This window comes from Streptomyces sp. ME19-01-6 (genome assembly GCF_033793745.1).
In the GTDB taxonomy this organism is placed as follows: domain Bacteria; phylum Actinomycetota; class Actinomycetes; order Streptomycetales; family Streptomycetaceae; genus Streptomyces.
On sequence record NZ_JARAXF010000015.1, the window covers coordinates 173,015 to 230,685 of the forward strand.

40 protein-coding genes, 1 tRNA gene and 3 pseudogenes (2 of these 44 running past the window's edge) are annotated in these 57,671 nt (G+C 73.0%); 21 read left to right on the forward strand and 23 right to left on the reverse strand.

Annotation, left to right across the window (positions count from 1 at the left end):
• Positions 1-2,878, reverse strand: partial view of a methionine synthase gene (metH, locus tag PV419_RS29525; RefSeq protein WP_319694141.1) — the 5' portion only. It extends 671 nt beyond the left edge of the window; only the first 2,878 of its 3,549 coding nucleotides appear in the window; it begins with the start codon at positions 2,876-2,878; the stop codon falls past the left edge of the window.
• Positions 2,879-3,128: 250 nt separating this feature from the next.
• Between metH and PV419_RS29530 the strand changes: the two genes are divergently transcribed.
• The 13 genes and pseudogenes from PV419_RS29530 (at position 3,129) to PV419_RS29585 (ending at position 15,181) form a co-directional block, all read left to right on the forward strand.
• Positions 3,129-3,893: an IclR family transcriptional regulator gene (locus tag PV419_RS29530; RefSeq protein WP_319694143.1), complete on the forward strand. Its 765-nt coding sequence runs from the start codon at positions 3,129-3,131 to the stop codon at positions 3,891-3,893.
• 262 nt (positions 3,894-4,155) lie between these two features.
• Complete coding sequence (locus PV419_RS29535; RefSeq protein WP_319694144.1) at positions 4,156-4,950, forward strand: MIP/aquaporin family protein; 795 nt, start codon at positions 4,156-4,158, stop codon at positions 4,948-4,950.
• Positions 4,951-4,998: 48 nt separating this feature from the next.
• On the forward strand, positions 4,999-6,525 hold the full coding sequence (gene glpK, locus PV419_RS29540; protein ID WP_319694146.1) for a glycerol kinase GlpK: 1,527 nt from the start codon (positions 4,999-5,001) through the stop codon (positions 6,523-6,525).
• Between the two features lie 3 nt (positions 6,526-6,528).
• On the forward strand, positions 6,529-8,142 hold the full coding sequence (locus PV419_RS29545; protein WP_319694148.1) for a glycerol-3-phosphate dehydrogenase/oxidase: 1,614 nt from the start codon (positions 6,529-6,531) through the stop codon (positions 8,140-8,142).
• Positions 8,143-8,260: 118 nt separating this feature from the next.
• Positions 8,261-8,392, forward strand: a complete 132-nt coding sequence (locus PV419_RS29550; protein WP_319694149.1) for a putative leader peptide — start codon at positions 8,261-8,263, stop codon at positions 8,390-8,392.
• Between the two features lie 113 nt (positions 8,393-8,505).
• Positions 8,506-8,637, forward strand: a complete 132-nt coding sequence (locus tag PV419_RS29555) for a hypothetical protein (RefSeq protein ID WP_319694150.1) — start codon at positions 8,506-8,508, stop codon at positions 8,635-8,637.
• Between the two features lie 125 nt (positions 8,638-8,762).
• Positions 8,763-9,281, forward strand: a pseudogene (locus tag PV419_RS53415) (ABC transporter substrate-binding protein); the annotation flags it as partial.
• Positions 9,282-9,375: 94 nt separating this feature from the next.
• A pseudogene (locus PV419_RS53420) lies at positions 9,376-10,053 on the forward strand (ABC transporter substrate-binding protein); the annotation flags it as partial.
• Between the two features lie 29 nt (positions 10,054-10,082).
• Positions 10,083-10,904, forward strand: coding sequence for an ABC transporter permease (locus tag PV419_RS29565; RefSeq protein ID WP_319694151.1), 822 nt, complete (start codon positions 10,083-10,085; stop codon positions 10,902-10,904).
• Positions 10,901-11,752, forward strand: a complete 852-nt coding sequence (locus PV419_RS29570) for an ABC transporter permease (protein WP_319694153.1) — start codon at positions 10,901-10,903, stop codon at positions 11,750-11,752. Before PV419_RS29565 ends, PV419_RS29570 begins: the two co-directional genes overlap by 4 nt.
• Positions 11,749-13,563 (forward strand): ABC transporter ATP-binding protein, encoded by a 1,815-nt coding sequence (locus tag PV419_RS29575; RefSeq protein WP_319694154.1) that lies wholly within the window; start codon positions 11,749-11,751, stop codon positions 13,561-13,563. Before PV419_RS29570 ends, PV419_RS29575 begins: the two co-directional genes overlap by 4 nt.
• A gap of 308 nt (positions 13,564-13,871) precedes the next feature.
• Positions 13,872-14,342 carry a hypothetical protein gene (locus PV419_RS29580; protein ID WP_319694157.1) on the forward strand — a complete coding sequence of 157 codons (471 nt, stop codon included), beginning with the start codon at positions 13,872-13,874 and terminating at the stop codon, positions 14,340-14,342.
• A gap of 167 nt (positions 14,343-14,509) precedes the next feature.
• Positions 14,510-15,181, forward strand: a complete 672-nt coding sequence (locus tag PV419_RS29585; RefSeq protein ID WP_319694209.1) for a FadR/GntR family transcriptional regulator — start codon at positions 14,510-14,512, stop codon at positions 15,179-15,181.
• 49 nt (positions 15,182-15,230) lie between these two features.
• On the opposite strand, the gene PV419_RS29590 is transcribed toward PV419_RS29585, so the two are convergent.
• From PV419_RS29590 to PV419_RS29620, 7 genes are read right to left on the reverse strand one after another with little or no spacing between them, the layout of a single operon-like run.
• Positions 15,231-16,082, reverse strand: a complete 852-nt coding sequence (locus tag PV419_RS29590) for an amidohydrolase family protein (RefSeq protein ID WP_319694159.1) — start codon at positions 16,080-16,082, stop codon at positions 15,231-15,233.
• Positions 16,083-16,138: 56 nt separating this feature from the next.
• Positions 16,139-17,140: an aldo/keto reductase gene (locus PV419_RS29595; protein WP_319694161.1), complete on the reverse strand. Its 1,002-nt coding sequence runs from the start codon at positions 17,138-17,140 to the stop codon at positions 16,139-16,141.
• Positions 17,141-17,176: 36 nt separating this feature from the next.
• Positions 17,177-18,223: an ABC transporter permease gene (locus tag PV419_RS29600; RefSeq protein ID WP_319694163.1), complete on the reverse strand. Its 1,047-nt coding sequence runs from the start codon at positions 18,221-18,223 to the stop codon at positions 17,177-17,179.
• The gene (locus tag PV419_RS29605; protein WP_319694164.1) at positions 18,220-19,860 is read right to left on the reverse strand and encodes a sugar ABC transporter ATP-binding protein; all 1,641 of its coding nucleotides are present in this window, start codon (positions 19,858-19,860) and stop codon (positions 18,220-18,222) included. Before PV419_RS29605 ends, PV419_RS29600 begins: the two co-directional genes overlap by 4 nt.
• A gap of 2 nt (positions 19,861-19,862) precedes the next feature.
• The gene (locus tag PV419_RS29610; RefSeq protein ID WP_319694166.1) at positions 19,863-20,897 is read right to left on the reverse strand and encodes a sugar ABC transporter substrate-binding protein; all 1,035 of its coding nucleotides are present in this window, start codon (positions 20,895-20,897) and stop codon (positions 19,863-19,865) included.
• 54 nt (positions 20,898-20,951) lie between these two features.
• Positions 20,952-21,737, reverse strand: coding sequence for an SDR family NAD(P)-dependent oxidoreductase (locus PV419_RS29615; RefSeq protein WP_319694168.1), 786 nt, complete (start codon positions 21,735-21,737; stop codon positions 20,952-20,954).
• Positions 21,734-23,101, reverse strand: a complete 1,368-nt coding sequence (locus PV419_RS29620; protein ID WP_319694211.1) for an enolase C-terminal domain-like protein — start codon at positions 23,099-23,101, stop codon at positions 21,734-21,736. Before PV419_RS29620 ends, PV419_RS29615 begins: the two co-directional genes overlap by 4 nt.
• Positions 23,102-23,472: 371 nt before the next feature.
• Between PV419_RS29620 and PV419_RS29625 the strand changes: the two genes are divergently transcribed.
• Positions 23,473-24,546 carry a PAC2 family protein gene (locus PV419_RS29625; protein WP_319694170.1) on the forward strand — a complete coding sequence of 358 codons (1,074 nt, stop codon included), beginning with the start codon at positions 23,473-23,475 and terminating at the stop codon, positions 24,544-24,546.
• A gap of 523 nt (positions 24,547-25,069) precedes the next feature.
• Here PV419_RS29625 and mshC read toward each other — a convergent pair.
• The 4 genes from mshC to PV419_RS29645 form a co-directional block, all read right to left on the reverse strand.
• Positions 25,070-26,299, reverse strand: a complete 1,230-nt coding sequence (gene mshC / locus PV419_RS29630; RefSeq protein ID WP_319694172.1) for a cysteine--1-D-myo-inosityl 2-amino-2-deoxy-alpha-D-glucopyranoside ligase — start codon at positions 26,297-26,299, stop codon at positions 25,070-25,072.
• Between the two features lie 115 nt (positions 26,300-26,414).
• Entirely contained in the window at positions 26,415-27,287 is an 873-nt protein-coding gene (locus PV419_RS29635) for an SCO1664 family protein (protein ID WP_319694174.1), read from the reverse strand.
• On the reverse strand, positions 27,251-27,841 hold the full coding sequence (locus tag PV419_RS29640) for a DUF3090 domain-containing protein (protein ID WP_319694175.1): 591 nt from the start codon (positions 27,839-27,841) through the stop codon (positions 27,251-27,253). Before PV419_RS29640 ends, PV419_RS29635 begins: the two co-directional genes overlap by 37 nt.
• A 164-nt stretch (positions 27,842-28,005) precedes the next feature.
• Positions 28,006-28,716, reverse strand: coding sequence for a histidine phosphatase family protein (locus tag PV419_RS29645; RefSeq protein ID WP_319694177.1), 711 nt, complete (start codon positions 28,714-28,716; stop codon positions 28,006-28,008).
• Positions 28,717-28,799: 83 nt separating this feature from the next.
• Between PV419_RS29645 and corA the strand changes: the two genes are divergently transcribed.
• Positions 28,800-29,789 carry a magnesium/cobalt transporter CorA gene (gene corA / locus PV419_RS29650; RefSeq protein WP_319694179.1) on the forward strand — a complete coding sequence of 330 codons (990 nt, stop codon included), beginning with the start codon at positions 28,800-28,802 and terminating at the stop codon, positions 29,787-29,789.
• A 16-nt stretch (positions 29,790-29,805) separates the two neighbouring features.
• Here corA and PV419_RS29655 read toward each other — a convergent pair whose 3' ends face one another.
• Entirely contained in the window at positions 29,806-30,594 is a 789-nt protein-coding gene (locus PV419_RS29655) for a ferritin-like domain-containing protein (RefSeq protein ID WP_319694180.1), read from the reverse strand.
• A gap of 257 nt (positions 30,595-30,851) precedes the next feature.
• Positions 30,852-31,901: an LLM class F420-dependent oxidoreductase gene (locus PV419_RS29660; protein ID WP_319694182.1), complete on the reverse strand. Its 1,050-nt coding sequence runs from the start codon at positions 31,899-31,901 to the stop codon at positions 30,852-30,854.
• 127 nt (positions 31,902-32,028) lie between these two features.
• Between PV419_RS29660 and PV419_RS29665 the strand changes: the two genes are divergently transcribed.
• Both PV419_RS29665 and PV419_RS29670 read left to right on the forward strand, forming a co-directional pair.
• A complete protein-coding gene (locus PV419_RS29665) occupies positions 32,029-33,012 on the forward strand; it encodes an aldo/keto reductase (protein WP_319694184.1) in 984 nt (327 codons plus the stop codon).
• Positions 33,009-35,486: a helix-hairpin-helix domain-containing protein gene (locus PV419_RS29670; RefSeq protein WP_319694186.1), complete on the forward strand. Its 2,478-nt coding sequence runs from the start codon at positions 33,009-33,011 to the stop codon at positions 35,484-35,486. Before PV419_RS29665 ends, PV419_RS29670 begins: the two co-directional genes overlap by 4 nt.
• A gap of 219 nt (positions 35,487-35,705) precedes the next feature.
• On the opposite strand, the gene PV419_RS29675 is transcribed toward PV419_RS29670, so the two are convergent.
• Entirely contained in the window at positions 35,706-36,419 is a 714-nt protein-coding gene (locus PV419_RS29675) for a hypothetical protein (RefSeq protein ID WP_319694188.1), read from the reverse strand.
• A gap of 47 nt (positions 36,420-36,466) precedes the next feature.
• Here PV419_RS29675 and PV419_RS29680 point away from each other — a divergent pair, with 47 nt between their 5' ends.
• Positions 36,467-36,655, forward strand: a complete 189-nt coding sequence (locus PV419_RS29680; RefSeq protein ID WP_018537156.1) for a DUF5703 family protein — start codon at positions 36,467-36,469, stop codon at positions 36,653-36,655.
• Positions 36,656-36,756: 101 nt separating this feature from the next.
• On the opposite strand, the gene PV419_RS29685 is transcribed toward PV419_RS29680, so the two are convergent.
• Together PV419_RS29685 and PV419_RS29690 are read right to left on the reverse strand one after the other, a co-directional pair.
• Positions 36,757-37,620, reverse strand: a complete 864-nt coding sequence (locus tag PV419_RS29685) for a chaplin family protein (RefSeq protein WP_319694189.1) — start codon at positions 37,618-37,620, stop codon at positions 36,757-36,759.
• A 302-nt stretch (positions 37,621-37,922) separates the two neighbouring features.
• Entirely contained in the window at positions 37,923-39,260 is a 1,338-nt protein-coding gene (locus PV419_RS29690; protein WP_319694191.1) for a M20/M25/M40 family metallo-hydrolase, read from the reverse strand.
• A gap of 266 nt (positions 39,261-39,526) precedes the next feature.
• Here PV419_RS29690 and PV419_RS29695 point away from each other — a divergent pair.
• Positions 39,527-39,611 (forward strand) — tRNA-Leu (locus PV419_RS29695).
• Here PV419_RS29695 and PV419_RS29700 read toward each other — a convergent pair.
• The 6 genes and pseudogenes from PV419_RS29700 to PV419_RS29725 all read right to left on the reverse strand — a co-directional run.
• A complete protein-coding gene (locus PV419_RS29700) occupies positions 39,593-40,066 on the reverse strand; it encodes a hypothetical protein (protein ID WP_319694192.1) in 474 nt (157 codons plus the stop codon). The genes PV419_RS29695 and PV419_RS29700 overlap by 19 nt on opposite strands.
• A 34-nt stretch (positions 40,067-40,100) precedes the next feature.
• On the reverse strand, positions 40,101-40,886 hold the full coding sequence (locus PV419_RS29705) for a transposase (RefSeq protein WP_319694194.1): 786 nt from the start codon (positions 40,884-40,886) through the stop codon (positions 40,101-40,103).
• On the reverse strand, positions 40,823-41,740 hold the full coding sequence (locus PV419_RS29710) for a transposase (RefSeq protein WP_319694196.1): 918 nt from the start codon (positions 41,738-41,740) through the stop codon (positions 40,823-40,825). The genes PV419_RS29705 and PV419_RS29710 overlap by 64 nt, the downstream gene beginning before the upstream one ends.
• 668 nt (positions 41,741-42,408) lie before the next feature.
• Positions 42,409-43,101, reverse strand: a complete 693-nt coding sequence (locus PV419_RS29715; RefSeq protein WP_319694198.1) for an AfsR/SARP family transcriptional regulator — start codon at positions 43,099-43,101, stop codon at positions 42,409-42,411.
• A gap of 113 nt (positions 43,102-43,214) precedes the next feature.
• Positions 43,215-43,661, reverse strand: coding sequence for an AfsR/SARP family transcriptional regulator (locus PV419_RS29720; protein ID WP_319694200.1), 447 nt, complete (start codon positions 43,659-43,661; stop codon positions 43,215-43,217).
• A 110-nt stretch (positions 43,662-43,771) separates the two neighbouring features.
• Positions 43,772-43,984, reverse strand: a pseudogene (locus tag PV419_RS29725) (AfsR/SARP family transcriptional regulator); the annotation flags it as partial.
• A gap of 735 nt (positions 43,985-44,719) precedes the next feature.
• On the opposite strand from PV419_RS29725, the gene PV419_RS29730 reads away from it, so the two are divergent.
• Positions 44,720-53,056 (forward strand): polyketide synthase, encoded by an 8,337-nt coding sequence (locus PV419_RS29730; protein WP_319694201.1) that lies wholly within the window; start codon positions 44,720-44,722, stop codon positions 53,054-53,056.
• 8 nt (positions 53,057-53,064) lie between these two features.
• On the forward strand, positions 53,065-57,671 hold the 5' portion of the coding sequence (locus PV419_RS29735) for an SDR family NAD(P)-dependent oxidoreductase (protein ID WP_319694213.1). 2,137 nt of this gene lie beyond the right edge of the window; 4,607 of the gene's 6,744 nt are visible here — the first part of the coding sequence; its start codon is at positions 53,065-53,067; its stop codon lies beyond the right edge, outside the window.

Sequence of the window (57,671 nt, forward strand, 5' to 3'; positions counted from 1 at the left end):
CGGTACGGGCCTGCTTCAGGCCCCACTGGCCCTTGAACAGCGCGCCCTCGTCCAGCCAGGACGCGTAGTCCGCCTGCTGGATGCCCTTGACCACGCGGCTGCCCCAGAAGGACGGGGTGGGCACGGGGTTGTCGGTGGCCACATCGGAGCGGACCGGCCCCGCCAGATGCTCGGGTGTCGCCGCCGCCACCGCCGCCGCGCGCTTGGCCACCCGGCGCTGCTTGAGCTCGGGCAGGGACGCGCCCGGCACACCGCGCTTGACGGCGACCAGCGCGTCCATCAGCCGCAGGCCCTCGAACGCGTCACGGGCGTAGCGGACCTCGCCCTCGTAGATCTCGTGCAGGTCCTGTTCGACATACGCCCGGGTCAGCGCCGCCCCGCCGAGGATGACGGGATACTCGGCCGCGAGCTTGCGCTGGTTGAGCTCCTCCAGGTTCTCCTTCATGATCACCGTGGACTTCACCAGCAGTCCGGACATCCCGATCACATCGGCGCGGTGCTCCTGCGCGGCGTCCAAAATGGCCGAGACCGGCTGCTTGATGCCCAGGTTGACCACGTTGTAGCCGTTGTTGGACAGGATGATGTCGACGAGGTTCTTACCGATGTCGTGGACGTCGCCGCGGACCGTGGCGAGCACGATGGTGCCCTTGCCCGCCTCCTCGCCGTCCTCGGTCTTCTCCATGTGCGGCTCCAGATGGGCCACCGCCGCCTTCATCACCTCGGCGGACTGGAGGACGAACGGCAGCTGCATCTGCCCGGAGCCGAAGAGCTCGCCGACGACCTTCATGCCGTCCAGCAGGGTCTCGTTGACGATGTCCAGAGCGGGCCGCTCCCGCAGGGCCTCGTCCAGGTCGGCCTCCAGGCCGTTGCGCTCGCCGTCGATGATGCGCCGCTTGAGGCGCTCCTCCAGCGGCAGGGCGGCCAGCTCCTCGGCCTTGCCGGCCTTCAGGGACTTGGCGGTGGCGCCCTCGAACAGCGCCATCAGCTTCTGCAGCGGGTCGTAGGCCGGTGTGTCCCCCTGCTGGGGGGAGCGACGGTCGTAGATCAGGTCGAGGGCGGTACGTACCTGCTCCTCGTCGAAGCGGGCGATCGGCAGGATCTTGGAGGCGTGCACGATCGCCGAGTCCAGGCCCGCCTTGACGCACTCGTCGAGGAAGACGGAGTTGAGCAGGATGCGGGCGGCCGGGTTCAGGCCGAAGGAGATGTTCGACAGGCCCAGCGTGGTCTGCACGTCCGGGTGGCGGCGCTTGAGCTCGCGGATCGCCTCGATGGTGGCGATGCCGTCCTTGCGGGACTCCTCCTGACCGGTACAGATGGTGAAGGTCAGGGTGTCGATGAGGATGTCCGCCTCGTGGATGCCCCAGTTGCCGGTCAGGTCGGCGATCAGCCGTTCGGCGATCTCGACCTTCTTCTCTGGGGTGCGGGCCTGGCCCTCCTCGTCGATGGTCAGCGCGATCAGCGCGGCGCCGTGCTCCTGAGCCAAACGGGTGACCTTGGCGAAGCGCGAGTCGGGGCCGTCGCCGTCCTCGTAGTTGACGGAGTTGATGACCGCGCGGCCGCCCAGCTTCTCCAGGCCGGCGCGGAGGACGTCGACCTCGGTGGAGTCCAGCACGATGGGAAGGGTGGAGGCGGTGGCGAAGCGGCCGGCCAGCTCCTCCATGTCGGCGACGCCGTCCCGGCCGACGTAGTCCACGCACAGGTCGAGCAGGTGGGCGCCCTCGCGGATCTGCTCGCGGGCCATCTCCACACAGTCGTCCCAGCGGCCCTCCAGCATGGCCTCGCGGAACTTCTTCGAGCCGTTGGCGTTGGTCCGCTCGCCGATCGCCAGATACGAGGTGTCCTGGCGGAACGGCACGGTCTGGTAGAGGGAAGCGGCGCCGGGCTCGGGGCGCGGCGCGCGCTCGGTGGGGGTCAGCTCGCGGACCCGCTCCACGACCTGGCGCAGATGCTCGGGCGTGGTGCCGCAGCACCCGCCGACCAGCGACAGCCCGTACTCGCGCACGAACGTCTCCTGGGCGTCGGCCAGCTCGCCCGGGGTGAGCGGGTAGTGCGCCCCGTCCTTGCCCAGCACCGGCAGGCCGGCGTTCGGCATGCAGGACAGCGGGATACGGGAGTGGCGGGCCAGATAGCGCAGGTGCTCGCTCATCTCGGCCGGGCCGGTCGCGCAGTTCAGTCCGATCATGTCGATGCCCAGCGGCTCCAGCGCGGTGAGCGCCGCGCCGATCTCCGAGCCGAGCAGCATGGTGCCGGTGGTCTCCACCGTCACCGAGCAGATCACCGGGAGGTCGGTCCCCGAGGCGTCCAGGGCGCGGCGGGCGCCGAGGACCGCGGCCTTGGTCTGCAGCAGGTCCTGGGTGGTCTCCACCAGCAGCGCGTCCGCGCCGCCGGCGATCAGGCCCTCGGCGTTCGCCTGGTAGGCGTCGCGCAGCACGGTGTACGGGGCGTGGCCGAGCGTCGGCAGCTTGGTGCCGGGGCCCACGGAGCCGAGCACCCAGCGGGGGCGGCCGTCGGCCGCGAAGCCGTCCGCGACCTCGCGGGCGACCCGGGCGCCCGCCTCGGACAGCTCGAAGACCCGGTCGGAGATCTCGTACTCCCCCAGCGCCGAGTGGTTGGCGCCGAAGGTGTTGGTCTCCACGCAGTCCACGCCGGCCTCGAAGTACGCCGTGTGGACCGAGTGGACGATGTCGGGGCGGGTGATGTTGAGGATCTCGTTGCACCCCTCGAGCTGCTGGAAGTCCTCGAGGGTGGGGTCCTGGGCCTGGAGCATCGTGCCCATCGCACCGTCCGCGACCACCACCCGGGTGGCGAGGGCCTCGCGGAGTGCGCGGACCCGGTCGGCGGAGTCGGTGGATACGGACGTAGGCGTATGCGAGGCCATGGGTGAGCTCCCTGGAGTGCGACGGCTGTCGGCTTTGCGCCCTCCTCGGCGGAGGGCGCACCAGGCCAGGGTAGCCGCCGGGAAGCTCTCGGCGAGGGGTGTTCCACGTGGCGGGACATCTCGTGTGGGGCGGGAGGGGCGCCGCCGACGAGGGGCTTTGATCGTTTACCCTTTCCCCGCTGTACCGCCGGGTCGGCATGGACCGATAGTGTTCAGCATTGTCGAACCGCAGCGTCAGAAGGGGTGCGCGATGGCACGGACCATCCAGTCGCTCGAGCGAGCTGCCGCGATGCTACGTCTGCTCGCCGGGGGCGAGCGCCGCCTGGGGCTGTCCGACATCGCCTCCTCGCTGGGGCTGGCCAAGGGCACCGCGCACGGCATTCTGCGCACGCTCCAGCAGGAGGGCTTCGTCGAGCAGGACGAGGCGTCGGGCCGCTATCAGCTGGGCGCCGAGCTGCTGCGCCTGGGCAACAGCTATCTGGACGTGCACGAGCTGCGCGCCCGCGCCCTGGTGTGGACCGACGACCTGGCGCGCTCCAGCGGGGAGAGCGTGTATCTGGGCGTGCTGCACCAGCAGGGCGTGCTCATCGTCCACCACGTCTTCCGCCCCGACGACAGCCGCCAGGTGCTGGAGGTCGGCGCGATGCAGCCGCTGCACTCCACGGCCCTGGGCAAGGTGCTGTCCGCGTACGACCCGGTGGCGCACAGCGAGGCGGCCGAGGCCGGGCGCGAGGCGTTCACCCCCCGCACGGTGACCTCCATGACGGGTTTCGAGTCCGTCCTGGACCTGACCCGGGCGCGCGGCTGGGGCTCGGACGTGGAGGAGACCTGGGAGGGCGTGGCGTCGATCGCCGCCCCGATCCACAACCGGCGGCGGATGCCGGTGGGCGCGGTGGGCGTCACCGGCGCGGTGGAACGGGTGTGCAAGGAGGGCGAGCTGCGCTCCGATCTGATCGCCGCGGTGCGGGACTGCGCGCGGGCCGTCTCCCGCGATCTGGGCGCCAGCCGCTTCTGAGAGTTACCGGCCGGTACCAGTCGGTTCGCACCTGCTTACCCCGATACGAGTTTTCGGTCACACGACCCTTGACCTCAGCCTTCACCGTGCAGAAAACTGCCGTTCGTCGGTCGGCATTGTCGAACATCTGACGACAATATTCGCTAGGGTGTGACTCGCCGCGGGCCGACCAGCCCTCACCGAGGGGGCTCGGGCCATTGGTTGATCCCCGTGGTACGGCGCTTCCCGGTGTCCATCTGGACGAAGGACAAAGGAGTCGCGGGTGTCCAGCACCGACATCTTCATCGGCGAGACCATCGGTACCGCCGTACTCATCCTGCTCGGCGGTGGTGTCGTCGCCGGCGTTGTCTTGAAGCGCTCCAAGGCGTTCGGCGCGGGGTGGCTCGCCATCACCTTCGGGTGGGGCTTCGCCGTGCTGACCGGCGCGTATATCTCTGCGCCCCTGTCCGGGGCGCATCTCAACCCCGCCGTGACGCTGGGCCTCGCGATCGAGGGCGGCACCAAGTGGAGCGACGTACCGCTCTATCTGTTCAGTCAGATGCTCGGCGCCATCATCGGCGCCACCTTGGTGTGGGTCGCCTACCTGGGCCACTTCCAGGCCCACCTGACCGACCACGAGATCGTCGGCGGGCCGGGCGCGCAGGACACGGCCAAGGCCGACACCCAGGCGAAGACCGACGCCGGCCCGGTGCTCGGCATCTTCTCCACCGGCCCCGAGATCCGCAACACCGTGCAGAACCTGGCCACCGAGATCATCGCCACGACCGTGCTGGTGCTGGCCATCCTCACCCAGGGCCTGAACGGGGACGGTGAGGGCCTGGGTGTCATCGGTGTCCTGATCACCGCACTCGTCGTGGTCGGCATCGGCCTCTCCCTCGGCGGACCGACCGGCTACGCCATCAACCCGGCCCGCGACCTCGGGCCCCGCATCGCCCACGCCCTCCTGCCGCTGCCCAACAAGGGCGGCTCGGACTGGGGCTACGCCTGGATCCCCGTCGTCGGCCCCCTCATCGGCGGCGCCATCGCCGGCGGCATCTACAAGATCGCCTTCGCCTAGCCCTAACCCCATCCCACCCCCTCTTGACGCGCAGGAGAGCCGCACACCATGACCGATACCCACTCCACCGGCCCGTTCATCGCGGCCATCGACCAGGGCACCACCTCGAGCCGTTGCATCGTCTTCGACCGCGACGGCCGCATCGTCTCGGTCGACCAGAAGGAGCACGAGCAGATCTTCCCCAAGCCGGGCTGGGTCGAACACAACGCGACCGAGATCTGGGAGAACGTCCGGGAAGTCGTCGCCGGGGCCATCAGCAAGGCCGGCATCACCTCCGCCGATGTGAAGGCGATCGGCATCACCAACCAGCGTGAGACCACGCTGCTGTGGGACAAGAACACCGGCGAGCCGGTGCACAACGCCATCGTCTGGCAGGACACCCGCACCGACGCCCTGTGCCGGGAGCTCGGCCGCAACGTCGGCCAGGACCGGTTCCGCCGGGAGACCGGCCTGCCGCTCGCCTCGTACTTCGCGGGCCCGAAGATCCGCTGGCTGCTCGACAACGTCGAGGGGCTGCGCGAGCGCGCCGAGGCCGGCGAGATCCTCTTCGGCACCATGGACTCCTGGGTGATCTGGAACCTCACCGGCGGCACCAACGGAGGCGTGCACGTCACCGACGTCACCAACGCCTCCCGCACCCTGCTGATGAACCTCCAGACCCTCGACTGGGACGAGCGCATCCTGTCCTCCATGGAGATCCCGGCGGCCGTGCTGCCCGAGATCCGCTCCTCCGCCGAGGTGTACGGGAACACCGCCGAGGGCCTGCTCGCGGGCGTGCCGGTGGCCTCCGCGCTCGGCGACCAGCAGGCCGCCCTCTTCGGCCAGACCTGTTTCTCCGAGGGCGAGGCCAAGTCGACGTACGGCACCGGCACGTTCCTGCTGATGAACACCGGCGGCAAGCCCGTCAACTCCTACAACGGCCTGCTGACCACCGTCGGCTACCGCATCGGCGACCAGAAGCCGGTCTACGCCCTGGAGGGCTCGATCGCCGTCACCGGTTCGCTGGTGCAGTGGATGCGCGACCAGATGGGGCTGATCAACAGCGCGGCCGAGATCGAGACCCTGGCCAGCTCGGTCGAGGACAACGGCGGCGCCTACTTCGTGCCCGCCTTCTCCGGTCTGTTCGCCCCCTACTGGCGGGACGACGCGCGCGGCGTCATCACAGGTCTGACCCGGTACGTCACCAAGGCGCACATCGCGCGCGCCGTACTCGAGGCCACCGCCTGGCAGACCCGCGAGATCGTCGACGCGATGACCAAGGACTCCGGCGTCGAGCTCACCGCGCTCAAGGTCGACGGCGGCATGACCTCCAACAACCTGCTGATGCAGACGCTCTCCGACGTCCTGGACGCGCCCGTGGTGCGGCCGATGGTCGCCGAGACCACCTGCCTCGGCGCCGCCTACGCCGCCGGTCTCGCCGTCGGCTTCTGGCCGGACACCGAGGCGCTGCGCGCCAACTGGCGCCGCGCCGCCGAGTGGACCCCCCGCATGGACGCGGATGCCCGCGACCGCGAGTACAAGAACTGGCTCAAGGCCGTTCAGCGGACCATGGGCTGGATCGAAGACGAGGAGTAAGAAATGACCACCCTGCGATGCGTCCCGGCCCTCGGGACGCACCCGGCTGCCGGTTCGATGCCGAGCCGCGCCGAAACCCGGGAACAGCTGTCCAAGGCAACGCACGACCTCCTGGTGATCGGCGGCGGCATTCTGGGCATCACCACTGCCTGGCATGCGGCGCAGTCGGGACTGCGGGTGGCCATGGTGGACGCCGGCGACTTCGCCGGCGCCACCTCCTCGGCCTCCTCCAAGCTGCTCCACGGCGGGCTGCGCTATCTGCAGACCGGCGCGGTCAAGCTGGTCGCCGAGAACCACTTCGAGCGGCGCGCTGTCTCCCGCAGCGTCGCCCCCCACCTGGCGAATCCGCTCACCTTCTACCTGCCGGTCTACAAGGGCGGCCCGCACGGCGCGGCCAAGCTCGGCGCGGGCGTGTTCGCCTACTCGGCCCTCTCCGCCTTCCGGGACGGCGTCGGCCATGTCATCAGCCCCGACAAGGCCGCGCGGGACGTCCCCGAGCTGCGCACCGAGGGCCTCAAGGCGGTCGCGGTCTACGGCGACGGCCAGATGAACGACAGCCGCATGGCCCTGATGACGGTGCGGGCCGCGGTCGAGGCGGGCGCGACCGTGCTCAACCACGCCGAGGTGGTGGGGCTGCGGAAGACCGACGGCCGGGTCACCGGCGCGGAGCTCAAGGACCGCCTGGACGGGACCGAGTTCGGGGTGAACGCCCGCCTGGTGCTGAACGCCACCGGCCCGTGGGTGGACCACCTGCGCGCGATGGAGGACCCGAACGCGGCCCCGTCCATCCGGCTCTCCAAGGGCGCGCACCTGGTCCTCAAGCGCACCGCACCGTGGCGAGCGGCGCTGGCCACCCCGATCGACAAGTACCGCATCACCTTCGCCCTCCCCTGGGAGGACATGCTGCTGCTCGGCACCACCGACGAGGAGTACGAGGGCGACCCGGCCGACGTCCGGGTGAACGAGAAGGACATCGCCCAGATCCTCGACGAGGCCGCCTTCTCCATCCGGGACCAGCAGCTCTCCCGCGACCTGATCACCTACTCCTTCGCCGGGCTGCGGGTGCTGCCCGGCGGGCCCGGGGACACCGCCAAGGCCAAGCGGGAGACGGTCGTCACCGAGGGCCGCGGTGGCATGCTCTCCATCGCGGGCGGCAAGTGGACCACCTTCCGCCACATCGGTCGCACCGTGATGAACAAGCTCGCGCAGCTGCCGGGCCACCCGCTCGCGGACGACATGGAGCCCATATCCCAGCTGCCCAAGCACGTCCCGCTGCCGGGCCTGGCCAACCCGCACGCGGTCGCCCACCGGCTGCTGGTGGACGGCGGCACCCCCGGCCCGCGCATGGCCGCGGACACCGCGCGCCACCTGGCGACACACTACGGTTCGCTCTCCTTCGACATCGCGCGGCTGGCCAACGAGGATCCGGCGCTCGGCGCGCGGATCCACCCGGACGCCCCGGAGATCTGGGCCCAGGTCGTCTACGCCCGTGACCACGAGTGGGCGCAGACGGCGGACGATGTGCTGCGCCGCCGCACCACCCTGACGATCCGTGGACTGGACAGCGAGGAGGTGCGCGCCCGGGTCCAGGAGCTGCTGGATCGCCGCACGGCCTGACGTTCCCCAACGAGGGGGAGGCTCCGCTTCCGGAGCCTCCCCCTCGTCGTCCATCCGCCCATCTCAGGTGGCGAACCGGATCTTCTCAGACCGGTATCGCGCCTGGTACGTTCCGTGGGTGCCTTCCGACGCGCCACACCGCCCGCTGACCGCCAGGGACGTCTCCCCGCGCGGCGCGGTCCGCGCCCGGTTCTCCGCCCGTCGGCACATCGATCTGCACCGCGTCTCCAGCGCCATCTGTCAGGCCTGACGGCTTTTCACCGCCGCCCGGCCTTTCCCTCCTTTTCGCGTTTCGCTTCGGGTATCGCTTCGTTTCGCGTTTCGCGCTTTCTCATCGCTTCGCCTTCCTGGAGACGTATCCCCATGTCCGGCTCACGCCGTCGCTTCGCCCTGTTCGCCGCCATCACGGCGATCTCGCTCGCCGCCACCGCCTGCTCCTCCTCGGCCGGTGCCGATGGCTCCGGGGCGGGGCTCCACACTCGGGCGGCCATCTGACCTTCGCCCTCTCCTCCGACCCGACCTGCGTCGACCCGCAGCAGGTGGCGAACAACGACGCCATCTACCCGGCCCGGCAGCTGGTCGACTCGCTCACCGACCAGGACCCGAAGACCGGGAAGATCGTGCCCTGGCTGGCGAAGTCATGGGAGGTCGGCAAGGACGCCACCACCTTCACCTTCCATCTGCGCGACGACGCCACCTTCAGCGACGGCACGCCGGTCGACGCCCAGTCGGTCAAGGACAACTTCGACGGCGTCGTCGGACTCGGCGCGAAGGCCGTCCTCGGCACCAGCTATCTGGCGGGCTACCAGGGCACCACGGTCGTCGACCGGCACACCGCCAAGGTCCGGTTCAAGGCCCCCAACGCCCAGTTCCTGCAGGCCACGTCCACTTTCACGCTCGGGCTGCTCGCCAAGTCGACGGTGCAGCTGCCCGCGACCAAGCGCTGCACGGACCACCTGATCGGCTCCGGCCCGTTCGAACTCGTCGACTACACCCCCAACAAGTCCGTCGAGGAGCGCCGGCGCGCGGGCTACCGCTGGGGCTCCTCGCTGTGGCACAAGAAGGGCCCGGCCTATCTGGAGCGGCTCTCCTTCAAGGTCGTGCCCGAATCCGGGGTGCGCACCGGCAGCCTCCAGTCCGACCAGGCCGATGCCATCGGCGGGGTCGCGCCCCAGGACGAGGACGGGCTGAAGGGCACCGGCTTCACCTTGCTCAGCCGAGCTCGCGGTCCGCCGGGCGATCCAGCTCGGCATCAACCGCAAGGAGGTCGTCGACACCGTCCTCAGCAGCCGCTACAGGCCCGCGACCAGCGCGCTGGCCGGCACCACTACCGCATACCGGGACCTCGGCGCGCGGCTGCGCTTCGATCCGGCGAAGGCCGGGAAACTGCTGGACGAGGCCGGTTGGCGGCCCGGGCCCGGCGGCGTCCGGGTCAAGGACGGCAGGAAGCTCTCCCTGAAGGTGGTCTGGGGCACGAACTTCGGGCCCAACCAGACCGCGCTCGAGCTGATCCAGCAGCAGCTGAAGAAGATCGGCGTACAACTCACCTTGAAGTCCGTGTCCATCGGGGACTACGTCGCCGTGCGGCAGAAGGGCGACTACGACTACTCCTGGGGCAACACGACCCGCGTGGACCCGGACATCCTGCGCACCGCCTTCTCGAGCAAGCTGCTCAACCTCTCCCGCCTCGACGACCCCGCACTCGACGCGGAGCTGGACAAGGAGGCGGCGGCCGCCGATCCCACCCAGCGCGCCGAACACGTCGCCCGCGCTCAGGAGATCGTGCTGGACAAGGCCTATCAGGTGCCGGTGTTCGAGCTGACCACCGTGCTCGGGCTGTCCCCGAAGGTCCACGGCCTGAACTTCGAGGCGTCCTCCCGGCTGCAGTTCCACGACACCTGGCTCTCCTGACCGGACCGAGCAGAAGGATCACGATCACGATGACGCGCTATCTCGCGCATCGGCTGCTGCAAGCGGTGTTGGTGCTGTGGGCGGCCTTCACCACCTCCTTCGTGGTGCTGTACCTGCTGCCCGGCGACCCGGTCTCCATCATGGCCGCGGGCGGCGCCGACACCAATGACATCAGCCAGGAGCAGCTCGCCGAGGTGAAGCGGGCGTACGGCTTCGACAAGCCGCTGATCGAGCAGTACGGCACCCGGCTGTGGGGTGCGCTGCACGGCGACTTCGGGATCTCCGTGCAGAGCGGGGACCCGGTCGGCCATCTGATCGCCGGTCAGCTGCCCGCCACCCTGCAGCTCACCGGGGCGGGGCTGCTGCTGGCCACCGTGTTCGGGGCGGGGGTGGCGCTGGCCGCCACCTACACCCGTCGGCGCCGGCTGCGGCAGGCCCTGCTGTCGCTGCCCGCGCTCGCCGTGTCCGCCCCGCCGTTCTGGGTCGGGCTGGTGCTGGTGCAGGTGGTGTCGTTCCGGTGGGGGTTGCTGCCGGCCATCGGCAACGAGGGCGTCGGCAGCCTCGTACTGCCCGCGATCACCCTGGCCCTGCCGACCGGGGCGGTCCTGGCGCAGGTCTTCGCCAAGAGCCTGCGGCGTACCCTCGCCGAGCCGTACGTGGAGACGGCGCCGGCCAAGGGCGCGAGCCGCCGGCGGGTCCACTTCGGGCACGCCGCGCGCAACGCCGCGCTCCCGCCGCTGACCGTGGCGGGGGTGCTGGTCGTCCTCGCCAACCTGGTGGTGGACCTGGTGTATCCGCTGCTCGACCCGCGCATCACCACGGCCCGTAAGGCGTCGGCGGTGGCCCGATGAGCGAAACGACCGGCACGATACGCGAAACGTTCTGGCTGCGCCGCCCCGGCCTTGTGCTGTCGGTGGTGGTGCTCGTGTGCGTGCTTCTGGCGGCCTTCTTCCCCGGCCTGTTCACCGGGCAGGACCCGCTGTCCGGTGTCCCCGCCGACAAGCTCCAGCCGCCGAGCCCGCACCATCCGTTCGGCACCGACCAGCTGGGCCGCGACCTGTTCTCGCGCGTGGCGCACGGCGCGGCGCTCTCGCTCAAGGCGACCGCGCTGGCCGTGGCGGTCGGACTGGTCGTCGGCTCGGGCCTGGGGCTGCTGGCCGGGTACGCGGGCGGGCTGCTCGACGACGCGCTGATGCGGGTCGCCGACGTCCTCCTCGCGATCCCCAATCTGCTGCTCTCGCTCGCCCTGGTCACCGCGCTCGGCTTCGGCACGGTGAAGGTGGCGATCGCGGTCGGGGTCACCAGCGTGGCGAGCTTCGCCCGGATCATGCGCTCGGAGGTGCTGCGGGTGCGCGAGGCCACCTACGTGGAGGCGGCGCGGTCGGCGGGGGCGCGCCGGGGCTCGGTGCTCCTGCGGCATGTGCTGCCAGGCGCCTCGGGGCCGGTCCTGGTCCTCGCGGCCGTCGAGTTCGGCACCGTCGTACTCGCCGTCTCCTCGCTCAGCTTCCTGGGCTACGGCGCCGAGCCGCCCACCCCCGAGTGGGGCTCCCTGGTCTCCGGCGGCCGCAACTACCTCGCCACGGCCTGGTGGCTGACCACCCTGCCCGGCCTCACCATCGCGGCCACCGTGCTGGCCGCCAACCGGATCTCCCGCGCGCTCGACGGGGAACTCAACGAGGAAAGGGCGGAGTCGCGATGACCGCCGACACCCCACCCGCGCCCCTCCTGTCGGTCCGCGGCCTGCGCGTCTCGTACCGCACCCGTACGGACACGCTGCCCGCGGTGCGCGGCGTGGACCTGGATGTCGCGCCCGGCGAGGTCGTCGCGGTGGTCGGCGAGTCCGGCTCCGGCAAGTCCACCACCGCGCACGCGCTCATCGGCCTGCTGCCCGCGGGCGGCCGGCTGGAGGGCGGCGAGATCCGCTTCGACGGCACCGACCTGGCGACGGCCGGCGACGCCGTGCTGCGCGCCCGGCGCGGCCGCGAGATCGGGCTGATCCCGCAGGACCCGATGGTCTCGCTCAACCCGGTGCAGCGGATCGGCCGCCAGGTCGCCGAGGTGCTGGAGATCCACGGCCTGGCGGACCGGGCCGCGGCGCGCGCCGAGGCGGTACGGATCCTGGAGCAGGCCGGGCTGCCGGACGCCGCCGTACGGGCCCGGCAGTATCCGCACGAGCTGTCCGGCGGAATGCGGCAGCGGGTGCTGATCGCCATCGCGCTGGCCGCCCGCCCCCGGCTGGTGATCGCCGATGAGCCCACCAGCGCGCTGGACGTCACGGTGCAGCGGCAGATCCTGGACCACATCGAGACGCTCACCCGCGAGTCGGACACCGCGGTGCTGCTGATCACGCACGACCTGGGCGTGGAGGCGGACCGCGCGCGGCGGATCGTGGTGATGTCGCAAGGCGAGGTCGTCGAGACGGGCCCGGTGCGGGACGTCCTGGAGTCCCCGCGCCATCCGTACACGCGCCGTCTCCTGGCCAGCGCGCCAAGCCTCGCGAGCGCGCCAAGCCTGGCCAGCGCGCCCGGCCGCGCGGCCGGTCCCGGCCCGGCGGACGGCGCCCGCCCGGTGGACCCCCCGGCGCCGGCGGTCGGCGCCGCAGGGCGGCGCGCGTTCTCGGCTCGGCTGGTCGGTGGCCGTCGTGCGGAGCCGCGTGGTGGGGGGCAGGGGGCGGAGGTCGGCGGGGCGGCCGGGGGCGAACTCGTCGTGGTCGAGAACCTGGTCAAGGACTTCCCGCTGCCGCGCGGCGGCGCCCGCGGCGACGCGAGGTCGCTGCGCGCCGTCGGCGACGTCAGCTTCCGCATCGGCCGCGGCGAGACGTTCGCGCTGGTCGGGGAGTCCGGGTCGGGCAAATCCACCACCGCGCGCATGGTGGTGCGGCTGGCCGCCCCGACGGCCGGGCGGGTGTCCTTCGACGGGCAGGACATCACGCGCCTGTCCGGCGAGGCGCTGCGGCGGCTGCGGCAGCGGATGCAGATCGTGTACCAGAGCCCGTACGCCTCGCTCGATCCGCGCTTCTCCGTCGCCGAGATCATCACCGAGCCGCTGCGCGCCTTCAGGGTCGGTGGTCGCAAGGAGCGGCTGGCCCGCGCGGCCGAGCTGCTGGAGCGGGTGGCGCTGCCGGGCTCCGCGCTGCGCCGCAAGCCGGCCGAGCTGTCGGGCGGCCAGCGGCAGCGGGTGGCGATCGCGCGGGCGCTGGCGCTGAAGCCGGACCTGGTCGTGTGCGACGAGCCGGTGTCCGCGCTGGATGTGTCGGTGCAGGCGCAGATCCTGGACCTGCTCGCGGAGTTCCAGCGCGACCTGGGGCTGAGCTATCTGTTCATCTCCCACGACCTGGCCGTCGTACGGCGGATCGCCGACCGGGTCGCGGTGCTGCGCGGCGGCCGGGTGCTGGAGTCCGGCCCGGCGGAGGAGGTCTTCGGCTCGCCTTCCCATCCGTACACCGAGGAACTGCTCGCCGCGATCCCGGGCTCCCGGTACGCGGTCGCCGATGGGGTGAGGACACCTTGAAGTTCTCCGCAGGGACGGTCAACTGACTCGCCAGTAAAAAATCAACGAATCGCTCTTGCGTTCTTCGATGGCGCGCGCATCAATAACAGCGCCCCACCTGACGGTTAGTCAGCACCGGTGGCGGTCTGCGCGAGGCCCGAGCCGCAGCCCCGCGCGATCTCACCCCCCGCACCGCGCACACGTACGCAGCGACGCGCCCTCGGGCGCGCCCGGGATCCCGCAGCGCCTCGTGTGCGCTGCTCAAGGCAACAAGCAACAAGCACTGACGCGGCTAGGCAGGCACCTCCCCCACACCGGAAGGCAGTCCCATGAGACGCATGAAACTCGGGATCGGCACGGCACTGGGAGCAGCGGGCATGGCCATGGGCGCGCTCGCGCTCGCGCCGACCGCCACCGCGGTCACCCCGACCACCGCGACCCTGACGGCCGAATGCGGCACCTACGGCTCCGGCCTGGCCACGCTCACGGCCACGCAGAGCGGGACGTCCGCGACCATCACCCTGTCCTCGGGCGCCATCAAGGCACCCATCGACGTTCCGGCGGGCTCGGTGAACTCGACACTGACCCTCTCGAAGAACGGCTCCGGAACCACGACGTTCACCGGCAGCTCCAACCCGGCCATCCCGACCGGGTCCGACGTGACCACCGGTCCGCTCAAGGGCACGGTCGCGGCCGGCGACAAGCTCGAGGCCAAGTCGCTGAAGCTGGTGATCTTCGGTCTCATCACGGTGAACTGCACCGCCACCTCGGCTCAGTCGCCGGGGCCGTTCACCTTCTGATCGCGTACAGCGCGTCCCGGCACCATGTGATCGTCAGCGGACCGGCGTCCACCCCGGCAGGGGACGCCGGTCCGTTCGGCACGCCATGCCGCCCTCGTCGGCGGGCAGGCGACGCCGCGCGCCATAATGGAGGCAGACATCGGATGTCTGACCCGGGGAGGTCCATGATGGCGGTCACCGACGAGGCGATCGAAAAGATCAAAGGCATGATCGTCTCGGGCGCGTTGCGCCCGGGTGACCGGCTCCCGAAGGAGAGCGAGCTCGCCGCCGAGCTGGGCCTGTCCCGCAACTCGCTGCGCGAGGCGGTGCGCGCCCTGTCGCTGATCCGGATCCTGGACGTGCGCCAGGGCGACGGCACGTACGTCACCAGCCTGGACCCGCAGCTACTGCTGGAGGCGCTGAGCTTCGTCGTCGACTTCCACCGGGACGACACCGTGCTGGAGTTCCTCGCGGTCCGGCGCATCCTGGAGCCCGCGGCCACGGCACAGGCCTGCGCCCGGATCAGCGACGCCACGCTGGACGCGCTGGGCGCGCAACTGGACGCGCTCGGGCCGGAGCCCTCGGTGGAGGAGCTGGTCGCCGGCGACCTGCAGTTCCACCGGGGCATCGTCCAGGCCTCGGGCAACTCGGTGCTGTGCTCGCTGCTGGACGGCCTGTCCGGACCCACCACCCGCGCCCGCGTCTGGCGCGGGCTGACCCAGGAGGACGCGGTCAGCCGCACGCTGCGCGAGCATCGGGCGATCCTGGGCGCGCTGCGGGACCGCGACGCGGAGGCGGCGCGGTCCTGGGCGACGGTGCACGTCGCGAGCGTGGAGCAGTGGCTGCGCTCCACGCTGTGACGAGGGTTTCAGGCCGTACGCGCTCGCTACGCGCCGAGGCCGTACGCGGTCACTGCACGTTCAGGCCGTACGCACGGACCGCCGTGCCCCCGAACACCGCCGCCCGCTCCGCCTCCGTGAGGCGGAGCGTGGCGCGGTCGGCCAGGTCGACCACCTGGTCGTAGGTCGCGGCCAGGGCGCACACCGGCCAGTCGGACCCGAAGAGCACCCGGTCGGGGCCGAAGGCGTCCAGCACATGCCAGGCGTAGGGCAGCACCTGCTCCGGGAGCCAGGAGTCCCAGGCGGCCTCGGTCACCAGGCCGGAGAGCTTGCAGACGACGTTCGGCAGGGCCGCCAGCGCGGCCAGCTGCCCGTCCCACGGGTCGCGGGCGCCGCTCGCGACGGACGGCTTGGCGGCGTGGTCGAGGACGAAGCGCACCGCCGGCAGCTCGCGGACGGCGTCGAGGACCGCGGGCAGCTCGCGCGGGGTGACCAGCAGGTCGTAGGCGAGGTCCGCCTCGGCCAGCCGGGTCAGCCCCCGGCGGACGTCGGGGCGGTCCAGCCACCGCTGGTCCGGCTCGTCCTGCACCTGGTGGCGCAGGCCGACGAGGCGGTCGCCGCCGGGCGCGGCGCGCAGGGCCGCGAGCACATCGGGCAGTTGGGGGTCGGTGAGGTCGGCCCAGCCCACGACGCCCGCGACGCGGTCCGACGCCTCGGCGGTGGCGAGGAGTTCGAGCGTCTCCTCGTGCGAGGAGCTGGACTGGACGACGACGGTGGCGTCGACGCCGTGCGCGTCGAGGTGCGGTGCCAGGTCCTTGAGGGTGAACGTACGGCGGATCGGGTCGGCCCAGGGGCCGTCCATCCACGGCTGTTCGCGGCGGTCCAGGTCCCACAGGTGGTGGTGGGCGTCGATGCGCGGCACGGCGGGGCGCTCCTCGGGATCGGCGGCGGGTCGGCGGTCGGACTGTGAGCAATCGGTCAGGAGGCGATCGGCAGGGGGACGTCCTCGTCGAGCAGGCCCCGGTCCACCAGGGCCCGCCACAGCTCGTCCGGGATGTCGCGGCCGAACATCTCGGCGTTGTCCCGCATCTCCTCGGGCGAGGCGCAGCCGACGACCGCCGCGGCCACGGCCGGGTGACCGAAGGGGAAGCGCAGGGCCGCCGCGCGCAGCGGTACCCCGAACTCGCCGCAGACCGCGGCCAGGTGCCGGGCGCGCGCCAGCATGTCGGCGGGCGCCCGCTCGTAGTTGTAGTGCGCGTCCGGGGCGGGGTCGGCGAGCAGTCCGGAGTTGTAGACGCCGCCGGCCACCACGGAGGTGCCGCGCCGCTCGCACACGGGCAGCAGGTCGTCGTAGGCCGTGCGCTCCAGAAGGGTCCAGCGGCCGGCGCACAGCACCACGTCGACGTCGAGGTCGGCCACGAACCGGGCGAGTACATCGCTGTGGTTCATGCCGAAGCCGATGGCGCGTACGAGCTTCTGGTCGCGCAGTTCGGCCAGGGCCGGGAAGGCGGTCTCATAGACATCGCGGATGTGGTTTTCCACATCGTGGAGGTAGACGATGTCGACGCTCTCCAGGCCGAGGCGGTCCAGCGAGGACTCCAGGGTGGCGCGGATCCCGTCCCGGGTCAGCTTCCACTCGCGGACGCGGTCCGGGGTCCCCACAAACCCCTGGGCGTCGACCGGCTCCCCGGGCTTCCGGGGCCGCAGGGCGCGCCCCACCTTGGTGGAGACGGTGTACGAGGCACGGTCGCGGCCCGCCAGGGCGCGCCCCAGGCGCTCCTCCGACAGGCCGACCCCATAGTGCGGCGCGGTGTCCATATAGGCGCATCCGGCCTCGAAGGCGGCCTGGACGGTGGCCATGGCGCGCTCCTCGGGCATGGCCGTGTACAGATTGCCCAGCGGCGCGCAGCCGAGCCCGAGCGCCGGTACGTAGACGCCCGTGCGCCCCAGCTCGCGCGGCCCTTCAGGTGGCTGCGTCATGAGTCACCCGCCCTTCCGGTCGGTCCCGTTTTTTCGTCAGTCCTGCTTCTCGCCGCTGGCGTAGCGGGAGATGATGAGCGCGACGATGATGATCGAACCGTTGATGAACTGGTTCCACAGGGGCGGCACGCCGCCGAGCGTCATCACGTTGACCACCAACTGCAGCGTAAGCACACCCGTGAGCGCCCCGAAGAGCGTGCCGCGGCCGCCCTTGAGGCTGATGCCTCCGATGACCGCGGCGGCGAACACCTGGAAGATCCAGCCGTTGCCCTGGGTAGCGGCCACCGAGCCGTAGTGGCCGGTGTAGAGGATGCCGGCGAAGGCGGCGAGCAGCCCGCCGATGGCCAGCACGATCCAGGTGATCCCGTCGACCCGGACGCCCGCCGCGCGGGCGGCCTCCGGGTTGCCTCCGATGGCGTACAGCGCGCGCCCGTGCCGCAGGTAGCCCAGCGCCAGGCCACCGACGGCGTACAGCCCCAGGCAGATCCACACGGCCGCCGGGGCTCCCATCCAGCTGGCCTTGCCCAGGTAGCGGAAGGACTCGGGGACGTTGATGATCGACTGGCCCTCGGCGATGCCGACCTGGAGGCCGCGCAGCATGGTGAGCATGCCGAGGGTGGCGATGAAGCCGTTGACGCGCAGTTTGAGGATGAGGAAGCCGTTGGCCGCCCCGATCGCGGCGCCGACGGCCAGGCACAGCGGGATCGCGGTCCAGGTGGGCAACAGGCCCAGGCCCTCGAACCGGGCGCCGTGGGCGGGCAGCACCAGCCACAGGGCGATCACGGGCGCGACGGCGATGGTCGACTCCAGGGAGAGGTCCATCCGCCCGCAGATCAGGATCAGGGCCTCGCCCAGCACCAGCAGCCCCAGCTCGGTGGACTGCTGGACGACGCCGATCAGATTGTCCTGGGTGAGGAAGGCGGGCGAGACGATGAAGCCGATCACGCCCAGGACGAAGATCACCGGGACCAGTGACAGATCCCGCCAGCGGGCGATGTCGATCTTCGGTCGCGCCCGTCCCGCCGTCGCCGGTTCGCCGGCCGCCACCACCTCGGCGGGGCGCTGCCGTGCGGTATCGGTCATGACTGGCTTCCCTCTTTCCCCCTATTTCCGTTTCCCGCTGATTCCCCTGCTGTCGCTGCTCTTCCCTCTGCTGTTCCTGCTCTTTCCTCCGGGCCCGTCATCCCTTCCATCGCGGCGACCAGCCCGCGGTCGCTCCAGTCGCTGCCGAACTCGGCGACGACCCGCCCGTGGAAGAACGCCAGCACGCGGTCGCACACCCGCAGGTCGTCCAGCTCGTCGGAGACGATCAACGCGCCGCTGCCGGCCGCCGCCACCTCCCGTACGACGCCCAGCAACGCGTCCTTGGACTTCACGTCCACGCCCGCGGTCGGGCGGATGGCCACCAGAACGCTCGGCTCGCGCGCCAGCGCCCGCGCGATGACGACCTTCTGCTGGTTGCCGCCCGAAAGGCCGGAGACGGGCTGCCCGGGGCCCGAGGTCTTGATGTCGAGCGAGGTGATCATCCGGCTCGCGAACGCGCGGGTCCGGGAGGGCAGCACCGTCCCGAAGGGCCCGAGCTGGTCGGTCACGGTCAGCGTGGCGTTCTCGGCGACGCTGCGGCCCAGGACCAGGCCCTGGCGGTGCCGGTCCTCGGGCACATAACCGATGCCCGCGTCGATGGCGTGCGGCACGCTTCCGGGGCGTACGGCACGGCCGCGCACCGCCACCCGCCCGCCGTCCGGCTTGCGCAGCCCCACCAGGGTCTCGCCCACCGCCGTGTTGCCGCTGGCCGTCGCCCCGGCCAGGCCCACCACCTCGCCCGGCCGCACCACCAGGTCCAGTGGGTCGAACTCGCCCGCGCGGGAGAGCGCTTCGGCGCGCAGCACCGGCTCCGCGCCCAAGCCGGCCTCCTGGCGCGGTGCGGGCGCGGGCACCACGCCCCGCACCCCCTTCGGCGACCCCGCCTCGGTATCCCCGGTCATCGCCGCGACCAGCTCGTCCTTGGGCAGCTCGGCGACCGGGGCGGTCACCACGTGCCGGGCGTCGCGGAAGACGGTGACGGTGTCGCAGAGCTCGTAGACCTCCTGCAGATGGTGCGAGATGAACAGGAAGGCGACGCCCTGCCGGCGCAGCTCGCGCAGCTTGGTGAAGAGCCGTTCGATGCCGCCCGCGTCGAGCTGCGCGGTGGGCTCGTCGAGGATGATCAGGCGGGCGCCGAAGGACAGCGCCCTGGCGATCTCGACGAACTGCCCCTGCTCGACGGTGAGGTCCTTGGCGCGGGTCCGTGGGTCGACGTCCACCCCGTACTCGGCCAGCAGGGCGCGGGCGTCCTCGCGCAGCGCGCGCCAGCGGATCCGTCCGGTGCCCTGGAAGCGGCCGAGGTAGAGGTTTTCGGCGACCGTCAGGTCGGGCACCACCATGGACTTCTGATAGACGCAGGCCACCTTGCGCTGCCAGGCGGCGGTGTCGCCGAAGCCGGGGGCGGGCTCGTCCGAGAAGGTGACGGTGCCCTGGTCGGGCCGCTCCATGCCGGTCAGCACGGACACCAGCGTGGACTTGCCCGCCCCGTTGCGCCCGACCAGCGCATGGGCCTCCCCCGGCCGTACGGCCAGATGCGCGCGGTCCAGGGCCAGGGTCGGCCCGAACCGTTTGACGACGCGCTCCGCCCGTACGACGGTGGGCTCCGCGGCGGGGATGGGCTGGTCAGCGGCGGCCATGGCTACTTCTTCTCGAGCTGGTTGGCCCACAGCTTCTTGTCGTCGACGTTCTCCTTGGTGACCAGCGGCGCCGGGAGCTGGTCCTCCAGGCCGTTCTTGATCTTGACGATCTCCGAGTCGTGGTCGGTCTTGCCGGGTTTGAACGTCTTGCCGTCCAGAGCCGCCTTGGCGTACTCCAGCGCGTACCTGGCGTAGAGGTCGGCGGGCTGGGAGAGGGTGGCGTCGATCTTTCCGGAGCGGATCGCGTCCAGCTCCTCCGGGATGCCGTCGTTGGAGATGATCGTGATGTGCCCCTTTGACCCGGCGGGCTTGAGCAGCTTCTTCTGCTCCAGCAGCGCGAGGGTGGGCTGCAGGAAGGCGCCGCCCGCCTGCATGTAGATGCCGTCAAGGTCCTTGTGCTGGGCCAGCAGGCTCTGCAGCTTCGCGGAGGCGACGTCGCCCTTCCAGTCGGTGGGCAGCTCGTGCACCTTGATGCCCGGGTACTTCTTCTTCATGCAGGAGGCGAACGCCTCCGACCGGTCGCGGCCGTTGATGGAGCTGAGGTCGCCCTGCAGCTCGGCGACCCGGCCCTTGCCGCCCAGCTGCTCGCCCAGGTAATCGCAGGCCTTGGTGCCGTAGGCGCGGTTGTCGGCCCGTACGACCATGTAGACCTCTCCCGCGTCGGGGCGGGTGTCCACGCTGACGACGGGGACCTTCTTCTCTTTGAGCTGGTCGAGAGTGGAGGAGATCGCGCCGGTGTCCTGGGGGGCCATGATGATCGCCTTGGCACCCTGGTCGGTGAGGGCCTGGACGTTGGCGACGAGCTTGGCGATGTCGTTCTGCGAGTTGGACAGCGGCAGCGCGTTGACCGTGCCGTCGTCGATGCCCTTCTCCAGGTACTGCTGGTAGGAGTTCCAGAAGTCCGTGTCGGTGCGCGGCATGTCGATGCCGACCTTGCCGCCGCCCGCGCCGTTGCTCTCGCGGTTGCAGCCCGCGAGAGCGGCGGCGGCCAGCAGCACGGCACAGGCGACGGTGCCGGTCGTGCGGAGTCTCGTCATCGAGTCCCGTCCTTGATCGAAGGGTGCGGCTCTGTGCTCCAGGGCTGTGGGGTCTTACAGAGCGGGGCGCAGGCGCAGGCCCTGCATGCCTCCGTCGACGGCCAGCGCGGTGCCGGTGACGGCCGCGGCGGCGGGGCTCGCCAGGTACGCGACGGCCGCCGCCACCTCGTCGGCGGCCACCAGCCGTCCGGTCGGCTGGCGGGCTTCCAGCGCGGCGCGCTCGGCCGACGGGTCGTCGGCCTGGCCGAGCAGCCGGCCGACCCAGGGGGTGTCGACGGTGCCGGGGTTGACGCAGTTGACGCGGATGCCCTCGCGTACGTGGTCGGCGGCCATGGCCAGGGTCAGCGCGAGCACCGCGCCCTTGCTGGCGCTGTAGGCGGCGCGCTGCGGCAGTCCCGCGGTGGCCGCGATCGAGCAGGTGTGGGTGATGGAGACGCTGCCGGGCCGCTCGGCCGCGGCGGCGCGCAGATGGGGCAGCGCGGCGCGGGCGGTGCGGACCAGGCCCAGGACGTTGACGTCCAGCACCCGCTGCCACTCCTCGTCGGAATTGTCCTCGACGGTGCCGATGGCGCCGATCCCGGCGTTGCCCACGACGGTGTGCAACGCGCCGAACTCGGCGACGGCCTCGGCGACCCCGTCGCGTATCGCCTCGTCCGAGGTGACGTCCGCCTTCACCGCCAGGGTGCCGGCGGGGGCGCCGGCCGGGTCGCGGTCGAGCACCGCGACCCGCGCGCCGCGGTCGCGCAGCAGGGCGGCGATCGCGGCGCCGATGCCGGAGGCGCCGCCGGTGACCAGCGCGGCCAGCCCCTCGAAGTCGCCGGTCGGGTGGGCCTGGTTCACGAGGTTCCCTCCTGGAGTGCGGCGTTCCGGGCCTGCCACTCGGGCCCGTCGGGGTAGCGGTGGGCGGCGATGGACTCGGGGTGCATCCGCGCGGAGAAGCCGGGCGCGGCCGGGGCGAGATAGCGGCCGTCCTTGACGACGGCCGGGTCGGCGAAGTGCTCGTGGAGGTGGTCGACGTACTCGATGACCCGGTCCTCCCAGCTGCCCGAGACCGCGACGAAGTCGAACATGGCCAGGTGCTGGACGAGTTCGCACAGGCCCACGCCGCCGGCGTGCGGGCAGACCGGCACGCCGAACTTGGCGGCGAGCAGCAGGATCGCCAGGTTCTCGTTGACGCCGGCCACCCGTGCCGCGTCGATCTGCACGAAGTCGACGGCGCCGGCCTGCAGCAGCTGCTTGAAGACGACGCGGTTGGCGACATGCTCACCGGTGGCGACCTTGACGGGCTGTCCGCTGCGGATGGCGGCGTGCCCGAGGACGTCGTCGGGGTTGGTGGGCTCCTCGATCCAGTGCGGTTCGTACGGCGCCAGGGCGCGCATCCAGCGCAGCGCCTCGGCCACGTCCCAGCGCTGGTTGGCGTCGACCGCGATCCGCACGTCGGGGCCGACGGCCTCGCGGGCCAGACGCATCCGCCGCAGGTCCTCGTCGAGATCGCCGCCGACCTTGAGCTTGATCTGGCCGAAGCCGTCGGCGACGGCCTCCTGCGCGAGCTTGATCATCTTCTCGTCGGAGTAGCCGAGCCAGCCCGGGGAGGTGGTGTAGGCGGGATAGCCCCGCTCGCGCAGCAGCGCGGCCCGCTCGGCGCGGCCCGGCTCGGCGGCGCGCAGGATCTCCAGCGCCTCCTCAGGGGTGAGGGCGTCGGTGAGGTAGCGGAAGTCGACCAACTCGACGAGGTCTTCGGGCGGCATGTCGGCGAGGAACTGCCACAGCGGCTTGCCCGCCTGCCGGGCGGCGAGGTCCCAGGCGGCGTTCACCACCGCGCCGGCCGCCATGTGCATCACGCCCTTCTCGGGGCCGAGCCAGCGCAGCTGCGAATCATGTGTCAGATCCCGGTAGAGGGCACCCAGGTCGGCCGCGGTCAGCGGCGCGGGGCGGCCTACGACATAGGGGCGCAGCGAGCGGATCGCGGCCGCGGTGACATCGTTGCCACGGCCGATCGTGAAGACGAAGCCATGCCCTTCGGCCGGGGCAACGCCGACCTCCCCCGCCGCGTCCCCCTCGGCGCCCTCCGGCGCGTCCGTGCACAGCACGACGTACGCCGCCGAGTAGTCGGGGTCGGGGTTCATGGCGTCCGAGCCGTCAAGTTGTTCCGAGGTGGGAAACCGGACGTCATGGACCTCGATCTCGGTGACGGTCGGGCGCAATCTCAACGAAGACTCCCTGTACGGCGCGATAGGACATCGGACCTTTCACGATGATCCGATGTATAGCGCCGGTCGGGCCCGCCCGTCCAGAGGGGTGCGCGAAATTTCCTCGGGACAGCCAGCGAACAGGTCGGATGAATCTCTGCTCGCCGTCGCGCCTCGCCCTCTGCCTCTCCTTCTGTCCGTCCCCTGTACCTTCCCTGTCCCTTCTCCGTCCCTTCTCCGTCCCTTCCCTGTCCCTTGCTCTTCCCCACCCCCACATGGGGGCTGCGGCGGGAGGCCCTGGAAGCCGTAGGCTTGGGACGCACGCGAATGGAACTGCAGCCGGAGGCGGTACGGAACCGTCCGCCCCGGTCGGAAGGAGGCGCTGGGTGATCGAGCTTGAGGGGGTTCCCGAGCTGATCGACCCGGTCATGATCTGTGCCTTCGAGGGCTGGAACGACGCCGGAGACGCCGCCTCCACCGCGGTGGGGCACCTGGATCGGGAATGGAAGGGCGAGGTCTTCGCCGCGCTCGACGCCGAGGACTACTACGACTTCCAGGTCAACCGGCCGACCGTGGCGCTCGAAGGCGGGATCCGCAAGGTCACCTGGCCGACCACCCGGCTCTCGGTGGTCCGCGCGGGCGGCGGCGACAAGCCGCGCGACCTGGTGCTGGTGCGCGGCATCGAACCGAGCATGCGCTGGCGGTCGTTCTGCAACGAGATCCTCGGCTACGCCCACGAGCTGGGCGTCGAGATGGTCGTGGTCCTCGGCGCGCTGCTCGGCGACACCCCGCACACCCGGCCGGTGCCGGTCAGCGGCGTCACCTCCGACCCGGATCTGGCCCGCAGCCTCGACCTGGAGGAGTCGCGCTACGAGGGGCCGACGGGCATCGTCGGCATCCTCCAGGAGGCGTGCACCCATGCCGGCGTCCCGGCGGTGAGCCTGTGGGCGGCCGTGCCGCACTACGTCTCGCAGCCGCCGAACCCCAAGGCCACCCTGGCCCTGCTCAACCGCCTCGAGGACCTGATCGGCGTGCGCATCCCGCTCGGCGAGCTGACGGAGGACGCGCGCGCCTGGCAGCTGGGGGTGGATCAACTCGCCGCGGAGGACAGCGAGGTCGCGGAGTACGTCCAGTCCCTGGAGGAGGCCCGCGACACGGCGGAGCTGCCGGAGGCGTCGGGCGAGGCGATCGCCCGCGAATTCGAGCGCTATCTGCGGCGCCGGGACGGCCAGCCGGGCCCGGGCGGCCACGCGACGGACGCGGCCGGCGGGGTCGCGGACGGGCGCGACGGCGGTACGGGCTCGTACCTGCGCGACTCCTCCAGCCCGGGTTCCGGCACCGGCTCCGCGCGGCCACGGAGACCTTCGGCGAAGGACGACGCGGAGGAGGAGGAGGAGGAGCGGGACGAGAACGGCGACGGCGACGAGGGCGGCCGCGAGCGCCCCGACGACCAGGACTGAACGAGCCCTGGCCCGGGCCCATCCCGGGCCAGGGCTCGGGGCCTCGGCGCCCGGGCCCGGCGCCCCCGTGCCGCCCTTTTCGCAGCATCGATGTGGGGGCTCCGCCACTGGCCCCCGGAAACCGGGGCCAGGGGGCCAACCACGAAGCCCCCAGGGGTGTTTCGAAAGCAGCGCCGTCCGCCCGGCGGGCGGGTCTCGCGGCGTCTGGTCCACGCGCTCGTCCTCGGCCCCGGCGGCCCGAACACCTCGAGCGCCCGGGCCCGGCGCCCCGGAGCCCGGCGAACCGACAGGGCGCGGCCCGACCGGCCCGAGGGCAGGGCATGTCGGGCGGCCTCTCCGCCATCCGCCCCTCCCGCCCCGGTCGATGTGCGGCTCCGCCGTAGGGGCTTTCCTGGGCCCCGGGGTTGGGGCGAGCCCCCGGCGTAGCGCCGTGGGCGTCAAGTCGGGCACCGGCGTCGGGCCCAGGGCCGCGGCCCATAGGGGCGCGGCCCTGGGCCCGACGGGCCGGGGCCGGGGGGCCCTCTTACAGCGCGACGCCCAGCAGCGCGTCCACCGCGCGGGACACCAGACCCGGCGCCCCCTCGTCCGTGCCGCCCCCGGACGCCTGGGCCGAGGCCCAGCGGTCGACCGCGGCGAGCGCGGACGGGGCGTCGAGGTCGTTGGCGAGGGCGGTGCGGATCTCGTCGAGGAGGGCGTCGGCCGGAGGGCCGTCGGGGCGGGAGACGGCGGCTCGCCAGCGGGCGAGGCGCTCTTCGGCCTCCTGAAGGACGCCGTCGGTCCACTCCCAGTCCTCGCGGTAGTGGTGGGCGAGGAGCGCCAGGCGGATGGCCGCCGGGTCCACGCCGTCGCGGCGCAGCGCGGAGACGAAGACGAGATTGCCCTTGGACTTGGACATCTTCTCGCCGTCGAGGCCGACCATGCCCGCGTGGACGTACGCCTTCGCGAACGGCCGCTCCCCGGTGAGCGCCTGGGCGTGCGAGGCGCCCATCTCGTGGTGCGGGAAGGTGAGATCGGAGCCGCCGCCCTGCACGTCGAAGCCCATGCCGAGGTGGTCGAGCGCTATGGCCACGCACTCTATGTGCCAGCCGGGGCGGCCGCGCCCCAGGGAGCCGCCGTCCCAACTCGGCTCGCCCGGGCGGGCGGCCATCCACAACATGGGGTCCAGGGGGTTCTTCTTGCCGGGGCGGTCCGGATCGCCGCCGCGCTCGGCCGACAGCAGCCGCATGGCCTCGGCGTCGAGCCCGGAGACGCCGCCGAAGGAGGGGTCCGATTCGACGGAGAAGTAGGTGTCGCCCTCGAGCTCGTAGGCGGCACCCGCGTCGCGCAGCCGCTCCACGAGGGGAACGATCCCCGGGATGGCCTCCACGGCGCCGATGTAGTGGCGCGGCGGCAGCATCCGCAGCGCCGTCATGTCCTCGCGGAACAGGGCGGTCTCGCGCTCGGCGAGGGCCGTCCAGTCGTCGCCGTTCGCCACGGCGCGCTCGAGCAGGGGGTCGTCGACGTCGGTGACGTTCTGGACGTAGTGAACCTGCCGCTTGGTGTCGAGCCACACGCGTTGTACGAGGTCAAACGCGTTGTAGGTCGCCGCATGCCCCATGTGGGTGGCGTCGTACGGGGTGATTCCGCAGACGTAGATGCGGGCGACGGGGCCGGGGGCGAGGGTGATCGGTCCCCCGGTCGCGGTGTCGTGGATCCTCAGGTCGCGGCCTCTGCCAGGCAGGGCGGGCACCTCGGAAGCGGGCCAGGCATACATGTGTCGAGCGTAACCGGACGCCGCTTCCGGATACGAACCGGATGGGGCCTGGTTGGCTTGATAGGCGGTCTTGCGCAATCGCCCGTGACCTGCTGCGTCTGTCCTGCCGGCGACGTCAGACCGGCGGCCAGGGGATGGCGGGCCACTGTCCGCTGGGCTTGGGGTGGCGCCCGGACCGCAGCAGGGCCGCGATCCGGGCGCGCAGCGCCGCGATCTCGGCTTCCGTGATCAGCCCGGCCAGCCGGGCGGTGAGCGGATCGCCGTCGGCCAGCCGGTCCGCGAGCCGCCGCAGCACCGTGAGCGACTCGTCGGGCAGCGGCTCGCCCGCCCAGCCCCACAGCAGGGTGCGCAGCTTGTCGTCCGCGTTGAAAGTCACACCGTGATCAATCGCATAGATCCGCCCGTCGGCGGTGGGCAGCAGATGCCCGCCCTTGCGGTCACCGTTGTTGATCACGGCGTCGAGGACGGCCAGCCGGCGCAGCCGCTCGTCGTCGGCGTGCACCAGCAGCGCCGTGCGGCCCTCTTCCACCTCGGCGAAGGCGACGGCCTTCCAGCCCGGGCCCGGCTCCTCACCGTCGACGAGCGCGAGCAGCTCCAAAGCGCCGTCGCCGTCCTCGTCGGTGGCCGCCTCGATCCACAGCTGGCACATGCCCTGCCCGTACGGCCCGTCCCGCAGCACGGTCGGCGGCACCAGGCCCCACCCGGTGGCCTCGGAGAGCTCGTACGCCGCGACCTCGCGCTGGGCCAGCGTGCCGTCCGGGAAGTCCCACAGCGGGCGCTCCCCTGCCACCGGCTTGTAGACGCAGGCGGCGCTGTGGCCCTCGTACTCGACCGTGCAGTACAGCACCGCGTTGGACGCCTCCCGGACCCGGCCGCGTACCGTCAGCTCACCCAGCGCCAGCAGCTCGGACGGCTCGGGAGCCCGCGGAGGCTCGGGGGACCCCTCAGGCGTCACGCCCCGCGGCGATATCCGTTCTGGCGCGGACATACGTGTCCCTCCGGGTCGAGCGGCAGACTGCACAGCGGGCACGGCGGGCGGCCGGCGTTGACGACCTCCAGGGCGCGCTTGGCGAAGGCGCGCGCCTGGGGCCCGGTGAGCCGCACCCGAAGCATCGGCGGCCCGTTGACCTCGTCCTGGAGCAGCCGCTCCTCGGCCTCCGCGAGGTCCTCCTCGGACTCCGCCTCCAGCTCGACGAGGGCCTGCGCCTCCACGATCATGCGCTGTTCCTCGCCGTCCCAGGCGAGCGCCATGGTGCCGACCCGGAACTCCTCCTCCACGGGGACTTCCAGCGGCCCGGTGTCGGTGAGCTCCGGAGGGGCGATGGCCGGCACCGGGGCGTTTCCGCCGGTGCGCCGCACCACCTCGTCCAGCAGCTCGTCTATCCGCTCGGCGAGCGCGGCGACCTGGGTCTTCTCCAGCGCGACGCTGGTGGTCCGGCCGCTCCCGGAGGCCTGCAGGAAAAAGGTGCGGCGCCCGGGCAGCCCGACCGTGCCGGCGACGAAACGGTCCGGCGGGTCATAGAGGAACACCTGACGGGACAACGTCCTGCTCCATTTTGGTTCGGCGTGGTACTCGGCGTGGTACGACGTGTTTCGCGACGTGGGTTTTCAGGGTCTCGGCTGTCGACTGCTGGGTCATACGACTGCCCGGCCACGGCTGTGCGCGGTTGAGCGGCGCCGCGGCACCACCCTACTGCGCTCGGCGATCACGGTGCTCCCGCGCCGCCGCCCACCTCCGCGTCCCCGGCCCGGCCCTGGCCCGCGCCGTCTCCCGCGGCCTCCTCCCGGGGCGCGAGAGAGCCGAAGTCGCCGGTGTCCCCCAGCCGCACGACGAAGGGGCGCAGCTGGGTGTAGCGGATGGCGGTGACCGAGCAGGGCTCGACCGAGATGCGCTGGAAGAGGTCCAGATGCAGGCCCAGGGCGTCGGCGACGAGCGCCTTGATGATGTCGCCGTGCGAACACATCAGATACACCGCGTCGGCGCCGTGCTCCTCCTCGATCCGGGCGTTCCAGTCGCGCACCGCGTCGACCGCGCGCGCCTGCATGGCCCGCATGGATTCGCCGCCCGGGAAGGCGGCGGCGGACGGGTGCTGCTGGACGACTCTCATCAGGGGTTCGTCGGCGAGCTCGGCGAGCTTGCGCCCGGACCAGTCGCCGTAGTGGCACTCCCCGATCCGGTCTTCGGTGTGCAGGGGCAGCTCCGGCCGGGCGGCGAGCAGCGGGGCCAGGGTCTCCTGGCAGCGCTGCAGCGGGCTGGTGACGGCGGCGGCCAGCGGCAGCGCGGCGAGCCGCCCGGGCAGGGCCGCGGCCTGGGCGGTGCCGCGCTCGTCGAGTGCGACACCGGGTGTCCAGCCCGCGAGGAGTCCCGCGGTGTTGGCGGTGGACCGGCCGTGCCGTACGAGGATCAGCGTGGGCATGCCTGCCACCCTACGGCCCCCGCGCCGCGCTTCCGGGCCCGCCCGGGGGCCGCCCCGTGCGCTTTCCCCGCAAGCGGGGCAGAATGCCCGGCGTGATCGTGGACTGTGGCATCTACCGGGACGGGCGGCGTACCGAGGGGCCCGCCGACTTCTCCGACGCCCTCGACCAGGCGCGAGCGGACGGTGGCTCCTTCTTGTGGATCGGCCTGCACGAGCCGACCGAGAAGGAGTTCGAGCTGGTCACCAGCGAGTTCGCGCTGCACCCGCTGGCCGTCGAGGACGCGCTGCGCGCCCACCAAAGGCCCAAACTGGAGGTCTACGAGGATTCGCTGTTCCTGGTGCTGAAGCCGGTCGAGTACGACGATGCGGCCGACACCGTCACCGCCGGCGAGCTGATGGTGTTCGTCGGCGACTCCTTCGTGGTGACCGTGCGGCACGGCCAGGCCAATCCGCTGAGCGCGGTGCGCGAGCGGCTGGAGAAGATGCCCGAGGTGCTGCAGCACGGGCCGACGGCCGTGATGTACGCGGTGTCCGACGCGGTCGTGGACCACTACCTGGACGTCGCGGACGCGCTCCGCCTCGACCTGGACGAGCTGGAGACGGAGGTGTTCAGCCCGGTGGGGTCGGCGGCGAACACGGCCGGCCGGATCTACGGCTTCAAGCGCCAGGTGCTCGAATTCCGGCGGGCCACGGGGCCGTTGGCGGAGCCGATGACGCGGCTCGCGGGTGCGGGGGTGCCGTTCGTCCACGAGGGCTCGCGGCCGTTCTTCCGCGATGTCAGCGACCATCTGACCCGGGTGAACGAACATGTCGAGGGACTGGATCGGCTGCTGTCGGACATATTGTCCGCGCATCTGGCGCAGATGGGCGTGCGGCAGAACGACGACATGCGGAAGATCTCGGCCTGGGCGGCGATGGCCGCGGTGCCCACGCTGATCGCCGGGGTCTACGGCATGAACTTCGACTACATGCCCGAGCTGTCGTGGACGTGGGGCTATCCGGCGGTGCTGCTGCTCATGGCCGGGGCGGTCTTCGGGCTGTACCGCTTCTTCCGGCGGCGCGGCTGGCTGTGACCCGGCGGTGCGCCGGTCAGGCGTACTCGGGGGCGGGCGTCGCGGGCCCGCCGAGCGCGTCCCGCCGCTCCGGCATCCGCAGCGTCACCATGCGCCGCCAGCCGCCGAACCGCTCGAACAGGTACAACGCGTGGATGCCGGCCACCAGCAGCCCGGCCCTGGCTCTCGACCAGCCCAGGATGCGGCCCATATGGGCCATGACGGCGAGGCTGACGTCCCGGTAGACCCGCGCTTCGACGAGTGCGCACTCCTTGAGGGCCCGCTGGATGGTCCGGCCGTGCCCGGCGGCGGCCAGGCGCAGCAGTTCCTCGTGGCAGTAGGCGAGGTGGTTCTCCTCGTCGTTCGAGATCATTCTGACCGCGCGGCCGACGAGCGGATCGCCCTCGAAGTACCGGCGCAACATCACCATCTGGCCGGAGGCCCGCTGCTCGGTGACCCGGCTGTGGGCGAGATAGGTGACGATGTCGTGCTCGGTCAGCGGCTCGTCGCGGCGCAGCTTGTCGTGGGCGAGGCCGATGCCGCGCGCTTCGAGCAGCATGGTGTAGTCGGTCTCGCGCGGGACCTCGACCGGTTCGAGACCGCGCCGGCGCAGCAGGGCGTTGAAGATCCTGCCGTGCTTGTCCTCGTCGGCGCCATGCCGGGTGATCTTCGGTGCGAGAGCACGCTGGCTCTCCGGCACGAGGGCGGCGATCCTTCCGTTCTCCCAGCCGCCCTGGGCCTCGCCGCTGGCAGCGATGGAACAGAAGAGCCGGAACGATTCGTCGTCGTCGAGGATCTCCTGGAACAGCCTTTTCGCCGACAGCATCTCCGCCACCTCCGGGCACGGCGTCACACGACCTCCGCGCAGCAAAAGTCAAATGCCGTGCGTCGGAGGCGGCAACAGGTGGGGCGTCCGGCTCCGCCGGACGAGGGACCGCGCGGGCGTCGCGCGGTCCCGTAACCACGGGGGCCCCGAGGCGTTGTGCTGGGTGACGGCCGTGGCGGGGAAGACACCCCGAGCCCCCACCACGGCCGTAGAGCTTCCCGGGCCTCCCGGGTCCCCGGGGTTTCCCGGGCTTCCGCCTAGGCCAGCCCCGCTCGCTCCAGCGCCTCGATGCCCGTACGGAGCCCCGCGATCCGCTCTTCGAGGGTGAAGCCCGACGGGGCAAGCGACAGGGTGGTGACGCCGGCCTCGGCGTACGCCTGCATACGGTCCGCGATGCGCTCGACGGGGCCGAGCAGCGTGGTGGAGTCGATGAGCTCGCGCGGGATGGCCGCGGCCGCGCCGTTCTTGTCGCCGGCCAGGTACTTCTCCTGGATCTCGGCAGCCTCCTTCTCGTACCCCATGCGGCGCGCCAGCTTGTTGTAGAAGTTCTGCTTCGCGCTGCCCATGCCGCCCACGTACAGCGCGGTGTAGGGGCGGAAGACATCGGCGAGGGCGCCGATGTCCTCGCCGACCGCCATCGGGACGGTGGGCACCAGGTCGAAGCCGTCCATGTCCTTGCCCACCTTCTCGCGGCCCGCGCGGAGCGCGCCCAGGGTCGTCGCCTCGGCGTGCTCGGGCGAGAAGAAGACGACCAGCGCGCCGTCGGCGATCTCACCGGTCTGCTCGAGGTTCTTGGGGCCGATGGCGGCGATGTACAGCGGAATGTGCTCGCGCACCGGGTGCACGGTGAGCTTGATGGGCTTGCCGGGGCCGCCGGGCAGCGGCAGGGTCCAGTTCTCGCCCTCGTGCGTCAGGCGCTCGCGCGACATGGCCTTGCGGATGATCTCCACATACTCGCGGGTGCGGGCCAGCGGCTTGTCGAACCGCACGCCGTACCAGCCCTCGGAGACCTGCGGCCCCGAGACGCCGAGCCCGAGCCGGAAGCGGCCTCCGGAGAGCGAGTCGAGGGTCGCGGCGGTCATCGCCGTCATCGCGGGCGTACGGGCCGGGATCTGGAAGATGGCGGACCCGACGTCGATGCGCTCGGTCTGCGCGGCCACCCAGGTGAGCACCGTGGCGGCGTCGGAGCCGTACGCCTCGGCGGCCCAGCAGACCGCGTAGCCGAGGCGGTCGGCCTCCCGGGCGACCGCGAGGTTGTCCGCATCCATCCCGGCGCCCCAGTAGCCGAGGTTGATTCCAAGCCTCATGCCGCACCCCTTACCGATCAGTAACGTCCTTGTTGCCGGGACTCTAGCGCGCTGCGTCCCGGTACGTCAGGACCGGGTTATCCACAGGCCGACACGGTTCGATCTCCGGCCAGTAATCTCAACGTTCATGGAGCTAAGGCACCTCGGCCGCACGGGCCTGCGCGTATCCCGGCTCGGGCTCGGCACGCTCACCTGGGGGCGGGACACCGAAGAACACGACGCCGCGGATCAGCTCAAGGCGTTCTGGGAAGCGGGCGGGACGCTCGTGGACACCGCCGATGTGTACGCGGACGGCGGCGCCGAGTACCTCCTGGGCCAGCTGATGGAGGGCCTCGTGCCGCGCCGCGATCTGCAGATCGCCACCAAGGCGGGCAGCGTCCCCGATCCCGACCGCCGCTTCGACGGCTCGCGGGGCCATCTGCTGGCCGCGCTCGACGGCTCGCTCGCGCGGCTCGGCACCGACTACGTCGACCTGTGGCAGGTGCACGCCTTCGACCCGGTCACGCCGATCGAGGAGACGCTCCAGGCGCTGGACATCGCGGTCAGCAGCGGGCGGGCGCGGTATGTGGGGGTGTCCAACTTCTCGGGCTGGCAGCTCGCCAAGGCGGCCACCTGGCAGCTCGCCTCGCCCGGCGCGCACACCCGGCTCGCCAGCACGCAGATGGAGTATTCGCTGCTGCAGCGCGGAATCGAGCGGGAGGTGCTGCCCGCGGCCCTGGACCTGGGCCTGGGCATACTGCCCTCCTCCCCGCTGGGCCGCGGGGTGCTGACCGGCAAGTACCGCCACACGACCCCGGCCGACTCACGCGGCGCCTCCGAGCACATGGCGGCCTTCGTCGCCCCGTACCTCGACGAGGAGGCGAGCCGGATCGTCGAGGCCGTCTCCACCGCGGCCGACGGCCTGGCGACCACCCCGCTGCACGTGGCGCTGGCCTGGGTCCGCGACCGCCCCGGCGTCACCGCGCCGATCGTCGGCGCGCGGAACGCGCAGCAGCTCAGGGCGGCGCTGTCGGTGGAGGCGCTTAGTCTTCCGGAGGAAATCTGCCAGGCGCTCGACGATGTGTCGGCGCCCGTGCACCGCTATCCCGATCAGGACTGGAGCACGCTGTGAGTACCGACCGCCCCGCCGGCGAGGCCGCCTCCGCGCCCGACGAGGAGCCCACCACCGGCACCCCCGCGGCGCGGACGGACGCGGACGCGGACACTGCCACGGGCACGGACACCTCCACGGATGCCGCCACCCCGCCGGGCGCCGAGGGCGGCCCCGGCGTGGACCCGGCCGGCGCCGACAGCGCGGTGCCCGTGAGCGCGGCGGACCCGACCGGTCGGCCTGCGGCGAGCGGCACACCGGGGCCCGACGCGGGCGGTAAGCGGTCCGCCGCCGCGGAGGCGCTGGCCGCGGCGGTGCGGGCCGTGGAGAGCGGTGAGCGGTCCGCGGCCTCGTTCTTCACCGACTCGCCCCCGGCCCGCCAGGGCCGTGACGCGGCGCGGGGCGCAGGGGGCGGCGGGGCTCGCCCGGGTGGCGCTCGGGAGCGGACGGGCGGGCCCGGGCACGAGCAGCCCCGGGCGGCCGGCCCCGGCGGACCCGCCCCGGCGAGGGCCTCCACCGCGCCGGGCGCCGGACAGCCCGTCCGGGCCGTGGCCGGCCCCGCGCCCGGCCCCGCGGGGGACGTGCCCGGGGCCGCCGAGGTCCGCCGGGTGCTCGCCGAGGGCGGGGCCCCCGAGAGCCTGGCCGGTGCGGTCGTGGTCACGTTGGGCGAGGCGGCCGCCGAGGTGCTGCGCGAGGACCCCTGGCAGCTGCTGGCCGTCCCCGGCGTGCGCCATGACCAGGCGGACGGCTTCGCCCGTGCCCTGCTCGGGCCCGGCTGCGGACCGGGCGACGAGCGCCGGTCACAGGCGCTCACGGTCTGGCTGCTCGAGCGCGCCGCCCTCGAAGGACACACCGCGCTGGAGTCCTCCGCGCTGCGCGCCGGGCTGGCCAAGCTGTCCGTGCCCGATCCGGACACGGCGCTGCGGTCCGCGATCGCGGACGGCCTGGTGCTCGTCTTCCAGGACGCCGCCGACACCCCGGGGCCCGCCGCCCGCCCGGCGGCCGGAGACGAGGACGGCACCGACGACGAGCAGCCGGTACGGGTCCTCCTGGGGCTTGACCGCTTCGCACTGGCGGAGGAGAGCCTGGCCGACGGCCTGGCCCGGCTCGCCGGCACCTTCGCCGACCGCTCCGGCGATCCGGCGGCCGCCGACACCGGCGGCGACGGCGGTGCGGGCGACGGTTCCGACGGCGGCTCCGGAGACGTCCCCGGCCACGGCGAGGCGAGCGCGGCCGGTCCGGGCACGGCCGACTGGGAGGCCGCGGCAGCCGCCGCGCCGACCCCGTCCGCCGCGGAGCTCATCCGCACGGCCGCGGGCCACGGTCTGGTCGCGCACAGCGGCGGCGAGACGGCCCGGGCCGAACCGGCGGCGCTCGTCGCCGCGGCCAGGTCCCTGGGGCTGCGGGCGTACGCGGCGGCGCACACCGAGGACGGCAGGCGGCGGCTGGCCGAGCTGATCGACGCCGCCTCGCCCGGCGAAGGTGCCGACGGCCTCGGCGACGCGGACCGCACCGGTGACACCGTCGGCGGCGGCTTCGACGCGGCGGTCACCGTCGCCGGGCTGCTCTCGGGCCACGAGGGGCCGGGCCGCGACGAGGACGGTGCGCTCGCGCTCGATCTGATCGCCGTGCTGGACGCCCCGCAGCTGGACGTGGAGGCCGCGGCGATGCTCGTGGAGTCCCTGCCGGACGGTGCGCGGCTGGTGCTCAGCGGCGACCTCGGTGCGCTGTGGTCGGCGGGCCCCGGCAAGGTCTTCGCGGATCTGCTGGCCGCCCGCCGCTGCCCCCAGGTCGTCTCCCGGACGCCGGACTCCGGGCCGATCGGCGAGCTGATCTCGGGCATCGGGATCGGGGAGCTGAACCAGGTCGAGGCCCCAGGCAAGGAGGTCGTGATCGTCCCGGTGCGCGACGCGGGCGAGGCCGTGCACCGCACGGTCCAGCTGGTCGCGGACTCGGTCCCGCGCGCGCTCGGCGTACCGCCGGAGCACACTCAGGTGATCACCCCGGGCCACGGCGGCGCCGCGGGGACGCGCGCGCTCAACGCCGCCCTGAAGGAGCGGCTGAACCCCGGGCCCGGCCGCTTCGGCGGCTTCGACCCGGGCGACCGGGTCGCGTACGTCCCGGCGCCGGGCCGTGCGCTGCCGGGCACGGTGGTCTCCGCGGACGCCGAGGGCCTGCACCTGGACTGCGCGGGCGCGGCCGTTGTGGTGCCGCGCGAGCAGGTCGCCGACACGGTCCGGCACGGCTGGGCGCTCACGGCCCACCAGGCCGTCGGTGCTCGCTGGCCGGCGGCGGTCGTGGTGCTGCCCGGGGACGCGGCCGCGGGGTTGACCCGGGCCTGGGTGTACACCGCCTTCGGCCGCGGCGAGCGCCATCTGTCCGTGGTGCACGGCGCGGAAGCGGCGCTGGCGCGAGCGGTGGCGGAGATTCCGGCGAAGGAGCGGACCACCCGGCTGCGGTCCCTGCTGCAGGCGCAGCTCCCGTCCGCCGGGTAGACCGGCGCCCCGCGCCGGACCACCGGCGCGGGGCGGCAGTGGCACGGGCGCCCCGCGCCGCAGGGGTGGATTCCTGGCTCTGCCGGGCGGTGCGCCCGGGCCGGGGCCGGCGCCCGGCAGGAGCCCCGGCCGCCGGCGGTCTCCGGCAGACGCTGAGCGCCTGGCGGGCCCGGCGGCCCGTCCGGCGCTCAGGGACGGTCGGTGGAACCCGGACGGGTCTCAGTTGCCGGGGCCCAGTACCTCCAGGTCGTCCTCGTCCGCTTCTTCCACATCGTCGGCCTCGTCCTCCTCGTCCTCCTCGTCGTCCAGCTCCTCGTCGAAGACCGAGCTGACGTCGAAGCGACAGACGACCTGGTGCGGATCCGGCTGGTCGAAGGGGGCGGCCAGCCACTCCCCCGGCTCGGCGAGCTCGTCCCCGGCCGCCACCCACAGCGTCGAGTCGCCTTCCTCCAGCCCGAACTCCTTGTGCCGGGAGGCGATCTCGTCCGGTTCGTATTCGCCGAAGAGCACCCCGATGGCGGTCTGGACGCTGTCGCCGACGGCCGCCGCGCCGCCCGGCCCGCCGTTGTCGGAGTCGGCGCCCTGATCCACCTCGGCGACGCGTCTGGCCTGCGACAGCAGGCGCTGCGGTTCGACGACGGCGTAGTCCCTGCGGATCAGCACGCTCAGGGCGCTCGGTTCCTCGGGCCCGGCATAGGCGGGCAGGGTGTCGTCGCCGGGGATCTCGAAGGGCGTCACCTCGTCGTAGGCGTCATAGAGCAGCTCGTCGTACACCTCGGCTGCCGCGGCCAGTTCGTTGAACGCGGCGTAGACGTCCTGGTCGTCCTCCCCGGACCGGCGTTCGACAGCGTCGAGGTGACGATCCAGTGCGGCTTTCACCGCTTCGGCGGCGGCGCGTACCTCGGCAGCGGATGGCTGCGCAGCATCAGACATAGTGCAGACGCTATCCGTAGCAGGCCTGGTCCCGCACAATAGATGCGATGCCGGAATACGAATTCTGTGATGTGTATGTGCCTCGCGGGGTCTCTCGCAAGGCCGCCACGCGCTTGCTGACCGACCATGCCGAGTACGGACACTGGGAGCTCGACCGCCTGCGACTCAATCCCGACGGCAGCCGCAGGGTGCGGCTGCGCCGCCGGATCATCCGCCAGCTCCGCGCCACGTGGTGAGCCGCCGCTGAAAGCCGAGCGGGCCCCGCCGGTGTGCGGGGCCCGCTCGACGCCGCGCCGTGGCGCGGCCTACCGCTCTCAGCGCTGCTTCAGCGCTGCCTTCAGTGCTGTCCGGCCCGCGCCCTGCGGTAGAGCACGGTGCCCGCGAGCAGCATGCCCGCGGCTGCCGGGATGGCCAGCTCGACCGGCCCGGCGCCGGTGTGCGCGAGCTGCTCCTTGCCCGTCAGCTGGGAGCCCCCGAGGTGCGAGGAGGCGCCGCCGCCGTGCGCGCCGATCTGCTGGGCTCCCTGCTGCCCGCCTTGGCCCGCCCCGTGGCCACCGCCGTTGCCCGGCGAGGAGGGGGCAGGCGTGTGGCCTCCCGGCTTGCTGTCCCCGGGGTGGTGCGGCTTGCCCGGCTCATCCGGCTTTCCGGGGTCACCGGGGTCGCCCGGCTCTCCCGGGTCACCGGGGTCGCCCGGCTGGCCGGGGTCACCCGGGTCACCCGGGTCGCCGGGGTCACCCGGGTCGTTCGGGTCGTTCGGAACGGCATCCACGACACCGCCGCACTCGCCGCCCATGTCGGTGTTCCCGACCGTGCCGACCCCGACGCCGTTCCCGCAGACGTTCACCGGCACATGGACCGGAGCCTGCACGTTGTTGCCGGACACCGTGCCCGGCGAGTTCTCCGTACGGCCCTCCGCGCTGGAACCGCTGTGCTGGGAGCCTCCGGACCCACCCTGGTGGACCACATTGCCGCAGCCACTTCCCCCGCTGCCGTTGAACACCCCGAGGGCTTGCACGGTGTTGCCGCACACGTTCACCGGGACCTCGACGGGCACCTGGACCACGTTGCCGGACGCGATCCCCGGCGAGTGGGCGGCACCCCCACTGGCCCCCGCGCCCGCGTAGGCGTAGCCGCCGGTCACGGCCAGTACGCCGCCTGCCGCCGCGATGGTGATCAGGCCCTTTTTCGCAACTTGTCGCATAACTGTTTCGCTCCCCTGCCTTCCGTCCTGCGGTATGCGCGCGAGCAGAAGCGCCCGCCCCCCATCCCCGGCCCCCCGGAGCACCTCACCGGCCTCCGGGGACACCCGGGATCACACCCCTTTGGACTGTGACTCCACGTCACGTGATCGATGCAACGGCCCCGTTGGGGGCCGCACACCATGTAACGAGGACGGAGCAATCGAGCTATGAATCTACGACACCATTCACCCTTTTTGATTCAGTCGGTATGTGTGACCGATTAGCGCGGACGGGGGAAGTCAGCGCGCGTCCATGAGCGCGCTCAGCACGCGTCGATGAACCGGTCGAGTACCCTGACCCCGAACTTCAGCCCCTCCACCGGCACCCGCTCGTCGACGCCGTGGAACATCCCGGCGAAGTCCAGCTCCGGCGGCAGCTGCAGCGGTGCGAAGCCGAAGCAGCGGATGCCCAGGTCGTCGAAGGACTTGGCGTCGGTGCCCCCCGAGAGGCAGTACGGCACGGCCCGGGCGATCGGGTCCTCGGCCTTGAGCGCCAATTGCATGGCGTCGACGAGCGCGCCGTCGAAGGTGGTCTCCAGCGCCTTGTCCGCGTGCACGTCCTCGCGCTTCACCCGCGGGCCGAGGACCCGGTCGAGGTCGGCCAGGAACTCCTCCTCGTACCCCGGCAGGAAGCGGCCGTCCGCATGCGCGGTGGCCTGGCCCGGGATGACATTGACCTTGTAACCGGCGCCGAGCATGGTCGGCGCGACGGTGTTCTGCAGGGTCGCCCCGATGAGCTTGGCGATGCCACCGAGCTTGGCGAGCGTCTCGTCCATGTTCTCCGGGTCGAGCGGGGTGCCGAGCGCGTCGGACAGCTCGTCGAGGAAGGACCGTACGGTCTTGGTGACCCGGACCGGGAACTTGTGCCGCCCGAGCCGCCCGACCGCCTCGCACAGCTCGGTGATCGCGTTGTCGTTGTTGGTCATCGAGCCGTGGCCTGCGGTGCCGTCCACGGTCAGCCGCATCCAGTGCATGCCCTTCTGGGCGGTCTCGACGAGGTAGAGCCGCAGATTCTCGTTGACCGTGAAGGAGAAGCCGCCGACCTCGCCGATCGCCTCGGACACCCCCTCGAAGAGGTCCGGGTGGTTGTCGACGAGGTGCCGCGCACCGTACAGCCCGCCCGCCTCCTCGTCGGCGAGGAAGGCCAACACGATGTCGCGCGGGGGCTTGCGACCGCTGCGCAGCCGGTCGCGTACGACCGCGAGCGTCATCGCGTCCATGTCCTTCATGTCCACCGCGCCGCGGCCCCAGACGCAGCCGTCGGCGATCTCGCCGGAGAAGGGGTGGTGGGTCCAGTCGAGGGCGTTGGCCGGGACGACGTCGGTGTGGCCGTGGATGAGCAGCGCGGGACGCGAGGGGTCCTCCCCCGCGATCCGCGCGACCGTCGACGCCCGGCCCTGGTGCGACTCGAAGATCTGTGGCTCGAGCCCCACCTCGGCGAGCTTCTCCGCGACGTACTCGGCGGCCGCGCGCTCGCCCGGGCCGGAGTGGTCGCCGTAGTTACTGGTGTCGATCCGGATCAGGTCGCGGCACAGCTCGACGACCTCGTCCTCACCACTGACCGTGCCGGTCGTCCTCGCGGCCGAAATCGACTCGCTCACACTGCCTCCTCAAGGTTCTGCTGCCACGGAGCACCCACGCGCGGGCCGGGCCCGCGGCAGGGGTCCACCGCCATACTCCCCCGCCCGCCCGCCCAGCCCAAGGCGGAAATACCGCCGTCACACCCCGTCCACACTTCCAGCGCGCCGGACCACCGCGGGGCCGCCGCGGGGCCGCCCCGGGGCACGGGCACGCGTGATCGAGCACGTCCGGATGTTTGCTATGGTTTTCCCGTCGGAACGGCCACAGGCCGGACGGCAGACACCTGGTCCGGGTGGCGGAATGGCAGACGCGCTAGCTTGAGGTGCTAGTGCCCTTTATCGGGCGTGGGGGTTCAAGTCCCCCCTCGGACACGTACTGATAGCTCACGGGCTTCGCGGGAGTGCTGGTCGAGTCTCATCTCGGCCAGCACTTTGTGTTTTCCGGAGTCGTACGTGAGTCGCACCCCGAGCTGCCGGTAGATCTCGGCCTTGTCCTGGGGCTCGGCCTGCCGTACCACAGCGGCCAGATCTTTGATCGAGCGGACGAGCCGGGCGATCTCGTCGCGTGACATCCGGGCCCCCGCTGTCTTCGAGGACGCGCGGAGCTCGGCTTCTGCTCTGGCCCGCCGGGCCTGGGTTTCGGTGATCCACTGGGTGACGACGGCAGGGTCGGCGCCTGATTCCAGGGCCGCGCGGTGGGTGGCGAGCTTGCTGTCGCAGTCGGCGATCACCTTGCGGGCGGCAGCGACGGCAGCGGTCTCTTGTCCGGGGGCCGCCGCCGTGGCCATGAGGTCGATGGTGTCGTCCAGCCGGTGCGGGAGGAACACTGAAGCTTCCCCTTGTGAGACCCAGATGGCCAATTCACATGGTGGCGGCCAGGGTGGCGTGGAGTCGGGTGAGACGTGAGGTCCATGCACCGGCGAGGGGAATTCCGGCGAGCCAGGCGTCGGTGCGGACGAGGTTGAGGGCGGTGGCGGTGAGGACGTGCTGGAGATGGGTGCGTGCGAGTCCGCGGTAGCGGGCTCGGTGGACGTTACAGCGGCTCGATGCCTGGGCCATGGTGCCCTCCACCCCGGCCCGCAGGGCGTATTGCTCCTTCCAGCCGTCGGTGGCCTGATCTGCACGGATGCGCTGTTGCGCCTCGAACTGTTCGCGGGGCCGGAAGGTCATGGCGCGGGCATTGTGTGCGGAGCGGGTGCAGCGGGCGCGGTCCGGGCAGGGGGTGCAGTCCGGGAGCCGGAAGGTGACCTGGACGATGGGGAGTCCGTCGCGGCTGCTCGCCTCTCGCCAGTAGCGGCTCTGCTTGCCGTTGGGGCAGGTGACGTGCTGGTTGTCCCAGTCGATGGTGAAGTGGGTGCGGTCGAAGGCGTCCGGATCGCGGGCCTGCCAGCCCGAGTCCGGCGGGAGTGGTCCGGTCAGCTCGATGCCTTGCTGCTTCGCGGTGAGGATGTGGTCGATGCTGATGTAGGCGGCGTCGACGAGTTCCTGGTCCGGCTTGAAGCCGGCGGTCTCCAGAGCGGTGTGCCGGGCGAGGGTGGTCTCGACATCAGCGCGGCTGGCCTCAGTGGTGTCCACGTGGACGATCAGGTGGGGCCGGTCATCCGGGCACGTTTCGGTGAAATGAGCCTTGTACCCGCGCCAGGCCATGCCCCGCTTGATGCTGTAGCGGGCCTCGGCGTCGTACGGGCTGCCGATCGCAACAATCCCGGGGGCAGGTCCTTGGCCTCCCGTGCTCCGGGGCGGCCGACGTGATCGCGGTAGTACTGCTGAACCCACACCCGGCGCAGGACCTGCACCGCAGGGATCTCCCGCAGCCAGTCCGGGGCACAGCCGCCGTAGGCGGACTCAAGCAGGCGGAAGCCGTCCTGTCCTACGGTGCGGAACAGTTCGTCGCGGGCGGGCAGGGCCTGCGGCAGCCGGTAGTCACTGGCTCGCCGGGCATAGCGGTCCCACCAGTCCAGGGCGGTATGGGCGGCCAGCCAGCCCGGAGCCGCGGCGGCCAGAGCCTCCAGCGCGGCGCGCATCGTCTCGGCCACAAGTTCCAGCCGGTTCAACAGCCGGATGTCGGCGACCACATGGGTGGCGTCGGTGCGCTGCCGGCCGCCGGGCCCCAACCGATCGTGCTCGGACAGCACCTGAAGGACCCGGGCCAGCAGGCGATCACTGTGCTCGCCGGTCACGAGGCGGCTGCGGAACTCGCTGAGCACGGAGGCATCGAACCCGGAGTCGTTCAACTCCAGAGCCAGGCAGTACTTCCAGTCCAGCCGCCCGCGTACCGCGTCCGCCGCCTGCCGGTCCGTCAGCCCCTCGGCGTACTGCAGCACCGACACCATCGCTAGGAACGCCGGCGACAGCGCCGGGTGCCCACGCCGGGCGAACAGACCAGCGAACTCCACATCCGAGAACACCGCGCCCAGCGAGTCCCGCACCCGCATCGCCAGCGCCCCACGCGGGAACGCGGTACGAGCGACCAGACGGGTCTGCTCAGGAATCTCACGCATCGACCGAGGCCACAAGGACATCGAGGACCACCCCTCAGATTCCCCGCGCAGCATGTGCCTGCCACCGTCGCACGAAGACAAAGATCACCGAAGCCGGTCATGTGAATTGGCCAGCAGGGTCGATCACGGGGAAACTTCACTGCAGGCCACCATCCCACGCCCGGACAGCAACCCCCCGCTGGCTGTCCACCCGCGGGCGGTCGGCTGCGGCGCCCGGGTCGTCGACGAGAGCCACTGGGACGACCTGCCCGACAGTCACACCCACCGGACCACCACAGATGATCCGGTCGTCGCCATCTCCGAGACACTTACTCACTTCGCCTTCGGCGACGAGCTTCAGCGGACCGCTTCGCGAGCCGCAGCATGTAAGCCATTCGGGCGTGCATAGCCATCTGACGACGGGTCTCGAGCGGAAGGACACTTTCAGGGTCTACCTGGCGTTCGAATCGTTCAAGAAAGGCCGCCGTTCCCGGCGCAGTGCGAGCGGCTCGGTCGCTGGTGTTCGCCCAAGACGCATGAGCCGCCGCCCTCGCGCGGTAACTCCGCTGCTGAGCGGTCAGCCCCGGCTTGCGCACTCTGCCTCGAGAGCGCTCAGACATACGCCTCCTCGCCCGCGCGCTCCTGCGCGCGGGCGAGTTTGCAACCGCCGGGTGTGGGCTTCCCGTCCGTCAGGTGGAAGCGAAAACCGCGTGCCGGAGTTCCCTCAGCTTCCGCCCGGGTTCGAGGCCGAGCTCCCTGTCGAGAACGCGGCGGGCGGACTCGTAGATGCGGAGGGCGTCCGACCGCCGGTTGGATCGGTGGAGGGCGAGCATCAGCTGCCCGTAGAACGTCTCCCTGAGCGGGAACTCGGCGACGAGGGAATGCAGCTTGCCGACGATTTCCCGGTGGCGGCCGAGGGCGAGCTGCGCCTCCACCGACATCTCCATGCATTCGATGTGGAGTTCGGCGAGGAGTTTGTTGAAGCCCTCCATGATGGGGCCGGGCCCCACGTTGTCGAACGCCGGGCCGCGCCACAGCCCGAGCGCCTCCTCGGAGCACGCGGCGGCGGCGGCGTGCTCGCCGCGCCTGAGATGCCGCCGGCCGTCGGTGACCAGCCGCCGGAAGACGTCGACGTCGCAGTCGCTCGCCCCCCTGCGGAGCATGTATCCGCCGGGCCGGGTGATGACGGGGTCCGGCCGGCCGGGCCGTGCCAGGAACTTGCGCAGCCGTGACACGCAGACGTAGATGCCCGCGGCGCTGCGCTGTGGCGGCAGCTCACCCCAGATCTCCCTCGTGAGCTGCTCCGCCGTGACGACCTGGTCAGCGCGTATCAGCATGACCGCCAGGACGGTGGCGAGCTTCTGTGCTCTGAGGTGGGACACGCCCTTCTCATCGACCACACGAACAGGTCCCAAAATCTCGTACCGCATGAAGTACCCCCTGTGCTCGATTCTTGGCATTGCGTGACGCGAGATCGCCGTGCTGCGGCCAGCGGCTAGACCGTGGCGAGCTCCAGCTCCGGGGCGTCGACGAGGACGGCGTGGTGGAGCCCCCGCAGGGCGGCGGACGGCTCCTGTCCCAGCTCGTCGCTGAGCACGATCCTGGCCGACTGGTAGACGCTGAGGGCGTCGGCCCTGCACCCCGAACGGTAGAGCGCGAGCATGAGCTGCCGGTAGAACGCCTCGTGCAGCGGAAGCTCCTCCAGCTGCGCGTAGAGGTAGCTGACGAGCTCGCGGTGGCGGCCGAGTTCGAGACCGGCGTCCACGTACCACTCGACGCACTCGAGGCGGGACTGCTCGGCCCAGCAGACGAAGCCGTTGACGATCGGGCCGTCCCGCAGGTCCTCCAGCACCGGTCCGCGCCAGAGGCCGAGACCCTCCTCGTACGCCTCGCACGCCTCCTCGGTGCTGCCGGCACGCTGTGCCTGGCGCCCCTCGCGCACGAGGTCGAGGAAGTCGCGGAAAAATCCAGCTCGTCGGTCTCCAGCCGCAGGACGTAGCCGCTGCGAGCCGTCTTGATCGGACTGTCCCGCCGGCCGTTCTGGCGCAGGAACTTCCGCAGCTGGGATACATAGACGTGCAGCGCCGCGATGGCCTGACGTGGCGCGCGCGTTCCCCAGATTCCCTTCATGAGTTCTTCACTGCTGACCACCTCGTCTGCACGCACGAGCAATGCGGCCAGCAGCACTTCGATCTTCCGCGCATTGAGCGTAGAAATTGACGATCGGTCAACGATCCATAATGGGCACAGGATTTCGTACCTCATGATGCGCGACCTCCCACTGTGCCCAGCGCATTCTCGCAGCAGGTGGATACTTCATCATCGAATACGGTCAGCATTCGAGACATTCACCCCGATTTTTGAACTTGCTTCAGCACATCGGTCACATGCGTAACACAACCTGACGCCTATTCGGTCGCACGTCGGGCATCAGCGGCGATGTCCTACCCACGCCGAGGACCCCCTAGACGACGAGAGAGTCATCTTTGCGCCCTTCATATGAATGCCGGACGGTCCCAGTTGGCTTTCGTCAGATGAGACTGGTCTTCCATAGGGAGCGATCGGCTGCCTGGGTCGCCCTGGGCCGTCGCACTGACCCCGGATACCACACCGCCACGGGCACCGCGACTCTTGGTTGACCCGAGACGAGAACAGCCGGAGGCAACGCTCCCGGAGAGGGCGACATCGACGCATCCTAACCGCGCATCGCGCGGCTGTGTGAGGGTCAATGAACCGACAACAAAATCCGACATAGGCTGATTCATCGCCGGTGTCACTAGGTTGCGAGGCCGCTTCTTAACGCGTTCTTAACGCCCTCTGCTCCGACGGCGCCGTCTGACGGGGAGTCAATATGAGCCGACGTCCCCGCACAAAATGCGCTGCCCCGGTGTGTGACGTTTTCGGTTAGATCAACTTTAGGTCGGATTCCGAGAATGAACGCCGTACGGGGGCATGTCCTGAGCCCATAACCAGCTGTCTTGCGATTCAGACGGGGGTGTCATGCCCGGGAACAGCCTGACCCGCGAGCCAGGGGCTGCGAGGTGGCCCGTCGCGATCGTGGGCCTGGCATGCCGGCTGCCCGGCGCGCCGGATCCGGGCGCGCTGTGGCGTCTGCTGCGCGGCGGCGGAAGCGCCATCGGGCCGGTGCCGGCGGCGCGCTGGCCCACGCCGCCCGGCGCAACGCCGTACCGCGCCGGGCTCCTGGACCGCGTCGACACCTTCGACGCGGACTTCTTCGGCATCCCGCCGCGCGAGGCCGTCGCGATGGACCCGCAGCAGCGGCTGATGCTCGAACTGGCCTGGGAGGCCATGGAGGACGCGGGGCTGCTCCCCAGCGCCCTCGCCGGCAGCCGCACCGCCGTCGTCACCGGTGCCATCTGGGACGACTACGCCGCCGTGCTGCGCCGCGGCGGGCGGCTCGGCATCACCCGCCACACGATGGCGGGCCTGAACCGCGGCATCATCGCCAACCGCGTCTCGCACCGCCTGGGCCTGCGCGGCCCCAGCCTCACCGTCGACGCCGCCCAGTCCTCCGGGCTGGTCGCCGTGCACCTGGCGTGCGAGAGCCTGCGCCGGGGCGAGGCCGAGCTGGCGCTGGCGGGCGGCGTGAACCTGATCCTGGCCGAGGACAGCATGCGGCTGGCCGAGGCCCAGTTCCAGGGGCTGTCGCCGGACGGCCGGTGCCACACCTTCGACGCCCGCGCCAACGGCTTCGTGCGCGGCGAAGGCGGCGGCATGGTGCTGCTGAAGCCGCTGCCGGCCGCCCTGCGCGACGGCGACCCGGTCTACTGCGTCATCGAGGGCGGCGCGGTCAACAACGACGGCGCCACCGACGGCCTGACGCGGCCGAGCCCCGACGCCCAGACCGAGGTGCTGCGGCGCGCCTGGGAGCAGGCCGGGGTGGACCCCGCCGAGGTACGGTACGTCGAACTCCACGGCGCCGGCACGCCGGTCGGCGACCCGGTCGAGGCCGCCGCCCTCGGCGCGGCGCTCGGCGGGAGCCGCGCGGACGGCGACCCGCTGCGCGTCGGCTCCGTCAAGACCAACATCGGGCACCTGGAGGCCGCCGCCGGGATCGCGGGCCTGCTGAAGGCGGCGCTCAGCATCCACCACCGCGCGCTGCCGCCGAGCCTGAACTTCGCCACCCCCAACCCGGCCATCCCGCTGGGGGAGCTGGGCCTGCGCGTGCAGACGGCGTACGAGCCGTGGCCCCTGGAGGACCGCCGGCTGGTCGCCGGAGTCAGCTCCTTCGGCATGGGCGGCACCAACTGCCACGTGGTGCTGGCCGAGGCGCCGGCGCCCGCCCCGGCCGCGACCCCGGTGCCGGCCCCGGTGCCGGTGACGCGGGCCGCGGGTACACCGCCGGTGACGCCGTGGCCGCTGTCGGCGGCGAGCCCGGCCGCGCTGGCCGCCCAGGCCGCCGCGCTCCGCGACCACCTGCGGGACCACCAGGACCTCGACCCCACCGACGTCGGCCACGCCCTCGCCACCACCAGGACGGCGTTCCCCCACCGGGCCGTCGTCCTCGGCGGCGAGGCGGGCGAGTTGCGCGAACGCCTCGACGCCCTGGCCGCCGGGACCGAGACCCCCGGCGTCGTCCAGGGCCGGGCCCGGGCCGGAGAACACGGCGCGGTCGCGTTCCTCTTCAACGGCCAGGGCAGCCAGCGCCCCGGCATGGGCCGCGAACTGTACGCGGCGTACCCCGTCTTCGCCGACGCGCTGCGCGAGGTACGCGGCCACATGGACCGCTGGCTGGACACGCCGCTGCTGGACGTCGTGTTCGCCGGCGCCGCCTCGCGGGACGCGGCGCCGGCGCTGGACCAGACGGCGTACACCCAGCCCGCGCTCTTCGCGGTCGAGGTCGCGCTGTACCGGCTGGTGACGTCCTGGGGTCTCAGGCCCGGCTACCTGATGGGCCACTCCGTGGGCGAGATCACCGCCGCGCACGTCGCCGGCGTGCTGTCGCTGCCCGACGCGTGCGCGCTGGTGGCGGCCCGGGGGCGCCTGATGCAGTCGGTCACCGCGCCCGGCGCGATGGCCGCCTGGCAGGCGACCGCGGCCGAGGCCGAGGCGGCGTGCGCCCCGGAGGCGGAGCGGATCGGCCTGGCAGCGGTCAACTCCCCCACCTCCGTAGTGATCTCCGGCGACCGCGATGCCGTCGCGGAGGCGACGGCGGCGTGGCGGGCGCGCGGCCGCAAGGCCACGGTGCTGCGGGTCAGCCACGCGTTCCACTCGCCGCATCTGGACGGCATCCTGGGCGAGCTGCGCGAGGTCACGGCCGGTCTGACCTTCGCCGCGCCCACCCTGCCCGTCGTCTCCAACGTGACGGGCGAGCTGGCCGAAGCGGAGCAGCTGTGCTCCCCCGCCTACTGGGCCGACCACGCACGGCGGGCGGTGCGGTTCGCCGAGGGCGTGCGGCGGCTGTGCGAGGCGGGCGTCGGCACGTTCGTGGAGCTGGGCCCGGACGCCTCGCTGACGGGCATGGCCCGCGAGACCATCGCGGCGTGGGCGGGCGACGCCCCGCGCCCGGCGGCCTTCGCGGTGCAACGCCGCGACCGGCCCGAGGCGTTCACCTTCGCCTCGGCGATGGCCGAGGCCCACACCCGCGGCCTGCCCATCGACTGGTCCGCCCCCTTCGCGGGGTACGAGCCACGCCGGGTGCGCCTGCCCACGTACGCCTTCCAGCGCGAACGCCACTGGCCGGACCAGGCGGCGAGCGCGAACGCGAACGCGGACCAGACGGATGCGGCCCCCGGGCCCGCAGACGTCCTCCGCGACGCGGACCGCGCGGACGCCGCACCGCCCGTGGCGGACCTGGTGGGGCTGGTACGGGCGCAGGTCGCGCTCGTGATGGGGCACGCGGGAGCCGAGCGGGTCGATCCGGGGCTGACGTTCAAGCAGCTCGGGTTCGACTCGCTGGCGGCGACCGAACTGAGCGAACGCCTCAGCGCCGCCACCGGCGTTCCGCTGCCCGCCACCCTGACCTTCGACCACCCCACGCCCACCGCCGTCGCCACCTGGCTGGGCGCGGTGCGCGACGGGCGGCAGCCAGCCGGGCACCACCCCCGTTCCGCCGCCACGATCACCGCCGACGAGCCGATCGCCGTCGTCGCCGCCAGCTGCCGCTACCCCGGCGGCGTCGACTCCCCCGAGGCGCTGTGGCGACTCGTCGACGACGGCGTGGACGCCGTGGGCGACTTCCCCACCGACCGGGGCTGGGACCTGGCCGAGCTCTTCGGCGGCGGCAGCGCCACCGGCCGGGGCGGCTTCCTCTACGACGCGGCCGACTTCGACGCCGACTTCTTCGGGATCAGCCCGCGCGAGGCACTGGCCATGGACCCGCAGCAGCGCATCCTGCTCGAACTCTCCTGGGAGCTGCTGGAGCGCGCCGGCATCCCCCCGGCGTCGCTCGGGGGCAGCCCCACCGGCGTCTTCGTCGGCACGACCGCCGCCGACTACGGGCCCAGGCTGCACGAGGCCACCGACGAGATCGACGTGCACCTGCTGACCGGCGGCACGCCGAGCGTGGCGTCCGGCCGGGTGGCGTACGCCCTGGGCCTGGAAGGGCCGGCCGTCACGGTCGACACCGCCTGTTCCTCCTCGCTGGTGGCGATGCACCTGGCGGCGCAGGCGCTGCGCGGCGGCGAGTGCGACCTGGCGCTCGCGGGCGGCGTCACGGTGATGGCGACGCCCGGCATGTTCACCTCCTTCTCGCGGCAGCGCGGGCTCGCCCCGGACGGACGGTGCAAGCCGTTCGCCGCCGCCGCCGACGGCACCGGGTGGGCCGAGGGCGCGGGCCTGGTCCTGCTGGAACGTCTCTCCGACGCCCGCCGCAACGGCCACCGCGTGCTCGCGGTGCTGCGCGGCTCCGCCATCAACCAGGACGGCGCCAGCAACGGCCTCACCGCCCCCAACGGCCCCTCCCAGCAACGCGTCATCCACGCCGCCCTCGCCAACGCCCGCCTCACACCCGCCGACATCGACGCCGTCGAGGCCCACGGCACCGGCACCACGCTGGGCGACCCGATCGAGGCGCAGGCGCTGCTGGCCACCTACGGCCAGGACCGCCCGGCCGAACGCCCCCTGCGGCTGGGCTCGATCAAGTCCAACATCGGCCACACCCAGGCCGCCGCCGGGGTCGCGGGCGCCATCAAGATGATCATGGCGCTGCGGCACGGCGTACTGCCGCCCACCCTGCACGTGAACGAGCCCTCCCCCCACGTCGACTGGGACAGCGGCAACGTCCGGCTACTGACGGAACCCGCCGACTGGCCGGAGACCGGCGCGCGTCCCCGCCGCGCCGCCGTCTCCTCCTTCGGCATCTCCGGCACCAACGCCCACCTCATCCTCGAAGAGCCCCCGGGCCAGCCAGAACCCGAGCCCGAACAGCCCGGCGTACCGACGGGCGTCGTACCGCTCCCGCTGTCCGCGCGCGGCCCCGAGGCGTTGCGCGCCCAGGCCGGGCGGCTGGCCGACTGGCTCGCCGCCGCCAGCCCGCCCCCCTCCCCGGCGGAGGTCGCGTGGTCGCTGGCCACCACGCGGTCGGCGGACCGCCACCGCGCCGTCGTCACCGGCGCGGACCACGAACACCTGCTGGCCGCGCTCCGCGAGGTCGCCGACGGCCAGGCGCCCGGCACCACGGCGGCATCGGCGGCCGCCGCGCCGGGCCCGGTCATGGTCTTCCCGGGACAGGGCTCGCAGTGGCGCGGCATGGGCGTCGAACTCCTCGACACCTCCCCCGTCTTCGCCGCCCGCATCGCCGCATGCGAGGAGGCACTGGGCGCGTTCACCGACTGGTCGCTGACCGACGTGCTGCGCGGCGCGCCCGGCGCCGCCGACATCGGCCGGGTCGACGTCGTCCAGCCGTGCCTGTGGGCGGTGATGGTGTCGCTCGCGGCTGTGTGGGAGGCCCACGGCGTACGCCCGGCGGCCGTCGTCGGCCACTCCCAGGGCGAGATCGCCGCCGCCTGCGTAGCCGGCGGCCTGTCGCTGCGCGACGGCGCGCGGATCGTGGCGTTGCGCAGCCAGGCCCTGCGCGCGCTGGCGGGCCACGGCACCATGGCGTCGCTCGCGCTCAGCGGCGAGGAGACCACCGGGCTGCTGGCCGAACTGGGCGCGGACGCCGCGCAGGTGACGGTGGCGACGTACAACGGGCCGCACTCCACCGTCGTGTCGGGGCCGGTCGGCCAGGTGGCGGCCGTCGTGGCGGCCTGCGAGGCAACGGGCCGGCGGGCGAGGACCATCGACGTGGACTACGCCTCGCACGGCCCGCAGGTCGACCGGCTCGCCGACACCCTCCACGCCGACCTCGCCGAGGTCGCGCCCCGCGCCACGGGCACGGCGTTCTACTCGGCCGTCACCGCCGCCCGCCAGGACACGGCGGGCCTCGACGCCGCCTACTGGTTCACCAACCTGCGGCAGCCGGTGCGTTTCGCGCCCGCGATCGACGCCCTGCTGGCCGACGGGTACCGCGTCTTCATCGAGGTCAGCCCGCACCCGGTGCTGATCCCCGCGCTGCGGGAGTGCTTCGAGGCGGCGGAGGCGGAGGCGGTCACCGTCGCGACCCTCCGCCGCGACGACGGCGGCCGGGAGCGGCTGGCGCGCGCGCTGGGCGACGGCTTCGCGGCCGGGCTCGCGGTCGACTTCCGCCGCTGGTTCGACCCGGCCCGGACGCTGCCGCGCACGGTCGAGCTGCCGGCCTACCCCTTCCAGCGGCGGCGTTACTGGCTGGCGCCGGACGAAGGCCGCCGCGAGCGGCACGCCGCCGGAGCCGGGGCCGGAACGCGCCCGGCCGGACACCCCCTGCTGACGGCGGCGGTCGAACTGGCCGACGGCGGCGTGGTGCTGAACGGCCGCCTGCCGGGCGGTGACGACGGGCACTGGCTCGGCGGCCACACGGTGGCGGGCGTGGGCCTGGTGCCCGGCGCCGTCCTCGTGGAGTGGGCGCTGCGAGCGGCCGACGAGGCGGGCGGGGCGCTGGAGGAGCTGCTGCTCCGTGCGCCGCTGGAGCTCGACGGCGACGGGGACGTGCTGGCGCAGGTCGCGGTCGCGCCGCCGGACGCCTCGGGCCGCCGCGCGGTGACGGTCTCCTCGCGCCCGGCGGACGCGGACGGGGAGTGGACGCGTCACGCGGCCGGCACGCTGGTCCCGGCGGATGGCGAGGCGGCAGCGGCGGCCCCGGCCTGGCCGCCACCGGGCGCGGAGCCGGTGGAGATGGCCGGTCTCTACGAGCGGGCGGAGGCGCACGGCTACGGCTACGCGCCCGCGCTGCGCGGCGTACGGGCGCTGTGGCGGGACGGCGACGACCTGCTCGCGGAGGTCGTGCTGCCTGCGGAGGCCGGGGACGGGGCGGACGGCTTCGGCGTTCATCCGGTGCTGCTGGACGCCGCGTTGCAGCCCGCGCTGCTGACCGGGGCGGCGGACGACCGGCTGTGGCGGCCGTTCGCGTGGAGCGGCGTACGACTGTGGGCGACCGGCGCCCGCGCGGCGCGCGTACGCCTGGCGCCGGTGGCGACGACGGACGACCGGGAGCTGCGGGTCGACGTCTGGGACGCGGCCGGGGCGCCGGTGCTGAGCGTTGCGTCGGTGGTGCTGCGCCCGCGCGCCGCGCGGCAGGTGCGGGAGGCGAGCCGGGCGGCGGCGAGCGGGCTGTACGCCGTCGGCTGGGCGCCCGTGGCGCCCGGCGCCGAGGAGCCGCCGGACGACGCCGCCGGGACCGTGGCCGAACTCGGCGGGAACGGCCTCCCGGCGCTGCTGGCCGCGCTGGACGAGGGAACGCCCGCGCCCGGCATGGTGCTGTGGCGCCCGCCGGCGGACGGCAGCGCCGTGGCGGACGTGCTGGAGGCCTGGCTCGCCGAGCCGCGCCTGGCCGGCACCCGCCTGGCCGTGCTCACCCGGAACGCGGTGGCGGCGGGCGACGAGGACGAGCCGCCGGACCCGGCCGCCGCAGCGGTCTGGGGCCACGTGAGCGGCGTTCAGGCGGGCCAGGCCGGGCAGACCGGGCAGCCCAGTCGCCGCCTCACGCTGATCGACACCGACGGGAAGAAGTCCGCGGCCGAGGCCGTGGCGGCGGCGCCCGGCGAGCCGCGCGTCGCGCTGCGCGGCGGGCGGGTGCTCGCGCCACGCCTGACGCGCCACGTACCCGCCGCGGGCGGTGGGGCGTTCGGGCCCGGTGGCACCGTCCTTGTCACCGACGGGGGCGGGCCGCTCGCCGAGGCCGTCGCCGAGCACCTGGCGCGCGCGGCGGGCGTACGGCGGCTGCTGCTGGTGCGGTTCGGCGGTGAAGCCGCAGAGGGATCGGAACGCTGGGGCGCGCACGTGCGCGCCGTGGGCGTCGATCCGCGCGACGCCGGTGCGCTGGCGCGCGTGGTGGCGGACGTCGATCCGGGCCACCCGCTGACCGGCGTCGTCCACGTCGCCGGGCTGACCGCCGACGCGGCGGACGGCGCGGCGCTGTGGGCGCTGCACGAGGCGACCGCCGGCTTGCCGCTCGACCGGTTCGTGGTGCTGACGGACGGCGGCACGGCCTGGGACGGGCCGGTGAGCCCGGGGCGGGCGGCGGCAGCGGCGGTCGCCGACGCCGTCGTCGCCGCGCGGCGCCGGGCCGGGCTGCCGGGCGTGTCGGTGGCGTACGGCCCCTGGGCCGCCGCCGGTCAGGCCGGTGGCGCGCGCTGGGCCGGGCTCCTCGACGCCGACCACGGCCTCGCGCTGCTGCTGGCCGCCTGCCGCGCCGACCACCCCGCCCTGGTGGCGGCCGGCATCGACGCCCGCGTCCTGGCGTCCCGCCCCGCCCACGAACTGCCGGCCGCGCTGCGAGCGCTCGCGCCGGGCGGCCGGTCGCCGTCCCGGCGTCCGGTCGCCGCCGCGCCGCCCCCGGCCGCCGACGGCTGGGCCAGCCGCCTGACCGGCCTCGCGCCCGCCGAACGCCACCACGCCGTCCTCGACTTCGTACGGGGCCACGCCGCGACCGTGCTGCGCCAGGACGGCCCGGGTGCGGTGCGTTCCGACGCCTCCTTCAAGGAGCTCGGCTTCGACTCGGTGACCGCCGTCGAGCTGCGCGACCGGCTGGTGGCGGCCAGCGGGCTGCGGCTGCCGGCCGCCGTCGTCTTCCGCCACCCCACGCCCGAGTCGCTGGCGCGCCGCATCGAGGACCAGCTGGCGCCCGCCGAGCCCGCCGAGCCCGCCGGGGCCACCGACAGCGCTCCCGACGGCAACGGCTCGCGGGCCGACGCCGCCGGGAAGCTGGCGTCCGCCTCGGCCGACGAGCTTCTCGACTTCATCGACAACGAGCTGGGCGTCCTCGCCGACGCCCGCACCCCATCCGCTGAAGGCCGGTGACGAACGACATGGTCAGCGAAGAGAAACTGGTCGAGTACCTGCGCCGGGTCACCACCGAGCTGCACGAGACCAGGTCCCGCCTGCGGGAGCTGGAGGACGCGCGGCACGAGCCGGTGGCGGTGGTCGCGATGTCCTGCCGCTTCGCCGGCGGCGTACGGTCGCCCGAGGAGCTGCGCGACTTCGTGCTCGCCGGCGGCGACGGCATCGGCGACTTCCCCGCCGACCGTGGCTGGCAGCTGGAGGGCCTCTTCCACCCCGACCCGGGCCACTACGGCACCAGCTACGTCAGCCAGGGCGGCTTCCTGCACGACGTGCCCGACTTCGACGCGGCGTTCTTCGGGATCAGCCCGCGCGAGGCGCTGGCCATGGACCCGCAGCAGCGGGTGCTGCTCGAACTGTCGTGGGAGGCGCTGGAGCGCGCCGGCATCGTGCCGGAGACGCTGCGCGCCAGCCGGACCGGCGTGTACGTGGGCGTGTCGAGCGAGGACTACATCTCCGGCATGCCGCGCGTCCCCGACGGCTACGAGGGCTACGCCACCACCGGCAGTCTCACCAGCATCATCTCCGGCCGCGTCGCGTACACCCTCGGCCTGGAAGGCCCGGCCGTCACCGTGGACACGGCGTGCTCGTCGTCGCTGGTGGCCATCCACCTGGCGGCGCAGGCGCTGCGGGCCGGCGAGTGCTCGCTGGCCCTGGCGGGCGGCGTCACGGTGCTGTCGACGCCGCTGATGTTCACCGAGTTCTGCCGCCAGCGGGCGCTGTCGCCCGACGCGCGGTGCAAGCCGTTCGCCGCGGCGGCCGACGGCACGGGCTTCTCCGAGGGCGCGGGCGTGCTGGTGCTGGAGCGGCTGTCGGACGCCCGCCGCAACGGGCACGAGGTGCTGGCGGTGCTGCGCGGCTCGGCCATCAATCAGGACGGCGCCTCCAACGGACTGACCGCGCCCAACGACGTGGCGCAGGAGAACGTGATCCGGGACGCGCTGGCGACGGCCGGGCTGGCGGGCGGCGACGTGGACATGGTCGAGGCGCACGGCACCGGCACCCGCCTCGGCGACCCGATCGAGGCGGAGGCGCTGCTGGCCACGTACGGGCAGGGGCGGCCGGAGGAGCGGCCGCTGTGGCTGGGCTCGATCAAGTCGAACATCGGCCACACGCACGCCGCCGCCGGGGTCGCGGGCGCGATCCACACCGTGATGGCGCTGCGCGACGGCCAGCTGGCCCCGACGCTGCACATCGACGAGCCGACCCCGCACGTCGACTGGAGCGACGGCACCGTGCGGCTGCTGACGGAGCCCCGGGAGTGGCCGGAGACCGGCAGGCCGCGGCGGGCAGCGGTGTCGTCCTTCGGCGTCTCCGGCACCAACGCACACGCGATCCTGGAGCAGGCGCCCGACCCGGCCCCGGACGAGGACGCCGAACGCCGCGAGCGGCCGGGCGTGGTGGCCTGGCCGGTCTCGGCGCGGAGCGAGGCGGCGCTGCGGGACCAGGCCGCGCGGCTCGCGGCGTACCTCACGCGGCGGGCGCCGGACGCCGCCGACGTGGGCTGGTCGCTTGCCACCTGCCGCACGGCGTTCGAGCACCGGGCCGTGGTGGTGGGCCGGGACCGGGCCGGGCTGCTGGCCGGCCTCGCGGGCCTGGCGGACGGCGAGCCCGGCCCGGCCGTGGTGCGCGGCGTGGCCGGCGAGGTCGGCGCGGGACCGGTCATGGTCTTCCCCGGGCAGGGCTCGCAGTGGCGCGGCATGGGCGTCGAACTCCTCGACACCTCCCCCGTCTTCGCCGAACGCGTCGCCGCCTGCGAGCGCGCCCTGGCCGCGCACGTCGACTGGTCGCTGACCGACGTGCTGCGCGGCGCGCCCGGCGCGGCGGACATCGGCCGGGTCGACGTCGTGCAGCCGGTGCTGTGGGCGGTGATGGTGTCGCTGGCGGCGGTGTGGGAGTCGTACGGCGTGCGTCCGGCGGCGGTCGTCGGCCACTCGCAGGGCGAGATCGCCGCCGCCTGCGTCGCGGGCGCGATGACGCTTCACGACGGCGCGCGCGTGGTCGCGCTGCGCGCCCGGGCGTTGCGCGCGCTGGCCGGGGACGGTGCCATGGCGTCGCTCGGCTGCGGCGTCGAGGACTCCCGGGAGCTGGCCGCCGCGCACGCGCCCGAGGTGACGGTCGCGGCGGTGAACGGCCCGTCGTCCACGGTGGTGTCGGGCTCGCCGGAGCAGGTGGCGAAGCTGGTGGCCGCCGCGCAGGCGGACGGCCTGCGGGCGCGCGCCATCGACGTGGACTACGCCTCGCACGGCCCGCAGGTCGACCGCATCGAGGGCGAGCTGGCCGAGGTGCTGGCGGGCGTGTCGGGCGCCACCTCCCCGGTGACGTTCTACTCGACGGTGACGGGCGGCCGGATGGACGCCGCCGGCCTGGACGCCGGCTACTGGTTCACCAACCTGCGGCAGCCGGTGCGCTTCGCGGACGCGATCGACGCCCTGCTGGCCGACGGCTACCGGGTGTTCGTCGAGGCCAGCGCGCACCCGGTGCTGGTGCCGGGGATGCAGGAGTGCTTCGAGGCGGCGGGCGACGCGGGCGCGGCGGCCATCGCGCTGGGCACGCTGCGCCGCGACGAGGGCGGCCCCGAGCGGCTCTGCCGGGCGCTGGCGGAGGCGCACGTCGCGGGCGCGCCCGTCGGCTGGGACGCCTGGTTCGCGGCCGGACGCGCGGTGCCGCTGCCGCCGTACGCCTTCCAGCGGGAGCGGTACTGGCTGCCGACCGAGCCGGGCGCGGCCGGTGACGGCGCGGCGGTCATCGCGGGCGCCGGGCTGACCCCGGTCGGGCACGCGCTGCTGCCCGCGGCGGTGCGGCTGCCGGACGGCGGGCTGGTGCTCAACGGGCGGCTGCCGGAGGCGGGGCGGGCGGGCTGGCTGGGCGAACACCTGGTCGCGGGCGTCGCGCTGCTGCCCGGCACGGTGCTGGTGGAGTGGGTGCTGCGGGCGGCCGACGAGGCCGGGTGCGCGGGCGTGGAGGAGATGGCGCTCCAGGTGCCGGTGGCGCTGCCGGCGTCGGGCGGGCTCGTGGTTCAGGTCGTCGTGGACGCCGCCGACGCCGAGGGGCGGCGCGCGGTGCGGATCCACTCCCGTCCCGAGGAGGACGCCGGGCGGCCGGACGCGTGGATCTGCCACGTCTCCGCCACGCTGCTGGTGGGCGAGCCCGCACCCCCGCGCGGCCTGGACGGCGCGTGGCCGCCGCCGGGCGCGCGGCCGGTGCCGGTGGACGGCTTCTACGAGCGGGCCCAGGCGGCGGGTTACGGCTACGGCGCCTCCTACCGCGGCCTGCGCGGCGTGTGGCGGGACGGCGAGGACACCCTGGCGGAGGTGGTGCTGCCGGAGGAGGCCGCCGGGCAAGTCGGCGGCTTCGGCGTCCACCCGGCGTTGCTCGACGCGGCGATGCAGCCGGTGCTGCTGGCCGGGCACCTGGACGACGCCGCGGGCGCGGCCGGGTCGGTGCTGCTGCCGTTCATCTGGAGCGGGGTGTCCCTGTGGGCGGGCGGCGCGACCCGGGTCAGGGTCCGGCTGTCGCGGCTTCCTGGCGACGTGCTGCGGGTGCTGGTGGCGGACGCGACGGGCGCACCGGTGCTGAGCGCGGAGGCGGTCGCGCTGCGCGAGACCAGCGTCGAGCAGCTGCGGGCGGCCAGCCGCGCGCGCGGCGCGCACGGGCTGTACGCCGTCGAGTGGACGCAGCCGGGCCCCCAGGCGGGGGCGGAGCCGGTGTCGGTGGCGGTGCTCGGCGACGGCCTGCCGGAGCTGACCGGCGCGGAGCGCCACGAGGGCGTCGAGGCGCTGTTCAACGCCGTGGCGGCGGGCGCCGCCATGCCGGACGTCGTGGTGGCGGAGGCCATCACCGGCCAGGACCCGGCCGGCGCCGGCACCGGCCTGGCCGCCGTCCGGCGGACCCTGACGCTGCTTCAGACCTGGCTGGCGCGGGCCGGGGACGAGAACGCCACACGGCTGGCCGTCGTCACGCGGTCGGCGATGCGGGCCGGGGACGCCGCCGGCACCGAGCCGGTCGACCCGGCAGCCGCCGCGGTCTGGGGCCTCGTCCGCAGCGCACAGACAGAACAGCCGGGCCGCTTCCTCCTCCTCGACCTCCCCGCCGACACCACGAGCCTCACGGCGGACGCCACCGACGGCAACGAGGCCACCGCCAAGGCCAGCGGCATGAGCCTCACCGCCCACAACAAGACAGACAGCACTCCCCCCGCCGCCGCGCTGCTCAACGCCCTGCGCGCAGCAGCCTGCGCAGCAGAACCGCAGCTCGCGCTGCGCGCCGGGCGCGCGCTCGTGCCGCGCATGGCGCGGGCGGACGGCGAGGCGGAGGCGGAGCTGGCGCCGCCGGCGGGCGAGCGTGCCTGGCGCGTCACGGCGGGCGGCGGCGGCACGGGCCCCGACGACCTGCGGGCCGAGGCGAGCCCCCGGGCCGCCGCCCCGCTCGCCCCCGGCCAGGTGCGGATCGCCGTCCGCGCCGCCGGCCTCAACTTCCGGGACGTGCTGATCACCCTCGGCATGTACCCGGACGCCACCGCGACCATCGGCAGCGAGGGCGCCGGCATCGTCACCGAGGTCGCCGGCGGAGTCAC

Bases quoted from the DNA above. Each gene is read 5' to 3' on its own strand.
- PV419_RS29570 (WP_319694153.1), top strand. From the start codon at position 10,901: ATGAGCGAAACGACCGGCACGATACGCGAAACGTTCTGGCTGCGCCGC.
- PV419_RS29600 (WP_319694163.1), bottom strand. From the start codon at position 18,223: ATGACCGATACCGCACGGCAGCGCCCCGCCGAGGTGGTGGCGGCCGGC.
- PV419_RS29575 (WP_319694154.1), top strand. From the start codon at position 11,749: ATGACCGCCGACACCCCACCCGCGCCCCTCCTGTCGGTCCGCGGCCTG.
- PV419_RS29665 (WP_319694184.1), top strand. From the start codon at position 32,029: ATGGAGCTAAGGCACCTCGGCCGCACGGGCCTGCGCGTATCCCGGCTC.
- PV419_RS29545 (WP_319694148.1), top strand. From the start codon at position 6,529: ATGACCACCCTGCGATGCGTCCCGGCCCTCGGGACGCACCCGGCTGCC.
- PV419_RS29555 (WP_319694150.1), top strand. From the start codon at position 8,506: ATGTCCGGCTCACGCCGTCGCTTCGCCCTGTTCGCCGCCATCACGGCG.
- glpK (WP_319694146.1), top strand. From the start codon at position 4,999: ATGACCGATACCCACTCCACCGGCCCGTTCATCGCGGCCATCGACCAG.
- corA (WP_319694179.1), top strand. From the start codon at position 28,800: ATGCCCGGCGTGATCGTGGACTGTGGCATCTACCGGGACGGGCGGCGT.
- PV419_RS29705 (WP_319694194.1), bottom strand. From the start codon at position 40,886: ATGGCCTGGCGCGGGTACAAGGCTCATTTCACCGAAACGTGCCCGGAT.
- PV419_RS29645 (WP_319694177.1), bottom strand. From the start codon at position 28,716: ATGCCCACGCTGATCCTCGTACGGCACGGCCGGTCCACCGCCAACACC.
- PV419_RS29580 (WP_319694157.1), top strand. From the start codon at position 13,872: ATGAGACGCATGAAACTCGGGATCGGCACGGCACTGGGAGCAGCGGGC.
- PV419_RS29710 (WP_319694196.1), bottom strand. From the start codon at position 41,740: ATGCGTGAGATTCCTGAGCAGACCCGTCTGGTCGCTCGTACCGCGTTC.
- PV419_RS29685 (WP_319694189.1), bottom strand. From the start codon at position 37,620: ATGCGACAAGTTGCGAAAAAGGGCCTGATCACCATCGCGGCGGCAGGC.
- PV419_RS29730 (WP_319694201.1), top strand. From the start codon at position 44,720: ATGCCCGGGAACAGCCTGACCCGCGAGCCAGGGGCTGCGAGGTGGCCC.
- PV419_RS29530 (WP_319694143.1), top strand. From the start codon at position 3,129: ATGGCACGGACCATCCAGTCGCTCGAGCGAGCTGCCGCGATGCTACGT.
- PV419_RS29605 (WP_319694164.1), bottom strand. From the start codon at position 19,860: ATGGCCGCCGCTGACCAGCCCATCCCCGCCGCGGAGCCCACCGTCGTA.
- PV419_RS29680 (WP_018537156.1), top strand. From the start codon at position 36,467: ATGCCGGAATACGAATTCTGTGATGTGTATGTGCCTCGCGGGGTCTCT.
- mshC (WP_319694172.1), bottom strand. From the start codon at position 26,299: ATGTATGCCTGGCCCGCTTCCGAGGTGCCCGCCCTGCCTGGCAGAGGC.
- PV419_RS29660 (WP_319694182.1), bottom strand. From the start codon at position 31,901: ATGAGGCTTGGAATCAACCTCGGCTACTGGGGCGCCGGGATGGATGCG.
- PV419_RS29595 (WP_319694161.1), bottom strand. From the start codon at position 17,140: ATGACGCAGCCACCTGAAGGGCCGCGCGAGCTGGGGCGCACGGGCGTC.
- PV419_RS29585 (WP_319694209.1), top strand. From the start codon at position 14,510: ATGGCGGTCACCGACGAGGCGATCGAAAAGATCAAAGGCATGATCGTC.
- PV419_RS29610 (WP_319694166.1), bottom strand. From the start codon at position 20,897: ATGACGAGACTCCGCACGACCGGCACCGTCGCCTGTGCCGTGCTGCTG.
- PV419_RS29565 (WP_319694151.1), top strand. From the start codon at position 10,083: ATGACGCGCTATCTCGCGCATCGGCTGCTGCAAGCGGTGTTGGTGCTG.
- PV419_RS29655 (WP_319694180.1), bottom strand. From the start codon at position 30,594: ATGCTGTCGGCGAAAAGGCTGTTCCAGGAGATCCTCGACGACGACGAA.
- PV419_RS29635 (WP_319694174.1), bottom strand. From the start codon at position 27,287: ATGTCCGCGCCAGAACGGATATCGCCGCGGGGCGTGACGCCTGAGGGG.
- PV419_RS29675 (WP_319694188.1), bottom strand. From the start codon at position 36,419: ATGTCTGATGCTGCGCAGCCATCCGCTGCCGAGGTACGCGCCGCCGCC.